This window comes from Pseudomonas sp. IT-196MI5 (genome assembly GCF_949767415.1).
Classification (GTDB): domain Bacteria; phylum Pseudomonadota; class Gammaproteobacteria; order Pseudomonadales; family Pseudomonadaceae; genus Aquipseudomonas.
The window spans coordinates 1-55811 of sequence record NZ_CATKPZ010000005.1 but is presented as its reverse complement, the minus strand read 5'-3'; the positions used below and the strand labels follow the sequence as shown (position 1 = coordinate 55811).

At 55.4% G+C, this 55811-nt stretch carries 56 protein-coding genes and 4 pseudogenes (1 of these 60 running past the window's edge); 33 read left to right on the top strand and 27 right to left on the bottom strand.

Annotation, left to right across the window (positions count from 1 at the left end):
* The 5 genes and pseudogenes from ACM6IK_RS03620 to ACM6IK_RS03600 all read right to left on the bottom strand — a co-directional run.
* Positions 1–68 carry the beginning of a hypothetical protein gene (locus ACM6IK_RS03620; protein ID WP_414873190.1) on the bottom strand. 412 nt of this gene lie to the left of the window's left edge, so only the first 68 of its 480 coding nucleotides appear in the window; the start codon lies at positions 66–68; its stop codon lies off the left edge, out of view.
* Between the two features lie 2 nt (positions 69–70).
* Complete coding sequence (locus ACM6IK_RS03615; protein ID WP_414873189.1) at positions 71–460, bottom strand: hypothetical protein; 390 nt, start codon at positions 458–460, stop codon at positions 71–73.
* The gene (locus tag ACM6IK_RS03610; RefSeq protein ID WP_414873259.1) at positions 457–1473 is read right to left on the bottom strand and encodes a hypothetical protein; all 1017 of its coding nucleotides are present in this window, start codon (positions 1471–1473) and stop codon (positions 457–459) included. The genes ACM6IK_RS03615 and ACM6IK_RS03610 overlap by 4 nt, the downstream gene beginning before the upstream one ends.
* 246 nt (positions 1474–1719) lie before the next feature.
* Positions 1720–1788: pseudogene (locus ACM6IK_RS03605) on the bottom strand (PAAR domain-containing protein); the annotation flags it as partial.
* Positions 1789–1865: 77 nt separating this feature from the next.
* Positions 1866–2093, bottom strand: coding sequence for a hypothetical protein (locus ACM6IK_RS03600; RefSeq protein WP_414873188.1), 228 nt, complete (start codon positions 2091–2093; stop codon positions 1866–1868).
* A gap of 393 nt (positions 2094–2486) precedes the next feature.
* Between ACM6IK_RS03600 and ACM6IK_RS03595 the strand changes: the two genes are divergently transcribed.
* Positions 2487–3248 carry a transporter substrate-binding domain-containing protein gene (locus tag ACM6IK_RS03595; protein ID WP_414873258.1) on the top strand — a complete coding sequence of 254 codons (762 nt, stop codon included), beginning with the start codon at positions 2487–2489 and terminating at the stop codon, positions 3246–3248.
* Positions 3249–3492: 244 nt separating this feature from the next.
* Positions 3493–3639 (top strand): hypothetical protein, encoded by a 147-nt coding sequence (locus ACM6IK_RS03590; protein ID WP_414873187.1) that lies wholly within the window; start codon positions 3493–3495, stop codon positions 3637–3639.
* Between the two features lie 193 nt (positions 3640–3832).
* Here the strand turns inward: ACM6IK_RS03590 and ACM6IK_RS03585 are convergent, their stop codons facing one another.
* On the bottom strand, positions 3833–4054 hold the full coding sequence (locus ACM6IK_RS03585) for a hypothetical protein (RefSeq protein WP_414873186.1): 222 nt from the start codon (positions 4052–4054) through the stop codon (positions 3833–3835).
* 467 nt (positions 4055–4521) lie between these two features.
* Here ACM6IK_RS03585 and ACM6IK_RS03580 point away from each other — a divergent pair, with 467 nt between their 5' ends.
* Complete coding sequence (locus tag ACM6IK_RS03580) at positions 4522–4791, top strand: short-chain dehydrogenase (RefSeq protein WP_115947664.1); 270 nt, start codon at positions 4522–4524, stop codon at positions 4789–4791.
* 287 nt (positions 4792–5078) lie between these two features.
* Here the strand turns inward: ACM6IK_RS03580 and ltrA are convergent.
* The 5 genes and pseudogenes from ltrA to ACM6IK_RS03555 form a co-directional block, all read right to left on the bottom strand.
* Positions 5079–5937, bottom strand: a pseudogene (ltrA, locus tag ACM6IK_RS03575) (group II intron reverse transcriptase/maturase); the annotation flags it as partial.
* Positions 5938–6408: 471 nt separating this feature from the next.
* Entirely contained in the window at positions 6409–6663 is a 255-nt protein-coding gene (locus tag ACM6IK_RS03570; RefSeq protein WP_414873185.1) for a hypothetical protein, read from the bottom strand.
* Between the two features lie 10 nt (positions 6664–6673).
* Positions 6674–8629 (bottom strand): hypothetical protein, encoded by a 1956-nt coding sequence (locus ACM6IK_RS03565; protein WP_414873184.1) that lies wholly within the window; start codon positions 8627–8629, stop codon positions 6674–6676.
* A 211-nt stretch (positions 8630–8840) separates the two neighbouring features.
* Positions 8841–9296, bottom strand: coding sequence for a hypothetical protein (locus ACM6IK_RS03560; protein WP_414873183.1), 456 nt, complete (start codon positions 9294–9296; stop codon positions 8841–8843).
* Between the two features lie 203 nt (positions 9297–9499).
* A complete protein-coding gene (locus tag ACM6IK_RS03555) occupies positions 9500–9643 on the bottom strand; it encodes a hypothetical protein (protein WP_414873182.1) in 144 nt (47 codons plus the stop codon).
* Between ACM6IK_RS03555 and ACM6IK_RS03550 the strand changes: the two genes are divergently transcribed.
* Positions 9642–9833, top strand: a complete 192-nt coding sequence (locus ACM6IK_RS03550; RefSeq protein ID WP_414873181.1) for a hypothetical protein — start codon at positions 9642–9644, stop codon at positions 9831–9833. The two genes, ACM6IK_RS03555 and ACM6IK_RS03550, sit on opposite strands and share 2 nt — an antisense overlap.
* A pseudogene (locus tag ACM6IK_RS03545) lies at positions 9796–9897 on the top strand (integrase core domain-containing protein); the annotation flags it as partial. The gene ACM6IK_RS03550 and the pseudogene ACM6IK_RS03545, both read left to right, overlap by 38 nt.
* Before the next feature lie 48 nt (positions 9898–9945).
* On the opposite strand, the gene ACM6IK_RS03540 reads toward ACM6IK_RS03545, so the two are convergent.
* A complete protein-coding gene (locus tag ACM6IK_RS03540; protein ID WP_414873180.1) occupies positions 9946–10167 on the bottom strand; it encodes a hypothetical protein in 222 nt (73 codons plus the stop codon).
* Between the two features lie 105 nt (positions 10168–10272).
* On the bottom strand, positions 10273–10653 hold the full coding sequence (locus ACM6IK_RS03535) for a DUF6124 family protein (RefSeq protein WP_414873179.1): 381 nt from the start codon (positions 10651–10653) through the stop codon (positions 10273–10275).
* 445 nt (positions 10654–11098) lie between these two features.
* Between ACM6IK_RS03535 and dusA the strand changes: the two genes are divergently transcribed.
* A complete protein-coding gene (dusA, locus tag ACM6IK_RS03530; protein ID WP_414873178.1) occupies positions 11099–12094 on the top strand; it encodes a tRNA dihydrouridine(20/20a) synthase DusA in 996 nt (331 codons plus the stop codon).
* A gap of 54 nt (positions 12095–12148) precedes the next feature.
* On the opposite strand, the gene ACM6IK_RS03525 is transcribed toward dusA, so the two are convergent.
* Entirely contained in the window at positions 12149–12982 is an 834-nt protein-coding gene (locus ACM6IK_RS03525) for an undecaprenyl-diphosphate phosphatase (RefSeq protein WP_108219281.1), read from the bottom strand.
* Positions 12983–13506: 524 nt separating this feature from the next.
* On the opposite strand from ACM6IK_RS03525, the gene ACM6IK_RS03520 reads away from it, so the two are divergent.
* The 4 genes from ACM6IK_RS03520 (at position 13507) to ACM6IK_RS03505 (ending at position 17476) form a co-directional block, all read left to right on the top strand.
* Positions 13507–14247, top strand: coding sequence for a winged helix-turn-helix domain-containing protein (locus ACM6IK_RS03520; protein ID WP_414873177.1), 741 nt, complete (start codon positions 13507–13509; stop codon positions 14245–14247).
* 29 nt (positions 14248–14276) lie between these two features.
* Entirely contained in the window at positions 14277–15020 is a 744-nt protein-coding gene (locus ACM6IK_RS03515; protein WP_414873176.1) for an EAL domain-containing protein, read from the top strand.
* A gap of 34 nt (positions 15021–15054) precedes the next feature.
* On the top strand, positions 15055–15735 hold the full coding sequence (locus ACM6IK_RS03510; protein ID WP_414873175.1) for a winged helix-turn-helix domain-containing protein: 681 nt from the start codon (positions 15055–15057) through the stop codon (positions 15733–15735).
* Positions 15736–16081: 346 nt separating this feature from the next.
* Positions 16082–17476, top strand: a complete 1395-nt coding sequence (locus tag ACM6IK_RS03505; protein ID WP_414873174.1) for an undecaprenyl-phosphate glucose phosphotransferase — start codon at positions 16082–16084, stop codon at positions 17474–17476.
* A 751-nt stretch (positions 17477–18227) separates the two neighbouring features.
* Here ACM6IK_RS03505 and rfaH read toward each other — a convergent pair.
* Positions 18228–18764, bottom strand: a complete 537-nt coding sequence (gene rfaH / locus ACM6IK_RS03500) for a transcription/translation regulatory transformer protein RfaH (protein WP_414873173.1) — start codon at positions 18762–18764, stop codon at positions 18228–18230.
* A 642-nt stretch (positions 18765–19406) separates the two neighbouring features.
* Here rfaH and ACM6IK_RS03495 point away from each other — a divergent pair.
* From ACM6IK_RS03495 to ACM6IK_RS03425, 15 genes are all read left to right on the top strand, one after another.
* Entirely contained in the window at positions 19407–19847 is a 441-nt protein-coding gene (locus tag ACM6IK_RS03495) for a low molecular weight protein-tyrosine-phosphatase (protein ID WP_414873172.1), read from the top strand.
* Positions 19848–19883: 36 nt separating this feature from the next.
* Complete coding sequence (locus ACM6IK_RS03490) at positions 19884–22112, top strand: polysaccharide biosynthesis tyrosine autokinase (RefSeq protein ID WP_414873171.1); 2229 nt, start codon at positions 19884–19886, stop codon at positions 22110–22112.
* Between the two features lie 338 nt (positions 22113–22450).
* Positions 22451–23569: a non-hydrolyzing UDP-N-acetylglucosamine 2-epimerase gene (gene wecB / locus ACM6IK_RS03485; protein ID WP_414873170.1), complete on the top strand. Its 1119-nt coding sequence runs from the start codon at positions 22451–22453 to the stop codon at positions 23567–23569.
* Between the two features lie 88 nt (positions 23570–23657).
* A complete protein-coding gene (gene wecC, locus ACM6IK_RS03480) occupies positions 23658–24893 on the top strand; it encodes a UDP-N-acetyl-D-mannosamine dehydrogenase (RefSeq protein ID WP_414873169.1) in 1236 nt (411 codons plus the stop codon).
* 37 nt (positions 24894–24930) lie between these two features.
* Positions 24931–26187 carry a hypothetical protein gene (locus ACM6IK_RS03475; protein WP_414873168.1) on the top strand — a complete coding sequence of 419 codons (1257 nt, stop codon included), beginning with the start codon at positions 24931–24933 and terminating at the stop codon, positions 26185–26187.
* The gene (locus ACM6IK_RS03470; protein WP_414873167.1) at positions 26177–27334 is read left to right on the top strand and encodes a polysaccharide pyruvyl transferase family protein; all 1158 of its coding nucleotides are present in this window, start codon (positions 26177–26179) and stop codon (positions 27332–27334) included. The genes ACM6IK_RS03475 and ACM6IK_RS03470 overlap by 11 nt, the downstream gene beginning before the upstream one ends.
* Entirely contained in the window at positions 27301–28431 is a 1131-nt protein-coding gene (locus ACM6IK_RS03465) for a glycosyltransferase (RefSeq protein ID WP_414873166.1), read from the top strand. The genes ACM6IK_RS03470 and ACM6IK_RS03465 overlap by 34 nt, the downstream gene beginning before the upstream one ends.
* Positions 28428–29660, top strand: coding sequence for a DUF6369 family protein (locus ACM6IK_RS03460; RefSeq protein ID WP_414873165.1), 1233 nt, complete (start codon positions 28428–28430; stop codon positions 29658–29660). The genes ACM6IK_RS03465 and ACM6IK_RS03460 overlap by 4 nt, the downstream gene beginning before the upstream one ends.
* A gap of 59 nt (positions 29661–29719) precedes the next feature.
* Entirely contained in the window at positions 29720–30409 is a 690-nt protein-coding gene (locus ACM6IK_RS03455; protein ID WP_414873164.1) for a WecB/TagA/CpsF family glycosyltransferase, read from the top strand.
* A 644-nt stretch (positions 30410–31053) separates the two neighbouring features.
* Positions 31054–32166 carry a polysaccharide biosynthesis/export family protein gene (locus ACM6IK_RS03450; RefSeq protein ID WP_414873163.1) on the top strand — a complete coding sequence of 371 codons (1113 nt, stop codon included), beginning with the start codon at positions 31054–31056 and terminating at the stop codon, positions 32164–32166.
* 13 nt (positions 32167–32179) lie between these two features.
* Positions 32180–32839 (top strand): YjbF family lipoprotein, encoded by a 660-nt coding sequence (locus ACM6IK_RS03445; RefSeq protein ID WP_414873162.1) that lies wholly within the window; start codon positions 32180–32182, stop codon positions 32837–32839.
* On the top strand, positions 32836–33603 hold the full coding sequence (locus ACM6IK_RS03440; protein WP_414873161.1) for a capsule biosynthesis GfcC family protein: 768 nt from the start codon (positions 32836–32838) through the stop codon (positions 33601–33603). Before ACM6IK_RS03445 ends, ACM6IK_RS03440 begins: the two co-directional genes overlap by 4 nt.
* Positions 33600–35684: a YjbH domain-containing protein gene (locus tag ACM6IK_RS03435; RefSeq protein WP_414873160.1), complete on the top strand. Its 2085-nt coding sequence runs from the start codon at positions 33600–33602 to the stop codon at positions 35682–35684. Before ACM6IK_RS03440 ends, ACM6IK_RS03435 begins: the two co-directional genes overlap by 4 nt.
* The gene (locus ACM6IK_RS03430) at positions 35681–36070 is read left to right on the top strand and encodes a VanZ family protein (protein ID WP_414873159.1); all 390 of its coding nucleotides are present in this window, start codon (positions 35681–35683) and stop codon (positions 36068–36070) included. The genes ACM6IK_RS03435 and ACM6IK_RS03430 overlap by 4 nt, the downstream gene beginning before the upstream one ends.
* 178 nt (positions 36071–36248) lie before the next feature.
* Positions 36249–36698, top strand: coding sequence for a mannose-1-phosphate guanylyltransferase (locus ACM6IK_RS03425; RefSeq protein ID WP_414873158.1), 450 nt, complete (start codon positions 36249–36251; stop codon positions 36696–36698).
* Between the two features lie 45 nt (positions 36699–36743).
* On the opposite strand, the gene ACM6IK_RS03420 is transcribed toward ACM6IK_RS03425, so the two are convergent.
* Both ACM6IK_RS03420 and ACM6IK_RS03415 read right to left on the bottom strand, forming a co-directional pair.
* On the bottom strand, positions 36744–37328 hold the full coding sequence (locus ACM6IK_RS03420; RefSeq protein ID WP_414873257.1) for a hypothetical protein: 585 nt from the start codon (positions 37326–37328) through the stop codon (positions 36744–36746).
* Positions 37329–37444: 116 nt separating this feature from the next.
* A complete protein-coding gene (locus ACM6IK_RS03415) occupies positions 37445–37819 on the bottom strand; it encodes a hypothetical protein (RefSeq protein ID WP_414873157.1) in 375 nt (124 codons plus the stop codon).
* A 471-nt stretch (positions 37820–38290) separates the two neighbouring features.
* Between ACM6IK_RS03415 and tal the strand changes: the two genes are divergently transcribed.
* Positions 38291–39217, top strand: a complete 927-nt coding sequence (gene tal, locus ACM6IK_RS03410; protein WP_414873156.1) for a transaldolase — start codon at positions 38291–38293, stop codon at positions 39215–39217.
* Between the two features lie 799 nt (positions 39218–40016).
* Here the strand turns inward: tal and rssC are convergent.
* Both rssC and rssB read right to left on the bottom strand, forming a co-directional pair.
* On the bottom strand, positions 40017–40499 hold the full coding sequence (gene rssC / locus ACM6IK_RS03405) for an anti-sigma factor antagonist RssC (RefSeq protein WP_414873155.1): 483 nt from the start codon (positions 40497–40499) through the stop codon (positions 40017–40019).
* Complete coding sequence (gene rssB, locus ACM6IK_RS03400; protein ID WP_223549426.1) at positions 40499–41680, bottom strand: two-component system response regulator RssB; 1182 nt, start codon at positions 41678–41680, stop codon at positions 40499–40501. The genes rssC and rssB overlap by 1 nt, the downstream gene beginning before the upstream one ends.
* A gap of 276 nt (positions 41681–41956) precedes the next feature.
* Between rssB and ACM6IK_RS03395 the strand changes: the two are divergent.
* A pseudogene (locus tag ACM6IK_RS03395) lies at positions 41957–42043 on the top strand (PilZ domain-containing protein); the annotation flags it as partial.
* Between the two features lie 29 nt (positions 42044–42072).
* Here the strand turns inward: ACM6IK_RS03395 and ACM6IK_RS03390 are convergent.
* Positions 42073–42762 carry a VacJ family lipoprotein gene (locus ACM6IK_RS03390; RefSeq protein WP_414873154.1) on the bottom strand — a complete coding sequence of 230 codons (690 nt, stop codon included), beginning with the start codon at positions 42760–42762 and terminating at the stop codon, positions 42073–42075.
* Positions 42763–42963: 201 nt separating this feature from the next.
* Between ACM6IK_RS03390 and ACM6IK_RS03385 the strand changes: the two genes are divergently transcribed.
* Entirely contained in the window at positions 42964–43584 is a 621-nt protein-coding gene (locus ACM6IK_RS03385; RefSeq protein ID WP_218428823.1) for an HAD family phosphatase, read from the top strand.
* Between the two features lie 122 nt (positions 43585–43706).
* A complete protein-coding gene (locus tag ACM6IK_RS03380; protein ID WP_414873153.1) occupies positions 43707–43970 on the top strand; it encodes a DUF4404 family protein in 264 nt (87 codons plus the stop codon).
* Between the two features lie 172 nt (positions 43971–44142).
* Here ACM6IK_RS03380 and queF read toward each other — a convergent pair whose 3' ends face one another.
* Together queF and ACM6IK_RS03370 are read right to left on the bottom strand one after the other, a co-directional pair.
* On the bottom strand, positions 44143–44973 hold the full coding sequence (gene queF / locus ACM6IK_RS03375) for an NADPH-dependent 7-cyano-7-deazaguanine reductase QueF (protein ID WP_414873152.1): 831 nt from the start codon (positions 44971–44973) through the stop codon (positions 44143–44145).
* A gap of 61 nt (positions 44974–45034) precedes the next feature.
* Positions 45035–45571, bottom strand: a complete 537-nt coding sequence (locus ACM6IK_RS03370) for a plastocyanin/azurin family copper-binding protein (protein ID WP_414873151.1) — start codon at positions 45569–45571, stop codon at positions 45035–45037.
* Between the two features lie 155 nt (positions 45572–45726).
* On the opposite strand from ACM6IK_RS03370, the gene ACM6IK_RS03365 reads away from it, so the two are divergent.
* Together ACM6IK_RS03365 and ACM6IK_RS03360 are read left to right on the top strand one after the other, a co-directional pair.
* A complete protein-coding gene (locus ACM6IK_RS03365) occupies positions 45727–46407 on the top strand; it encodes a heavy metal response regulator transcription factor (protein WP_007995297.1) in 681 nt (226 codons plus the stop codon).
* Positions 46407–47756, top strand: coding sequence for a heavy metal sensor histidine kinase (locus tag ACM6IK_RS03360; RefSeq protein WP_414873150.1), 1350 nt, complete (start codon positions 46407–46409; stop codon positions 47754–47756). The genes ACM6IK_RS03365 and ACM6IK_RS03360 overlap by 1 nt, the downstream gene beginning before the upstream one ends.
* Before the next feature lie 496 nt (positions 47757–48252).
* Here the strand turns inward: ACM6IK_RS03360 and ACM6IK_RS03355 are convergent, their stop codons facing one another.
* The 3 genes from ACM6IK_RS03355 to ACM6IK_RS03345 form a co-directional block, all read right to left on the bottom strand.
* Positions 48253–49497, bottom strand: a complete 1245-nt coding sequence (locus ACM6IK_RS03355; protein WP_414873149.1) for a lipoprotein-releasing ABC transporter permease subunit — start codon at positions 49495–49497, stop codon at positions 48253–48255.
* Positions 49498–49560: 63 nt separating this feature from the next.
* Positions 49561–50244 carry a lipoprotein-releasing ABC transporter ATP-binding protein LolD gene (gene lolD, locus ACM6IK_RS03350; protein ID WP_177323267.1) on the bottom strand — a complete coding sequence of 228 codons (684 nt, stop codon included), beginning with the start codon at positions 50242–50244 and terminating at the stop codon, positions 49561–49563.
* 7 nt (positions 50245–50251) lie between these two features.
* Entirely contained in the window at positions 50252–51502 is a 1251-nt protein-coding gene (locus ACM6IK_RS03345) for a lipoprotein-releasing ABC transporter permease subunit (protein WP_115947572.1), read from the bottom strand.
* A gap of 94 nt (positions 51503–51596) precedes the next feature.
* On the opposite strand from ACM6IK_RS03345, the gene ACM6IK_RS03340 reads away from it, so the two are divergent.
* Positions 51597–52178, top strand: coding sequence for a PilZ domain-containing protein (locus tag ACM6IK_RS03340; protein ID WP_414873148.1), 582 nt, complete (start codon positions 51597–51599; stop codon positions 52176–52178).
* Between the two features lie 14 nt (positions 52179–52192).
* Positions 52193–52915 carry a glycerophosphodiester phosphodiesterase gene (locus ACM6IK_RS03335; protein WP_218428816.1) on the top strand — a complete coding sequence of 241 codons (723 nt, stop codon included), beginning with the start codon at positions 52193–52195 and terminating at the stop codon, positions 52913–52915.
* 42 nt (positions 52916–52957) lie between these two features.
* Here ACM6IK_RS03335 and sthA read toward each other — a convergent pair whose 3' ends face one another.
* Together sthA and ACM6IK_RS03325 are read right to left on the bottom strand one after the other, a co-directional pair.
* Positions 52958–54352, bottom strand: a complete 1395-nt coding sequence (gene sthA, locus ACM6IK_RS03330; protein ID WP_414873147.1) for a Si-specific NAD(P)(+) transhydrogenase — start codon at positions 54350–54352, stop codon at positions 52958–52960.
* A gap of 207 nt (positions 54353–54559) precedes the next feature.
* The gene (locus ACM6IK_RS03325) at positions 54560–55582 is read right to left on the bottom strand and encodes an FAD:protein FMN transferase (RefSeq protein ID WP_414873146.1); all 1023 of its coding nucleotides are present in this window, start codon (positions 55580–55582) and stop codon (positions 54560–54562) included.
* Between the last annotated feature and the right edge of the window lie 229 nt (positions 55583–55811).

Sequence of the window (55811 nt, the reverse complement as noted above, 5' to 3'; positions counted from 1 at the left end):
TCCCAGTGGTGCACCAGACTGCGACTGGAAATGCCGAGGGCCGTCCTCAATCTGGAATCGATGCTCATAATTACTTGAGTTTCACCAGCGCAAACGCAAGCGCTCCCCAAATCAAAATGACACACGTCAGGACAGCCTTAACCTTTAGCAAGCGTTTCAGGTCCACAGGAAAGTTGCGGATATCATCAGGATCAAGATCTCCCGCACGAAGGCCTGGACCAGGCCACATCACCATGAACGTGATCTTTGCGACTAACAAAAGCCGACTTAACCATCCGCTGTGCGCCAGTCCTGCGGCGCTAATTACGATTTGGCGACTACCGTTCAAGGCTTGCAGAAAGCGATCCAGGTGACGGCGGCTCAGGTACAGACTGTAAAAGAAACTCACGTAACACAGCAGGATTGGGCCGCCAACAAAAATGATCGCAGCCCAGGGAGACCAAGTTTCGATACTGATCATGGCTGTGTGACTTCGAAAATTTTGTCAGCTGTGAATTCGCCCCCCATACCACCGACTTTCGCTCCCACCAATGCGCCAATCCCAACTACGGCCGCGACACAGACAACACCACCTATAGCTGTCGTCACGCCAAGCGCGGCGCAGATAGTGGGACTCGCAACATGTGCCAATTCTCCTCCCAAATACCCTAAACCTGTCGATCCAATGAACTTGCCACTTTCGGTAAACTTAACCTTCTCACAAGCCACTCCAGAGTCACCAACACAAACCTCCTGAATAGCCAGCAACGAAGAAACCCCGCCAATACCAATACCGATATAACCGCCGCTCTGCATGTATTTGACAGCCCGACTGGTCGCATTCACGTGGTTGGAATACCCCGGTATCTGCCCCGGCGCCCCCGCCTTGTCCCAGTGGTGCACCAGACTGCGACTGGAAATGCCGAGCGCCGTTTTTAGCTTAGGGTGATCGCCCAATGTCGTCTGGCCACGCAGGCGAGTGGAATTCAGAAGGTGGGCGTCCAGTTGCGCGAGCAGGCGCTGGCGTTCGGCGAAGAACTGCGGCGATCGCAGGTTACCGTGCAGGCGATAGCTGTCCTGATGCAGGCGCTCCATGGCTTGCAAGGTGTCACGCAGTCGGGCCAGGTGTTTTTCCATCACCACCGCGCTGACGCCAAGCCAGGTCGAAGTCTCGCCGGTAAAACTGGCGATTTCCGCTGCATGGCGGAACATAAACTCAGCTTCCTCCGGCGTCAGGGGATCAAGGGCTGCCTTGACCTGTTGCGCGGCCTGCATCAGCTGCGCTTCCTGATAGGTGCAGAAGGTGTTGTTCGGATCGCTCAGTACGATCAACGAGCCGGCTTTGATGTTGTCTGATGCTGGGTTGAGTGCCCGAAACTTGCGCATCACGGCGGCATCGGGGGTGGCGAACAACGTGGCCTCCAATGCTTCCCGGGTCATGCTTTTGGGAACCACATAGAAGCCCGGTTCTTGAGGGTCTACGCGGGCGAACATGACAGGCGCCGGTGGGTACGAAGGGGCGAAACCAGGCTGACGTGGCGCGGCCGGTTGACTGGTTGCCGCACTGGAAACGGGTTGCACAACGTCCCTGCCCGTTCGCGGTGCGGGGTTAGCGTTGCGATAGGTGGCCGTGACCACCGCGGGGATCAGTCGGGCCTTGCAGGGGCAATCGCTGTGGCTGTCCAACGTGCCCGCCATGGCTTTGCCATGACTGATCATGTGCGAAATGCCACCGACAATCTTGTAAGTCTTGCCGTCCTTGCCACAGGTGACTCGATCACCCTCGCGGGCATGGGCAATGCCGTACATCATGATCCGGGTGTCACCATCCAGGACCTTGCCGCCACAGGTGGTCTTGTCATGCAGGCCAATGAAATGTCCTTCGTTCATTGATGTTCTTCCTCCTTGATGGAAGGCAGAAAGTCCTCGGTTGCGATTCGGTAAATGGCGTGAGCGGGGTGAGCTTCCATGTATGCCTGCCCCTGGCGAACAACTGCCAGAGCTTCGTCGCAAAAGTGCGCAAGCCGTTCTTCAGTGAAATGGGGGGCGTCAAAACTGCGAAGAAACTCAGCGGAGACTTCGTTGGTATACAAGGGGTGCACAGGTGCATTCATTTGCAACTTCCTTATCGTCATCGGTTTGAATTGCCTTTCCTTCTCCTCTCGGCAGAAGCGCTGAGCAGAGAGAATATTGGGCGACGACGAATAAGACGGTGGGACGCGCGCTGAACGCAATCCAATGGCATAGCCAAAATGAACGAATAGGAATTTTCGCAATAACAAACAACCCATTTCCTACAACGGTAGCTACAAGAAGTATTTTTTGCGCAGTGAAAGCCCGCTGTGTGTGTGGTTATTTCACGTGCGAGCGTAGTCCGATGGGTTAGCTAAAAAACGACATCTCCCCGGACGGGATTTTCCACACCGGTGAAAGTTTCACTACACTCCCCTTCAAAACCACTCCAGCACAAAAGCCCGATAACAATGACGAAAATCAACAGAGCAATGATGCTCGGCGGCTTGCTCGCACTCGCCCTTGGCGCTCAGGCAGAACCTTCGCATCTGGACAGCGTCATGCAACAGGGACAATTGCGCGTCTGCACCACCGGCGACTACAAGCCCTACACGCTCAAAGCCGGGGACGGCGAATACTCCGGCATCGACATCGCCATGGCCCGCGCCCTGGCCGACAGCCTGGGCGTCAAGGTCGAGTGGGTGCCCACCACCTGGAAAACCCTGATGCCCGACATGCTCGCCGACAAGTGCGACATCGCCATGGGCGGCATCTCGGTCACTCTGGAACGGCAGAAAAAAGCCTTCTTCAGCACCACCCTGGACGTCGACGGCAAAATCCCCTTGGTGCGCTGCGAAGACCAGGCGCTGTACCAGACCGTCGAACAGATCAACCAGCCCTCGGTTCGCCTGGTCGAACCCGCCGGCGGCACCAATGAAGCGTTCGTTCACGCCTACCTGCCCCAGGCGCAATTGCAGCTGCGCGACAACATCAGCATCTTTCAGGAACTGCTGGATAAAAAGGCCGACGTGATGATCACCGACGCATCGGAGGCGCTGTATCAGCAGAAGCTCAAACCCGGCCTGTGCGCCGTCAACCCCACGCACTACCTGCAATACGGCGAAAAAGCCTACCTGCTGCCCCGCGACGACATCACCTGGAAGCTGTACGTCGATCAGTGGCTGCACCTGGCCAAGGCGACGGGTAATTACCAGAAGATTCTGCGGCAGTGGCTGGCGGTACCTCGCGCGAAGTAATGGACCGTATTTATCGCACAAAAAAGCGCGCGCCCATGGGCGTAATGCCCGTCAGTTAAGTGTTTGAACACCGCAAACCTTGTGGGAGCGAGCCTGCTCGCGATGGACTCAAGAGCGCCGCGTTTAGCCAGTAAATACGCGTTATCGTTAACGACCATCGTCGGAACGCCGCCCGGAGCAAGCTCGCTCCTACAGAGAGCCACCTTCGCTTAACTGAACAGCGTTACGGCCATCGGAGGCGCCCATGGCCACCACCAGGAAAACCGACAAGCCTCGCAGAAAGGTCATCCATAAAGAACTGACGTTTCTGGATCTGCGAGAGGCCGCGCGTGATGGGCAGAAGATATTCGATGCGTTTGTGATTACTGGCAAGCTTCCTATTACAAAGTAGGCCTGGATGCCGGCGGTCAAAATCGCGGCAATGTTCCAAAGAGTAAAACACTGGGAAACATTTGCCGCACAGTTCTACAACTACAAACTATTCGGCGATCAGCCTGCCATTTTCGGAAGAGACGAAAGACTTGATCTGAGCGAAAAAAAGGGCGCTCCCGTAGGAGCGCCCTTTTTTCGTTGCGGACCGCGTATCAATCGTCGTGTAGCAATCCTGAACTGTATTCACCGAAACTATTGCCGAGCGCACTGCCATGGAAATTCATCTTGGCGGCATTGCTGTTGGTCGGCCCCGGGCCAAAACCGGCCGGCTGCACCGAGTCGATCGAATAATCGCTATGGGAACTCACACCGGAACAGGCGCTCAACAGCAAAGCACCGGCCATCAGCGAGACTTTGACGAGGTTTGCGATCATTTTTTATTCCTGTGGGTTGAGGCGCGGGGGACATGATCTTTGGTGGTTATCCTATGCCTCATTTCAACGACACATCATGAAACTTTTCGGCAAGTCAGCGTTGCTTCAGGCAATGCGATGTCTTAAAAAACGGTGCCACTGCTCAAAAAGAGCAGCGTCCTACACGACATCAGGAATTGTCCGTACACTCCGCCATTGCTGCGCCTTTGCCACGAGTCCTATAGTCCGGCCCACGCCCTCACGGCGTGTCGGGTTTGGCGACTCGATTGCAATTGAACTGAAGTCTTCGACCATTTCGGAGCGCTTCGGAACGCACCTAGCTGCCTGTTTTATGGTGGCTGTGCGCGGGAGACCTCAGGGTCTGCCGGTTTCTCCATTGCCCGGTTCGCCAACCCGCGTACGGCTACCACCCTCTCGTTTTGGCGACGATTGAGTGATAGCTCTCATGAACTAATGGAGCTTCACTTATGAATGAGTACATCGCTTTAACCAGCAATGCCGATGACCTGCCCTCGCTGTTCGTCAACACCACACAACCTCTGCATTCACTGCTCAGCACCGCCAGCTATAGAATTCGAGCTGTGACGCAGATTCTTGAAAATCTTGCAATGCGTGGTGACATCACCAGCGATACGGTGGTTCTCAGCGACTTTGCGTTGTTGTGCTGCGTGCCGTTGCGCGATGGTTGTGATGTGTTGGATGTGATTGCGCGGCGGATGGATTCAGAGCCGTCCTGAAATCAGGAGGGGCGTTCTACTTGGGCGAAAAAACGGCACCTTCCGGTGCCGTTCGAATTTCGCAGTCCTGCTTTAACTTACCCTGCCCAGTGTCCCGGCCTTGTCACATAGGTCCACCAGGCTACGACGGGAAATGCCGAGAGGACGCTAACAGCGTCGCGACGCTCAAGGCAGGGTCAAAAGAACGATTAAGAAGTTTCGTCAAAAGGAAATGTCTTTTTCCTACAACAGCCTTCAAAGGAGCTTTTATAGAGAAATGGAAGTTCGTTTTGTGGTTCCAACAATCGAGCACGACGACTGCGCACATAAATGTTGACGTCGTTGGCATAGCGTACAAAGCGATGGCCCCGCCGTTCCAGCTCGCGGTCGAGTTCATTGAGCAGGATGTTCGACAACAACGGCGAGAGCGGGCCGCCTTGCTGCGTGCCTTCCTGCCGTCGGCTGACGATCCCGCCCGACATGCCCCCCAGCTTCGAGGTAACGGTGGATCAGTCTGAGCACGCGCTTGTCTTCGACGTGACGCTCTATCATGGCCATCAAAATGTCGTGATTCACTCGATCAAAGAACTTCTCCAAATCAAGTTCCACACACCAACGATGACCCGCGGCCACCTGGTTACGAGCTGTTTCGATGGTTTGATGGGCGCTTCGGCCTGGACGGAAGCCGTAGCTGTAGTCCGAAAACAGAGGGTCGAAGATCGGCGTGAGCTGTTGCAGCAGCGCCTGCTGGATCAGGCGATCCACGACACTGGGAATGCTCAGTTGCCGCGTCCCACCTTTGGGCTTGGGGATTTCGACGGCGCGTACCCCTTGCGGGTGATACTCACCGGCCAGCAGCCGAGACTTGAGGATCGGCCAATACTGTTTCACGTGGCCTGCCAACTGGTCGACCGCCATGCCATCGGCACCCGGCGCCCCCTTGTTGCTGACCACGCGTTGATACGCACGCTTGAGGTTGGCGGGTGCAAGCACTCGCGCCATCAGCGTGTCCGGCTCCGCGTTCGTCCACGCCACAGACGCCGTCGATGTTTGCGCCCTGTCAGCCTTCATCCTCGGATACCGTCCAGGACCTGGGGTAACAGTCTTCTCTGAGAGAAATTTCTGCATTTCGGTATTCAACGAGACTCTGACGCCTACTGGCGGCATAACCTGTTCGGCCCTTGGTGACGCGGTAATCCGCCACTTACTACGGCCTCAGCTGACTTCTGTGGGCTCATCCCGTCGCCTCTCGACGCTCGGTAGCACAGTGGCAAACCTACAGATCTCCCAGGGTAATTCGCGCGACCTTCCTGCTTATGCCTGTCGGATCTACGTCACTGCGTGACGTGCAAGTATCGGGCTTTAATGATCATGGCCACCTTACCCCACTGCGCCGCCTAATCCGCTTCCTGCTCGTCAAGCCAGCATTTTTCCTCGGGCTTCCTTCAGATTCGCAGTCACCCGCGACACCCTTGCCTCTGACTAACACTTCCCCTTGCCGGGTGTGTAGAGGACTTGCACCTCCAAGTCACCCGCTTGGCCACCACAGCCAAGCGGGTTGCGCTTGCGCGCAACCCGCCATGCCTGGCGCACCACGAAAAAAAACCGCCGAAGCGGGTCACAGTTGATGCCTGCTGACTAGCAGTCCACGGCACCGACGAATCCTGGAAGCGTCTTCAGGTGCGCATAGGCCTGCTCCAGCGGATTACCGCCGTCGGTGTCATAAGGCGCTTCCCTGATTCCGCTTTGGAACACTTCGGCTTCGGGACTATTGCAGTACTGAACACCAAAGGTCATCATCCTGTGGCCCATGGCAATGGCTGACATGACCGCAGTGATGTGAGCGTCTATAACGGTGATGCCTTTGAATTCGATGGTCTTCTTGATGGACATGCTGAATTCCTTAGTTAGGGATCCGGAGTGTTCGATAGCCCGTACCTGCGGAATCAATAGTGCCGACCTCGATTCGATCAAATGAGATAACACCGTTTTTGATCAGCTTGACCGACAGTGCTGTCTTCCCTGAGGAAAGGCCCGAATCATCAATCGATGCGACAGTCTCCAACGATTTGTTGCGCCAGCGGTATTTTCCGGAATCCCCCAGGTTGAAGGTCGTGTAAAACTGATCCGTTTGTTCGCTCGCACCATTCGGCAGTACTCGATAAAACTGCTGATCGACAGTAACCACGAACTCTTTACGCGTGGACACTTCGCTTGAGTAGCCCGCCACAAAGTTACTGGAAAGAGCCCCAGCGCCGAACACTACCACCCCGGAACTCACAAGCGCTTCAGGGTTAACGCCACCTGTGAGCACCCCGTAGTTATTCAATCCACCCTCGCCTGTAAATTCGAAAATAGCCTTGACCGTCGAGTAATAATTAACGCCCTCAGCGAAGCAGGCATTCGCCTTACGGAACAGGTACAACGGATTAAGCACCGCAGCCACTGCGGAGAAATAGGGTCTCGGGTCAATCGATCGGCAATTGAGCGGCAGCAGTTGGCCACTGGCCGTGCCGCCATGAAAAACAACTCCGGCCCCTTCGACATTCTCGAAGGTGATGTTGTAATCCCAGTTGTCGCGCGACCACTCCCCATATTGGATCACGGCGTTGAAATTGGCGGCATTGCCAAACTTGACCATGTTCGCTGCCGAGCAGGTGTTGAGCTTGACCCCCCGGGACTCGGTGTTCCTGCCTACCGCAAAGCCCACAGCGCTGTTCTCAGCAAAGGTGAAACCGAAGGCTTTGCATAGATTGATTTCGCTTTCAAAGATGCCGTCGAGCAAGAACACGTCGGTTTTGATGCCATGCTGGGGGAGCGCGATCACCTGCTCGATTTTGATGCCCTGGCACATCTTGCCGGTCGCAAAGCCCGTACCACCACCGGCCTTGTTGGTTTTAAAGGCGGTACTAGAAAAGTTTTTGATGTAGACGCGCTGCACATAGCTCCCATCCCGGGCGCCGAACATGGCTACACCAGGAATATCACGGCCGCCTACATCAATCGTGAGCGATGAAATACCCAGATGAGTGGAAACATCTGCAGCAGCAGTTGAGTCGCCCAACTCAATCACACAGTCTCCGATGAACCCGGCGCCTGGCCCACCCTGCGGGTCCAAGACAAGGCCGGCAGAATCGATGCCGTCACCAACGAGCTGCGCGCCGGTTACTTTGGTCGTGATCTTGCGCTTCACCTTGAGTAAGTGAGGAATCAGGACCTTCTTACCCTCTTGCAGCGCGGCATTGATCGCCGTATCCCAGTACCAGGTAGCGGGTTCCGCTTCATCAATCCTGTCCCCCGCGGGAATACGGTTGATGTACTCCCATACGTTCAAGGACTGGGCGCTCAACATGCCCGCCACCGTGTAGGCTGACTTGCCGAACGGACCTCGCATGAAGGCCAGCATCTTGTCGTTTCTGCTCGGGTCGGCCAGTTCCTGGCGCAATGACGCGTCACCCGCCGCCAAGAGCTTCGCCGCATCGATTGCCCATCCTGATGTGACAAAAGGCAAGCTGGCGTTCTTGGCGCGATACAGCTCACCCAAATAGCGAACAGTTTGCGTGGGCCGGGTAATACTCAAGCCGACGACATAATCGGCCGGAGTCTCGAAACCGCTACTTTCAAGAAAGTCGACAAACTCGGTTACACGCTCTGCTTGAGCAGATGTGAACGCCGAGTTACGTCCGGCCTGATCCGCCTCAAACTCGATACCCATGGCGGGAATTGTCTTTCGGTTCGTACCGAAACGATCCGCATACATTGATCCGGGGCCATTCACAAACTTGTCGAGAACTTTTGCGTTGTCAGACAAGTCTCGCGGATCGGTACTGCCGATCGGGTTGCCGGTGTTGTAGCTCATGGTCGTTTCGCCCACAGAGTAAGCCGACGGCGCCGCAAATGACGCGGTGCCGAGTGCGCTGATTTTTATCAATTGCCGGCGATTTACCATAACGACCAACCTCAAAACAGGATCGGTTGGCAGTGTACCGGCGCAGGCGTTGTAGGCCGAATGAAGAATGTAGGAATCGTTGCAACAGGCTGACGCGGACGCAGCCAAACACCATGCAGACCTACCCTGCCGGCCACTCGTGGTTTATGGCGCGGTCGAAGATGTCCGCCATAGCAACGTAGTCGGGTACGGTGATAATCCAGCCCACGTCCAGAATGGGGCGCTTGAACAATTCGACTTTGGCGGAAAAGCGCCAATGACTCACACCCACCAGATTCGGCCCGTCGTAAATATCGATGAAGTGAGCTCGGTGATCATCCACCCCCAGTGGCGTCTTGAGCGGACACTGAAACCACAGGCTGCCCGAGAGCAGGATGTGCTCAAACCATCCTTCAAAGAGCTGCGCCTGGGTATCGTTGAGCAGCCAAGTAACCGTTGCCACAGTGGGAACGGACGTGAATCGACGCCGCTGCCTGGCCCGCCCACTCTGCTGATCAGAGTGAGCAATCGGGCTTACGGATTGAAAGCCATAACACTTGCGCTGCGGCAGGGGCAGAAACTTCGGATACTCAATCATTTGCTGCCTCTATGGACCGATAAATGCTTCATTCCGGGGCGCTGTTGTCATAGAGGTACACCCGCGCGTCGTAGGGCATGCCTTCCACTGCGACGCTTCCGCTGCCTGATGGATTCACGACGGTGACCAGTGTGGGGTAACTCCACCGATTTACCGGGCCGAATAGGAGGTGCGGTGGCTCCGGATCCCAGGCGGTGTTGGGATCAAAAATCCAGGCTGCTCACGCTCACCCGGTATTCATCCACGTAGGTCGCCGGCAACGGACCGGAGAGCTTTCCGTCCTGCTTGCGCAAGGCGACCACGTGCGCCCCGCCGGCCGACCAATCGAAGGGCTCGGTGCTGGCCATGATCACCGGCGATGCCGCACCCAAGTTCAGCGGCTGCCTGGAGCGCTTCGAAACGAAATGGCTGACCACCAAGACCTACGCCGCAAGCACCCTGAAGGAAATCAAATTCAAGCTGGCCCGGTACCGCGAGGACCTGGGTCACCTGATGATGGGCCAACTGGATGGTGGACGAGTCGGTGCAGATCTATAACAACGAGCGGCCTCATCTGTCGCTGAAATACAAAACGCCCGATGCGGTGCATCGGGCGTTTTGAGGCTGAAACAGGTGTAAACCTATTTCAGGACTAGACACGGACCGCGTATCAATCGTCGTGCAGCAATCCTGAACCGTATTCACCGAAACTATTGCCGAGCGCACTGCCATGGAAATTCATCTTGGCGGCATTGCTGTTGGTCGGCCCAGGGCCAAAGCCGGCCGGCTGCACCGAGTCGATCGAATAATCGCTATGGGAGCTCACACCCGAACAGGCGCTCAACAGCAAAGCACCGGCCATCAGCGAGACTTTGACGAGGTTTGCGATCATTTTTTATTCCTGTGGGTTGAGGCGCGGGGAAAATGACATATGGCCATCATCCTATGCCTTGTCTATGCAGGGGATCATGAAACTTTGTGGGGCGACAGCGTTGGTTCAGGAACCGTGTGCACCTGGCGATATCTCACTCCCACTGCCTTGCGGATCGACATTGTCCAAGGCTCGATTCACCAACAACTCCCCCACCACCGCCAATTGCTGAATCGACAGCGCCAAACTGCGGGTTGAACCTTCGAGCTTGCAAGCCAGGTCAGTGGTCAAGACGTTCAACGAGGCGAGGGTTTCGCAGGCATGACACAGGAGCGTTTCAGTGTCGACGTTGGGAAGAATGGTGAACACATGGCACACGGGATCAGCGTGACTCGGGTTTCGCAGGCGTTTACTGACCACCCGCTGAGAGTCAGCGGATAGTTGAGGAAGATCGAGAGAATCGGAAGCCATCGCGGTTTCCGGAGGGTCAGGCGTTATCTTTTTCATCGTTTTCGTTCCTAGAATTAACCAAAGGAACTGCCAGCATCACTTCCACATGATGGGGTGGCAGCTGTGCACGGGTGTGGAAGACCGGGGATCTAGGAACCCGACGCACCCGAAAGTGCCCCGCGCACAGCCGCCATAATTTAACAGCAGACATGAAAAAAGCGCCTGCTTAAATTTAGGTGGCGCCCTGTGCGCCCAGATCTTGTGAAGGGCTTCCACACCCTTGTCGCTGAATTTGCAGCGACGGAGGGAGGTTAGCCGGGTGATCAGTGGGAAGGCAATATGGGCAATGGGGACGCGATTTGCGGGAAATTTCCTACTTTTTCGTGATGTTATCAACGCAATACCCAGCACCTGGCCAATCGTCCTGAGGCATGCCCAAGCTCCATCAGCCCATTCCTGATAAACTCCCTCACCTCCCAGCCTCACCGATTCCAGATCCCTCATGTCCGTAACCACCGCCACACCCGCCCCACTCTCCCGCCGTTTCTCCGTCGCGCCGATGATGGATTGGACTGACCGCCACTGCCGTTTTTTCCTGCGCCTGTTGTCGAAAAACGCCCTGCTCTACACCGAAATGGTCACCACCGGCGCCCTGCTCAACGGCGACCACGAGCGCTTCCTGCGTCACAACGAAGCCGAGCACCCGCTGGCATTGCAACTCGGCGGCAGTGTGCCGCTGGACCTGGCCGCGTGCGCGCGAATGGCGCAGGAGCATGGTTACGACGAAGTGAACCTGAATGTCGGCTGCCCGAGTGATCGGGTGCAGAACAACATGATCGGCGCGTGCCTGATGGGGCATCCGCAGTTGGTGGCCGATTGTGTGAAGGCGATGCGCGATGCGGTGTCGATTCCGGTGACGGTCAAGCATCGGATCGGGATCAACGGGCGCGACAGTTACGAAGAACTGTGTGATTTCGTCGGCACGGTGCGGGATGCCGGGTGCACCAGTTTTACCGTGCACGCGCGGATTGCGATTCTGGAGGGGTTGTCGCCGAAGGAAAACCGCGACATTCCGCCTCTGCGCTATGACGTGGCCGCGCGGTTGAAGGCGGACTTTCCCGAGCTGGAGATTATTCTCAACGGCGGTATCAAGACGCTGGAGGCCTGCCACGAGCATTTGCAGACGTTCGATGGCGTGATGCTGGGCCGTGAGGCGTATCACAACCCTTATGTGATGGCCGAGGTGGATCAGCAGCTGTTCGCCAGCACGGCGCCGGTGATCAGCCGGGCCGAGGCGCTGGCGCAGTTGCGTCCTTATATAGCGGCGCACATCGCTGCAGGTGGCTCGATGCACCACATCACCCGGCATGTGCTCGGGCTGGGCACCGGGTTCCCGGGGGCGCGCAAGTTTCGGCAGTTATTGTCAGTGGATATTCACAAGGCCAAAGAGCCCTTGGCGTTGCTGGATCAAGCGGCGGAGCTGCTTGAGGGACGTTAACGGTTAGCCGCTTCCCTGCGACCAGGCTGCATGTCCTGCAGCCTGGTGCGAGTGTCAGTGCGCTGCAGCCCCGGTCCAGTCAACCCAACCGAATACCCACGTTGCCAGAATCAGCAAACCGAATCCGATCCGGTACCAGGCGAACACGGCGTAACTGTGGGCGGCGATAAACTTGAGCAAACCACGCACGGCGATCATGGCGAAAAAGAACGCCGTCACGAAACCCAGCGCAAACACCGGCAAGTCACTGGCCAGGAACAGATCCCGATACTTATAGCCTGAATACACGGCGGCACCGACCATGGTCGGCATCGCCAGAAAGAACGAAAACTCCGTGGCAGCCTTACGCGACAGGCCAAACAGTAACCCACCGATAATCGTCGATCCTGAGCGCGAGGTGCCCGGAATCATCGCCAGGCATTGCACGAAACCAACCTTGAGGGCGTCGGTCCAGCGCATGTCGTCAACATGGTCGACAGACACCACATGTTTGCGCTGCTCGGCCCACAACATGATGATGCCACCCACCACCAATGCCACTGCAACAGTGATTGGATTAAACAGATACTCATGGATCTTATCGGCGAACAACACCCCCAGGACCACTGCCGGAAGAAAACCGATCAACAGATTCAAGGTGAAACGTTGTGCATTGCGCTGGGTCGGCAAGCCGGTAACGATCTCGAGAATCTTGCGGCGGAATTCCCAGACAACCGCCAGGATCGCACCCAATTGAATGATGATGTTGAAGGCCATGGCCCGCTCGCCGCCGAAGCCGAGCAAGTCCGCGACGATAATCTGGTGCCCTGTACTTGATATCGGCAAGAACTCCGTCAGACCTTCGACCATCCCTAAAATCAACACTGTGATGGTTGTCCAAAGATCCATTAAGCCCCCTCAACGACAAATACCCATGCGTCGACTTCGCACTAATTCAACGCCAACACGATAGTAAAGCGCATCAGGCCGACTAATAAAACTCAATGTTATGAAATGTCCATGGGCGACGCCACCAATACCAACGTTAGATAATGGTTAATATTGGAGAGTGCCGAGCCAGACAAGGGCAAAAAATCGCACTTGAAACAACAAAACCCTACCGTCTCATGACGCCCAATCAAAAAAAGTCAGGCGGCTGAAACTTTAGCGACATGCGCGGTCATATGGCTGCGAAAATACGGGGCATCGGACCAATAGATGGCACAATGCCATGCCTCATCAACCCCACGGGATTGCCATCGATCATTAGGCACCTCGAACCACCGGTGGGCAAACGATCACGTCAGAGTCACCGACAATGTTAAAAAAACGAGACGGACGTCTGAAAAAATAGTGAAATGTTACCAATTGTCAGTCACAAGCGAGAATTGGTGCTTTAACATTCGAATGCCAGCACCTATCCGAGTCAAAGCATGATGCTTACAGGGAAATTAACGACTACAAGCCACAGCGACGTGAAGGAGGAGACAGGTGTTCTCACCATTGGGCGAACCCATACGCTAGCTGAGGGCTTTAGGGAATTAGTCGCAAGCCACGTAGGCAAGGATATTGCCGTTGATGCAATGTGCTATAGCAACTCATTCAAAAGAAACAGGAATTCTAATTCGTACCGTGCAATTTTTATCGTTATCGACAGCCCTCAAGCGTTTGTAGAAAGCCTCACCCTGGTAGAAAACATTCGCGCCGACAATCTGGTGTCAATAATTTTCATCGCCATCACCGGTAGAGGCACCTACAACAAGATGAAATATTATCTTGCCGGGGCCGACTACTGTATCAATTGCGACACTTCTGCCGACGAAAATACTGACGCTCTGTCCGAGTTTTTTAGCAGTCCAGAATGGCAAATAAAGCAAAACCTGCTTTTGGACCCCACTCGCATGTGCCTGATTGGCGACGATAAAAAACTGGATGTATCGTTTGCGGAAATGAAAATCCTTGAGGCTTTTTCTCAAACAAAAAACCAGATATTGAGCCACGATGAAATCGCCAGGATCATGGGGCTGAATATAAATTTTTATGACCCGAGAGCCTTGGAAAAGTCGATCAGTCGCCTTCGCGGCAAAATAAAAGGCATGTATGGCAGCAACGCCATTCAAAGTATTCGTGGGCATGGATATCGTTTAATCAGGGGTCTGATCTCGACAACCTGATTCTTAATGTAGAAGGGAGTTTCTGTTTTATGAACGCAACAGGGAGCGTGCGACTCTACGGTCACGCAGAGCATTACCTGTCTCGACAATTGATCCTCACTCGGGACGACTGCCCGTTTGGCAGCGAGATCAGAATACATTTTGACGACTCCGTTTCCGCATCCTGTGCGCCAGAAGCGCACCAGATGAGCGGGATCTACAGTGAAGTACTGATGCAGACCAGGCTGATGGCCTTCTCGCTGAAAGATCACAACACCACCAACGGCAATAAATACCTGAGCCGTCGATTTGTTTGCGTAGGGCAATCAGATCTCGCCAACTCTGCGCTCACGGAAGAGCTGATACAGTCCGGCGCCGCCCTGCGCGAATTTGGCCAGACACTGGTTGTCGCGCTCAATGAGCTCCCCCTGTCGGCTGTCAGCTTCGCAGAAAAAAAGAAAATCCTGCACAACGTCTATCTATTGAAAGATCACGGCATAGAAATCGCGTTCGACGACTACAACATCGACGATGAAAGTATCGAAATCTTTACCACCCTGAATCTATTCGACTACATAAAGATTTCCACCGCCTCCCTTGACTTGAGCCTCAAGCTCAGTGGCAACCCAGAGTTATTCAATCGTCTCCACGAACGTATGACCATGCTCACTCACAACACAAAAGTCGCTTTTATAGCGGACAGAGTCGAGCATGCTGCTAGCCATATACTGGCACGTGCGCTGCCCTTTGATTACTTCCAGGGGAGTCATTACTCCCCTGCCGACAACCTTTAAACCAAATTCAAGACGTGCAACTAAGGAGAGAGCCATGGATAGCAGCACGAACCTCCCCAGAAAATACTTTGTCGTAGTGACTCACAACCCCGCACTGCAACTGGAGCTTGAGGCATTACTGTCCAGCAAGCGATACAACAGTTACGGCACGTCACAGGCAAAAATGTTTTTTGAAGGCGTTGCCCCGCCGGCTTCTGCCCCCAAGCTTATGGAAATTATTTCCCCGCAATTGGCCAGAATGGTTCCGCCGGTGATCAAGCACGATACCCAGCGCATCCTTTCGACGTTCAAGTCCGAATGGCAAACGGCCCACACCGTAACGAAATTTACGCACTTCACATCAACCGCAGACAGCGCCAGGGATGACGCCAGGGAATTCGTTTCCCAGCCAGCCAAACCGCACACTCCAGCGGCTGAAACCTGGAGACTGAGCGACAGCAGTGGCGCGCTGATCAAAGATGACGTGGAAATTGTCTTGACTGGCCTGGAGGCCGCGCTGCTCAAAAAAATGCTGCACCATGAAGATCGCGTGGTCAGCAAGGACGACCTTATCCGCAGCATCGGCAGAGAACCTGAACAATATCGGGGTCTCGAAATGTGCCTGAGTCGGCTGCAGGAAAAATTTAAAAAAGCCAGTAGTGGCGAGCGCCTGTTTCGTGCCGTAAGGAATCGTGGGTACTGCGTGATACAAAAAATCGTACGCGTAAAAATCTAGCCTGAGAAATTCAGGTTTTCGCCTCGGCAGTGCAATACAACAATAATAGAGCACGCCAACTTATCCTCCCCCGCCCCCTCTATACAGCAGCGCCAAAAAAAGCTGAAGCCAGACTATTTCTAACGCTTTTCTCACCCAGATATATCAACCCGATAGACCACCCGTTCGTTAAAAGTCGTCAGACAGTGCCCGCACTAATAATTTAACCTATGAATTGATGACAGCGCTGCACGCGTGGCGTTTCGGTCGTCAATGCATCGCCATCCAGCATGAACAACAACTTTTAGCGCATTAATTTTGGCTCTTGTTTGTCGAAACACGAATGGACGTATTTTGGGGATATCGTATGGTTAACAATCTTCGTATCAATCGAAATACCACCCTCAAAGGACTGACCTTCTGGGGACAGTGGGCATTGGGTCAGGGCTTTGTTGTCGCCCTGTTACTTCTCTTGGTTTATTACCAGACCGGAACGGTAGAGTTCTATTATCGAGTATGCGCAACGCTTACTGTGCTGGCATCGGTTCCGGCCTACACATGGTGCGGCGCCTATGCAAAAAAGGACGATTACCTCGAAGGGCTGATAAGACTGCTGATGGGTTGGTCAATGACACTGGCAGCGTTAGCCATTGTCGCCTTCCTCTGCAAGGCCAACGAACTGTTTTCCCGTGAAATCATCCTGATTTGGGCTTTCAGCAGCTACGTCGGGCAGGCGGTTTTGTATGTCCCGCTGCAGGGTTTTTCGAAGTACTACCAACGGGCGCTGCAAATCGAGCGCAGAACGCTGATTGTCGGTACTGGCGAGCTGGCACTGGGCCTGGCTAACAAGCTTCGGGCCCTGGAGCACTTCCCGCTGGTCGGCCTGGTAAGCTCCGACACCACGTCCTTGCAGGAGGCGGGTATGCCACCTGTCGTAGGCCCGCAAGAGGAACTGCTTGAACTGATCAAGACCCATGACATCCGACGCCTGTACATCACGCTCCCCCTGAGCGAAGCGGCACAGATCGAAGAAATGTATGTCGACTTGCTGGATGCCAACGTCGATGTGGTCTGGGTTCCGGACTTGAACAGCCTGACGCTGCTCAATCACTCGGTCAGTGATGTGGATGGCATGCCGGCAATCCATTTGATTGAATGCCCGCTGAGCAGCCAACCCACTGCTGCGCTGAGCAAAAGCCTGTTCGATAAAAGCCTGGCGCTGATGGCTATTGTCGCTCTAAGCCCGTTACTGCTGATCATTGGCCTGGCCGTCAAATTCACCTCCCATGGCCCGGTGTTTTTCAAACAGGACCGCCACGGGTGGAACGGGAAGGTCATCAAGGTCTGGAAGTTTCGCTCGATGCGCGTACACGACGATCACGAGGTCAAGCAAGCCAGCCGTAACGACTCGCGGATCACCCCGATCGGGCGCTTTATCCGTCGCACGTCCCTCGACGAGTTGCCGCAATTGTTCAACGTCTTGCAGGGCCATATGGCGCTGGTCGGGCCACGTCCTCATGCCGTTGCGCACAACAACTACTACTCCGGCAAGATTCTCGCCTACATGGCGCGCCACCGAATCAAACCGGGGATCACCGGGCTGGCTCAAATCAACGGCTGCCGCGGCGAGACCGACACCATCGACAAGATGCAGAAGCGCGTCGAAATCGACCTCAAGTACATCAATAACTGGTCGTTGTGGCTGGATGTGAAAATCCTGGCGAAGACACCGTTCACCCTGCTGTCAAAAGACATCTATTGATGGTGCACCTGCAGGTTAACCAGGCGACGCAAGCCATTTGCGCAGCGCGTTAGCCTTGTCACGCGTGGCTGGACTTCACCAGCCACGCGTGCAACTGCAGCAACAGCGACAGGCTGTTCTGCTGTCGACTTTCGTGGCGATGTTCATCGCCAACCTCTTTTAAATCTCCGCTCGATACCGTACAGCCTATTGACCCGATTCAGGGCGATATCGGCATGCCCGAACTTACCTTCAAGCAGGACGCGGTCTTGTAGGAGCTGGCTTGTCGGGTCGCCGCATCGCAGCGAAGGTCGTTAACGATAACGCGTATTTTCTGTCTAAACGCGGCGCTCTCAAGTCCATCGCGAGCAAGCTCGCTCCTACAGTTCCCCGAGAAGTCACTTCATCTTCAACCAGAACGCAGTCTTGTAGGAGCTTGCCAGCGAAGGTCGTTAACGATAACGCGAGTAAACCGGATAAACGCGGCGTCCTTGAGTCCATCGCCGACAAGCCGGCTCCTACAGTTCCCCCGGAATTCCGTGAAGAACCAAAAAAAGGATACCGGGCAATCGCGTGAAGACATAAACCTGTTCGCGAGCTGGAACGTCAGCGACGCCGCACAGTTGCGGCCCTGATTGAGACCGCCACCTTCCCGGCGCTGCGAAAAATGCTTAATGCCTACTGGAGGGGAGGAGCGAAGACGAGAGCAACTAACCTTGTTGCCAGAATGTTATCTGCTCGCTGATTGACTGGCCGGGACCAAAGCGCCGTATCAATGCTTACTGATATTAACCAGGGGGATGCTGATTCTTTGCTCACGCTGCAGCAGCGTCATCAGGAGCAACACGCGCTGCTCTCCCTCCATCGCCAGGAAGATCGCTTCCACATCGACAAAAGGCCCCTCCTTGATACGCACGCGCTCGCCAGAGACAAACCGAGCCTCCACAGGGGCTGCGCTATCGTGCTCATAAAGTCGGGCGATCAAGTCATCACCGACGGGCAGCGGCTTGCCGCCAAAACTGACAATTCGCAATACACCGCGGGTAGAACGCAAAGGCGCCCAGCTCTCACCCGAGCCTAGCTGGATAAACAGATAACCCGGAAACAGCGATTCGCGAACAATCTTCCTGCGCCCCTGCAAATCACGCTCACGCTGGTGCGTAGGGCGAAAACAGCTATACCCCTGGTTAACCAGATTGATCTCTGCGCGCTCGTCCTGGTTCGCCTTGCATTGCACCAAATACCAGGCGCTAGCAGTAAGACTCTCGGGCAAGGCCGCTTGAACTGCCGAAGCACTATGGATGGACACAATCAACCCCTTTTACGCCGATGCAGCCAAGCAGCTCCGTGGCCCTCTCCTCGACCTTGCGACGGATTTTTCCCAAGAATGGAAACGCAGCTGGAAAACGGAGTTGGCCGATCATGGAAACTGTGCCCTTTGAAAACACGCGAAACTCATTGGCAATAAACGAATACCGGAGAACGCTTTACACAAAGCAATCCCCCAGACTTATCATCAAACTGCACACCCCGCTATTTAACACAGCCCAGTGCCGGACAACACAAAAAAGTCGAAAACGTTAGATTTTGTCCAACAAAAACCAGCAATGTTATTTTAAGAGTTAGCGATGTTATTTAATATCTGACTTTATATATTGATATTTTTTTTCCGCGCACAGTCAATAACCGCGTGGCATTTAATGGTTGAGTTTGTCGTGGGTTGCCAGTTATGATTTTTAGCACAGCAACTGTCAAGCACGCTCCAAGTCGAGATTCCAGCAGACCAGAGTCTTCGCAGTGAAAAGTTTCATCCAGTACGGCAATTCCTCACGGAAAGAGGCACACACCCAATAGCTGCAAGCCGTCACAAAAGTGCCATTGAAGAAGAACAGAATTTCAGTCTTTCCAATTGCACCATCACCGCAAGTGTGGAATTTCCAGGGAGGTTGCCTTGTTTAACAAGATTCTAATCGTTTGCATTGGCAACATTTGCCGAAGCCCCACTGCAGAACATTTGTTGCGGGATGCACTGGGCCGGTCCGACATCGAAGTCAGCTCCGCGGGTCTTGGCGCGCTACAAGACCACCCTATCGAGCCCACCGCCCGGATCGTCCTGGAAGAGCATGGCCATCTGCCAAACGAGCACAAAGCCAATCAACTGACCCCCGCCACCATCAGCGAATCGGATCTGATCCTGGTGATGGAGCAGTCCCACATAGACCGTGTTCTCAAGATCGCGCCCGAAGCGCGAGGCAAGGTCTTCTTGCTGGGCAAGTGGCAGAACAACCGCGAAATCAGTGACCCCTACCGTCAAGGCAAACCTGCTTTTGTGCATGCATACGCGCTGATTGAAGAAGCAGTAACCGCCTGGGCAAGGCGTCTCGCACGCTAAACCACTCCTCGAACATCTGTTAAAAAGAACCCACTTATGCAGCAAACTCCAGCATTAACCTCACATGACGATGATGATGAAATCGACTTGATGGGCCTACTCGGAACACTGGTCGATCATAAATGGTTGATTGCCGGGATCACTGCTGCCTCTATGGCTGTTGGCACGGCGTACGCGGTGTTGGCCAATCCTGTTTACCAGGCAACTGCCTTGATACAGGTGGAGGCAAAAAAAAATGACATGCTCGGTTTCTCCGATATCAACAGCATGTTGGGTAAAGAGTCGCCTTCAGCCACAGAAATTGAATTAATCAAATCGCGCGCCATCATCGGCAAGGTTGTCGACAATCTATCGCTCGATATCACTGTCGAGCCGAACCGTTTTCCGGTGATCGGCGACTTTATTGCTCGTCGGTTCAAACCGGACGATGTTAATACGGTCGCGACGCCGTGGTTTGGCATGAACAGTTTTGCCTGGGGTGGCGAAACCCTGAAAATATTTCAGCTCGAACTCCCACAAGAGCTCCTGAGTAAGACGCTCACGTTGGTCGCCGGCGAAAACGATCACTTTACAGTGTTGGATGAAGACGACAATGTCCTAGTCCAAAGCCAAGTGGGCCAAGCCTATGACAAAGACGGCATTAAACTGCAGGTCGAAGTGTTGCAGGCGAATCCAGGTACAACGTTCAGCATTGTACGTGACCCACGCCTGACCAGTATTTTGAAGTACCAAAAGGTACTTGATGTATCGGAGCGCGGTAAAGAATCCGGCATGATCGGACTGGCTCTTGAAAGCGAGGAACCGGCCGAAGCCATTCAAATCCTCAATGAAATCGCCAAGCTCTATGTAAGGCAAAATGTCGAGCGGACATCGGCCGAAGCCGCTCAAAGCCTTGAGTTTCTAAAAGATCAACTGCCTCAGGTCCGTAAAGACCTGGAAAAAGCCGAAAACGCCTTGAACAAGTATCAAATTCGCAGTAAGTCCATCGATATCAGCCTGGAAGCCAAGGCCATTCTCGATCAGATCGTGGCGCTGGATACCAGCATCTCCGAATTGAAATTGCAGCAAGCGGAAATGGATCGCAAGTTTACCCGTCAGCATCCCGCCTATCGGGCCTTGCTCAGCCAATTAGGCGAGTTGACAGCCAAGCAGAATGGCTTGGCCAAAAAAGTTGAGGGCCTGCCTTCAACTCAGCAAGAATTGCTTAGCCTCACCCGCGATGTAAAAGTCAGCACCGAAATTTATACCCAGCTCCTGAATAAATCCCAGGAACTGGATGTGATGCGTGCCGGCACCGTGGGCAACGTGCGCTTGATCGATACCGCCGATGTGGATCTGCTAAAGCCTGTTAAACCGAAGAAACCCCTGATCGTTCTCATCGCCACCCTGCTCGGGGCGTTCCTGGCAATTGCGGTAGTGCTTTTTCGCAGGGCCCTTAACCGCGGCGTGGAAAATCCGGATCAAATTGAACAACTGGGGTTGCCGGTGTACGCATCCATTCCTTTCAGCACACTGCAAAAAGGCGAGGAAAGCAAAACCCTCCGGAGTGGCCGAGGCCGCGCTAACAACGCCGCCCCCATACTGGCCAGCAGTCACCCCACCGACCTGGCCATAGAAGGATTGCGCAGCCTGCGCACCAGTCTGCACTTCGCCATGCTCGAAGCCAGCAATAATCGCCTGATGATCTCCGGTCCGAGCCCCAAGGTGGGTAAAACCTTCGTTTCCGCCAACCTCGCTGCCGTCATCGCCCAGACCGGCCAGCGTGTATTGCTGATCGACGTGGACATGCGCAAAGGGTATTTGCATAAAGTGTTCGGGACACCCGCTGAAAACGGGCTTTCAGATTTACTCGTCAAGCGCTGCGACCTGGCAACCGCGATCAATAAAACTGAATTCGAGCACCTTGACGTTATCGGCCGCGGTCAAATACCGCCCAACCCTTCAGAACTGCTAATGCACTCGAACTTCAGTGCCTTTCTGGACCAAGTCAGCACCCAGTACGACCTGGTGATTCTGGATACCCCGCCATTGCTGGCAGTGACGGATGCGGCGATTGTTGGTCGCCAATCGGGCACCAGCTTGATTGTGACGCGCTTTGCGCTTAACCCGGTTCGTGAAATTGAATTGACCATGCGCCGCTTTGCTCAAAATGGCATTGATTTGAAAGGCGCCATATTCAATGGCGTTGAAAAACGCGCCTCCGCCAAATATGGCTATGCCGATTATGGCTATTACAACTACGAATATAAATCAGAGAACGTTTAGTTAATAAACCGTTATCTGTGCCCCGCTACCGTCGAGCAGAAATGCATGGCGGTAGCTATATCAACTCCACCTTGCTACCTGCAGCTGAACAAAGATGCAGACACATTAATAAATAATGACGCTTTCAGGGACCGGCAATTAATCCTGGGGCGGTAGCGTGGCAAAAATCAAACTAGTTTCATCCCACGTCGATGGTTATCCGTTAATTCGGTGTATTTCTCTGGATCAACAAAGGTTGGCTCACCGTTGCTTTATACAGCATCGACCTGAAACGACATTTGTTAGTCAGTCCAAACATCCCTCCACCTTCAGCTACGAACATAGCAATGGATCGCCCTATGAAGACCCTATGCATTTTTGGTACCCGTCCTGAGGCCATTAAAATGGCTCCACTTGCGTTGGCACTGGCGGCAGACGAACGCTTTGAGGCGAAAGTCTGCGTCACCGGCCAGCACCGTGAAATGCTCGATCAAGTGCTTGGGTTGTTTGCCATTGAGCCGGACTTCGACCTGAACATCATGAAACCCGGACAGGACCTGACCGATGTCACCAGCGCGATCCTGCAGGGGCTGAAAAAAGTCCTGGCAGAATTCCAACCCGATATCGTGCTGGTTCACGGAGATACCGCCACCACCTTCGCTGCCAGCCTCGCGGCCTACTACCAGCAGATTCCGGTTGCGCACGTCGAAGCCGGTTTGCGCACGGGTAACCTCTACTCGCCGTGGCCGGAAGAAGGCAATCGTAAACTCACGGGGGCGTTGGCCAACCTGCATTTCGCGCCAACTGAAACGTCACAAGCCAATCTGCTGCGCGAGGGCGTTGACCCAGCCACGATCGTTGTCACTGGCAACACTGTGATCGATGCCCTGCTGGATGTCGTCAAGCGTCTCGATCAGGACCAGGCACTGCTTGCCCAGGCCTCGGCACCGGCGGCCTTCCTGAACCCAGCTCGAAAGCTGATCCTCGTTACCGGCCATCGCCGGGAAAGTTTCGGTGACGGCTTCGAGCGCATCTGTCAGGCGTTGATGGAGGTTGCCCAGCAACATCCAGAGGTGGATATCGTCTATCCCGTGCACCTCAATCCCAATGTGCGCGAGCCAGTCAATCGACTCCTGACCGGCATTCACAACATCTACCTGATCGAGCCCCTGGACTACCTGCCTTTCGTCCACATGATGAGCCGTGCGCACATCATCTTGACCGACTCCGGTGGCATCCAGGAAGAAGCGCCGTCACTGGGCAAGCCCGTGCTGGTGATGCGCGATACCACAGAACGGCCAGAGGCCGTTGCCGCGGGCACGGTGAAACTGGTCGGCACCGAAACCGCCGATATCGCTCGCGAACTGAACCGCTTGCTCACCGATACGGTCGCCTACCGCACCATGAGTTACGCCCATAACCCTTACGGCGACGGTAAAGCCTGCCAGCGCATCATCGAGGCGCTGCTCGCTCGTTAAGCCCCTCCCTTACTTAACAGCCGTGGCTTTGCCCGGCTGTTAGCTCGCTTGAACAACGTATCTACACATCACCATTCAAGGACGCACCATGCCTTTCAACACCATCTCCGTCGTTGGTCTCGGGTATATCGGCTTGCCCACTGCGGCTGTCTTCGCTTCGCGCAAAAAACAAGTGATCGGTGTCGACGTTAATCAAAACGCGGTTGATATCATCAACCGTGGGCAGATTCATATCGTTGAGCCTGACCTGGACATGGTTGTGCATGCGGCTGTGACTGAAGGCTACCTGCGCGCCACCACCCGGCCGGAACCCGCCGATGCTTTTCTGATTGCCGTGCCCACTCCGTTCAAGGGCGACCATGAACCGGACCTGACCTACATCGAATCGGCCAGTAAAAGCATTGCCCCGGTGTTGAAGAAAGGCGACCTGGTCATTCTGGAGTCGACCTCCCCAGTCGGCGCCACCGAACAGATGGCCGCCTGGCTCGCCGAAGCCCGTCCGGACCTGAGCTTTCCGCAAACCCACGGTGAAAGCTCCGACATTCGCATTGCCCACTGTCCGGAACGCGTACTGCCCGGCCATGTGCTGCGCGAGCTGGTGCAGAACGACCGTGTTATCGGTGGCATGACGCCAAAGTGCTCGGAGTTGGCCATCAGCCTTTACAAGGTCTTTGTCCAGGGCGAATGCATCGTCACCAACGCCCGCACTGCGGAGATGTGCAAACTCACGGAAAACAGTTTTCGCGATGTGAACATCGCATTCGCTAACGAACTCTCGATGATTTGCGACAAGCTGGATATCAACGTCTGGGAACTGATCCGCCTGGCCAACCGCCACCCAAGGGTCGATATCCTTCAACCCGGTCCAGGAGTCGGCGGACACTGCATCGCTGTTGATCCATGGTTTATTGTCAGCAAAACTCCTGAAATTTCAAAACTAATAAGAAGTGCCAGGGAAGTTAACGACGCAAAACCACAGTACGTAATTGAAAAGGTAAAACGCGAAGCCGACCGTTTTAAACAACCAAAAATCATGTGCTTTGGTTTAGCCTTTAAAGCCAACATTGATGATCTTCGCGAAAGTCCAGCTGTCGAAATTACAAAAGAACTATCAGAGCTATATCCGGATGCTGTATTTGCAGTAGAGCCGAACATAGAAAAACTGCCTGAAACCCTTAGCAAAAAAATACAACTAATAAGTCAGGAGCAAGCCATCCGCGAAGCGGACATAATTCTACTTTTGGTGGACCACAAAGAATTCAAAGCCATTGAGAAAAACAGACTCGACAGAGCCCTAGTAATCGATACAAAAGGGATATGGTGACGAGTGAGCGCGCAGACAAAAAAGGCTGCGTCAACAAATGAAAAACATTATCTATAGCGCCTTAAGCAACCTGATTAATTTTCTTTTCTCAAAAGGCGCAATGGTCGTAGCGGGGGCTTTTGCCTCCCACTACGCAACCATTGAAGACGCTAAGACCCTGGCAATAATAATCACGACCATCTCAGCCTTCGGAACACTATTCCAACAGGCCATTAGCACCACCCACATTAGATACAACGGAGATGCGATAACCCATGACAAAAAATACAAAGCAACATTAATCACTTTAATTGGAGTAATATCTATACCTGTTTCGATGTACCTATATTACTCGTCCTCTCTCTCACCCGCCAATGCAGCATTAACAATAGTACTTCTAATTGCACAGGGTGCTAGCGGTTTCAAGATAGCCGCAGCAACCCAATCAAAGAAATTCAAACTGATCTCTTTGATTGGCACTCTGCAAGGATTATTACTATTACTAACGTTACTACCACTTATAGCATACTCAGGAAACTCGTACTTATACACTGCTCCATTTCTTCTCACCTCTATGCTATGGCTATTTGTGAGCCCTACCCGAACCGAACCAGAAAAATGTTCTACAACAGTTTTAAACATTGTAAAAATAACATTTCTCCCAGCCATCTTTACCGGTTTATTTTTTATGCCCGTAATTTGGTTACTCCTCGGGTATGTACAGAGTAAATTTGGAGATCAGGAGTCTTTTCTGCTTGCGACAGCAAATCAGTGGAGAATGACCATAGGTATATTGCCCACGATTTTTGGAGGGTACTTACTTCTGCTACTCGTCAACAGCCCGAAGGACACTCAACACAATAAAAACATAAATTTTTCTATCACCTACTACCCGGCCGTAATCATTGCAATTTTTCTTGCATTATCCACAGATAAATTATCAATGATTTATCCGGATGCAATTGTAAGAAACGGGGACCTTCAGCAAACAATAATGTTGTTTATGCTTGCGAGCATCCTTACCTCATTCAAGAGCTCAATATCTCGAGAAATGGTAGCTGCTGAACTTGCAAAACTAAGTATTCTAAGCAACATGATATGGGCGGGAATATTCTCTCTAGTTTACTTCACAGCTTTCAATGAAGCAGGAGCCACCGGGGTCGCTAAAGCCTTCTTATTATCCCAGGTTATACATTTAGCTCTTTGGACACCAGCACTCGCAAAACACAACTTAGTACCAAAAAGTTTTTTTGATAAGAAATTTTACATCAGCTTAATACCAATAGCCTGGATAACATACACCTATGCCATTTAACAGAAAACCTTTAAAAGCTTATATTCGAGGAGCTTATGGGCCGGGAAACTTGGGTGACGACGTTCTTCTTGAGGTGTGCATTAACATTTTGCGCCGGCACTTCAAAGAAGAAAATATATCTGTAGGAGTCAAACACCCTAATAATGTCGGCTATCTAAATAAGTACAAATGCAATTATGTGCCGATATCAGCCCCCATCAAAACAGATTTTCTTTTTTTTGGTGGCGGAGGGCAGTTTTTTGAGTTCAATGGAAACAAGACCAAGAAGCCTTTTATCCAAAAATATCTAGAAGTTAGGAAACAAGGCCTATCTCAATTTGAAATATTGAAGATATTCGCATTGCGAGCGCTAAAGAAAAGTCGCCCTTTATACAAAAGAAGCGCAGCTGTCTGTTTGGGCGTGGGCCCGTTTGAGACTTCCTCCCCTGCCCAAATAGAGCAAGCTATAAGCCCACTTGTGAACTGTGATTTCAGATCCGTACGGGACAGTGTAAGCCTCGAAATACTCGAAAAACTGCTCCACACATCTGCTATCTATACCGATCCGACCTTTCTACTTGACCACTGGAATACTGAGACGTCAAAACCAGTTAGAGAAAAAAGTAATTCTATTGGAGTCATACTACGCGATTGGAAATTAAATCAACACGGCGAGAATGTATTAAAAAACACGATTGAAGCAGCACGCCAACTGGCTTCACGAGGCTATACAATTAAGCTAATTTCACTATATCACGAGCATGACCGCTCTATTATAGATAAAGTCCCTGATTTGGAATGGCTAGTCTGGGACCCTCAGAAGTGCACACCGGGTACCTTCATAAAAGAATTACAACAACAGTTCGACATACTAGTAAGCACTAGAGCCCACGGGGTTTTGCTACCCGCACAAGTTGGATTACCAAGCGTAGTAGTTGGCATAGAACCGAAACTTAAAAACATCCATAACTTACTACCTCAAGGCACCCTTTACAGTGACGGGTTGAATCCAGATGACATTATTGAGAAGACCTTAATCGGGCTCAATAATCAGAACGAGCTTTCTCAACAACTGCTTAACGATGTTAAAAAGCAGACCATCGTTGCCAACATTTTCTTAAAAGACATAAACTCATGGATAACAAAAAGCGTTCTGGAACTGCAGTAATTCTTTACTTCGGGGTTGGAATTGAAACAACCCCAAAAATCGCATTAATAAAGAGCACACTTGAAAAGCAATATGAAAAAGTAATAATTGCCGGAATTACAGCCAAGCACTACTCATCAACTGAACCACACAAAGTGATAGCCGTAAGCGCCAAACATAAGCCATTGAAAATATTTAATTCTGTGACCGGATTATTGAAACTTTGTCACTGGATTAACAAAACCTCTCCACAATTGATTTATGCAGTTAATCCAATACCAGGCTTGATCGCGACTGTATTTAAAAAATTTAAATCCATTGATTACATTTACGAAACACTTGAGATTTTTTGCGGACTAGATTACTTCCCCTACAGCAAGAAATATCGCCCCATCTGGTATTTCTTAGAGAAGAAAACCATCAACAACAGCCTAAAATCGTTCACGACAGATGAGTTCAGAGTAAAGTTTCTTCGGCGATTACTAAAAGTAAATAAAGAAAAAATTACCTACACCTACAACACCAATAGCCAAGTGAATACTCCACCAGAGCAGGCCAAAAGTCAGCCGACTATTTTAAGCTACTGTGGCGGTGTATATCCAGGCAGAGAAATTGATAAAATTATTCGAGCATTCGCCCTGCTAAAAGCATCCACACCGAATATAAGATTAATAATCGCGGGCGGGGGAAACACCCTTTACATCCAAGAACTAATGCAGTTGAGTCGTGACTTAGAAATAAGTTCATCCATTGACTTTACAGGATCCATGTCCAATAGTCAGCTTAAGAAAATAATGAGTGAATCAAAAATAACATTCGCTTTTTACAAGCGAGATTCACTCAACAACAGGTTCAATAGCCCAAACAAAATCTTTGACGCAATTTTCTGCCGCACGCTCTTACTAACCACAAACTCTCCGCTTTCGAGAAAAATTATACAATTAAACAACATAGGAGAACTAATTAAAGAAACTAGCGCTACAGAAATAAGTAAAAAATGTCACGAACTACTTAACAACCGAGAAAACCAAGCACGCTTCAATGAACTGATAGACAAGTATTCTTGGGAAACAGAAGAAAGAAAAATATTAAAAGCACTTGGATCAGTCTTACAATGACTTACATCGTTCTGTCTCTTCTATTTTTATGCCTAGGCCTTCTGAGGGAAAAGGGCCTATTATCTTTTTTGACGTTAATTGCCTGCTTGCCATTTTCGAACTCCTTCTCCATATATTTTTATCAATACGGGCTTTACTCTTACGACTATTTTTTCTTCGGCATATTGATTTCGACAAGTATAAGTGGGATTGCCACTAAGGCCAACGCTATAAAGACCCCCAAATGGGCAACCATTTCCTTTTTAATAATTGCAGTTTATTCAGTCATCCCTGTCTTTTCTGGGACAGCCCTAGACGTATATTTTTTGCGGGATTATAGGCCCGCAATTTTTGCTCTTGAGTTAATCGCGGCATCGTTACTGCTCAGATCACAAAAACTACAATTATCAAATCGCAACATCCTCACCATAGTAACTCTAGCAGGCGCTACAAATCTCGTTTGGCTTGCACTTTCCATCGCAGGAGTAATGTCATCTGAGGACGAGTATTACACGACAAACAATTTCAAGTACTTTGATGCAAGTACATATATATCCGCACTATTCATAATATATTTTTTCTCCAAAACAAAGACTCATAGACACCCAGAGCGCAAACTAGCTTTTAATCCGAGGCAGACCCTGGCAATTATCGCTTCATTACTGTCAGTAATTTTGTCAGGGTATAGAATACTCGCCTTCGCGACGATTATTGCAGCTGCCTTAGCTGCAGCCAAAAGCCCAAAAAAACTTATCCCTATCGTAATAATTTTGGCCATCTCCGCACTGATATTTATATACTTGGCTGAGTATTTCGGTGCCGCAAGGGTAGCTGAAGGACTCACTGCAAATGGATTGCTACAGCAATTCGCGACTAGGTATGGGCCAGCCTTGGACGTTATAGCCTCTTTTAAATCATATAATTATATATTTGGAAGCGGCTTTGGAACCTCATTCGATATAACATGGTTTGAATACAGATCACTAGACACAAGAAACAACTTCGTTGATAGCGCCTACATTACATTTTTCGCAAAATATGGACTTCTCGGAATACTGTACATAACATCAATTACATTAGCTCTTCTATCCCTAGTACCAAAGTCGATCAAATTTTCGCTCTTGGCATACCTACTTATTCTGTTCATTGCTTATGCAATATCTTACCAGCCAGCATCAGCAGGAATCATCATAGGCTGCATGATAGTCAGGATACTTCAATCAAATTCAGACCACACGGCCAAAGTATGACTACGGAATTAAACATGCAAAGAATTGAGTTTTTGGACTGTCCCATGGATGTTGCCTCCATGGACAACACCGTCGAGACAATTCGAAGCGCGATTGCTGCCGGCCAGTTCACCCAGCACGTGGTAGTGAATGTCGCCAAGATTGTAAACATGCGCGACGACCCTCAGTTGAGCGAATCCGTTCGTTCTTGTGACATCATTAATATCGACGGTATGGGTGTGGTGTTGGGTGCCCGTTTTCTCGGCCACTCAGTGCCTGAACGTGTCGCGGGTGTCGACCTGTTTCATGAGTTGCTGGAGATGAGCGCGGCTAACCAATTTTCGGTGTTCTTGTTAGGCGCCAAGGACGACGTCGTTTCCACCGCCGCCAGCAAGGTGAAGGCGCTTTACCCAGGGCTCAAAGTCGCCGGGTATCACCATGGCTATTTCTGGGACGACGAAGCCGCACTGGTCGAGAAGGTTCGGGCTTCAGGTGCGCAGCTGCTGTTCGTCGCCATCACCTCGCCGATGAAAGAAAATTTCATCAACCGCTGGCGCGATCAGTTGGGTGTCACTTTTGTCATGGGGGTGGGCGGAACGTTCGATGTGGTCGCAGGGAAGGTAAAACGCGCGCCGCAATGGATGCAGACGTACGGGCTGGAATGGCTGTACCGCGTTATCCAGGAACCCGGCAGGATGTGGAAGCGTTACTTGACCACCAACAGCAAATTCGCCTGGTTACTCATCAAAGAAAAGCTCAAGCGGTCTTGAATATCTTCGCCACGTTCGTAGCGTGGCCGAGCAATGTTAAAAACAGCGGGCTGCGTTATAAATCGTCAGGCCTGTCAGGCGTCCTACACAGGTATTCTTAAGGCAATGATCGCAAGATAAGTCTCACTGAGGAATGACCCAGAGGTCCGCTCTCATCGAGTTCGAATCGACACTATCCTTAACGTTACTGGACGCTCAGAGTTTTTGGCCTTGCACACTCGCTTCTCAGTTTCACCGCCAATACCGACGATGCATCAAAAAGGAATCTACCATGACCAAACTACTTGCTTCCGCGCTAATGCTTTCTTTAAGTGCCTCCGTTTTCGCCGCTGAGCCTTCCACTGGGTCTTCTGCACCAGGCACACCAGCAAAACCCGCAGCAAACGCTTCTTTGAATCAACCCACCCCTCTCGTGGGCAACCTGAGCACAGAGTCTGCGCTCGGCCTCGGCGCCGTGATTGTAGGCGGAGTCGCTGCACTGTCATCCAGTGGCGGAAGCAGCAATGGCGGCACTACTGGCACTACCGGCACCACTGGCACCACCGGTACTCGCTAAGCGCACCGCCGGGTCGTTAGCCTTCTACCACCCGGAGCAATCCGGGTGGTTTCGTTCTGATGTGTTCCCTCCACAAGTGTCCTCAATCATGATTCGTAGTTTGTCGCTCGCTGTGCTTGCAGGTGTTGCCCTGCAGGGCTGTATGTTCTCGCCTGGTCAACACCTGGATACCAGCCAGGTTGGCCGTGAAGGCTCACCGGAAAGCACTCGGATCGAGTTGATTCCGATAACGCCCAAACTGATTGCCCAGAACGCGGCGACAAAAGTGCAAGCCTCGGTGCCCGCCGAGTTGCTGGCGTACAAGCCAGGGGCTTACCGGATTGGCGCCAATGATGTGCTGTACATCACCGTGTGGGACCATCCGGAGTTGACTGCGCCATCGGGTGCACAACAGCAGATTGATGCGAACGGTCGCCTGGTACGTCCGGACGGCACCATGTTTTACCCCTATATCGGTAATATTCATGCCGCCGGCAAAACCATCGAGGAGCTTCGCGGTTTTATTGCCGAGCGCCTGACTCAGTTCGTCGACAGCCCCCAGGTTGACTTGAGTGTTTTGCGCTTTGCCAGTCAGAAAGTCGTCATTTCCGGTGCCATTTTGAAAGCCGGTCAACAACCCATTACCACTTCGCCGCTCAGTGTCGTCGAAGCCATGGGCACTGCTACTGTCGATCCGTTGAATGCCGACCTTGCCGGCCTGACACTGACCCGGGACGGACGTGAGTATCCGCTCGACCTGGACTCGCTCAACGGCAAAGGCTCGGTGTTGCATAACGTCTATTTGAAAGACGGCGATCAGCTGTACCTGCCCTACAACGACCGGAAAAAGATTTACGTCATGGGCGAGGTCAATCAGCCTCGGGCGCTCACGTTCAAAATCAATCGGATGAATCTGGCGGATGCGGTCGGAACAGTCGGTGGACTGAACCAGGCCACCTCCAACGGCAATGCGCTGTATGTCATTCGCGGTGCCGAGAACCTTGAAACCGAGCCGGCAAAAGTCTTTCAACTGGACGCCGAATCGCCTACCGCGTTTGCTCTCGCCAGCCGCTTCGATCTGCACCCCCAGGACATTGTCTACGTCGGCCCTGCAGGCGTGACCCGCTGGAACCGCTTGATCAGCCAGTTGCTGCCTTCGGCCGCTGTCCTGGGTACCGGCGCAGCCGCCACAAACAATCTCAGTGAAGCCAGCAGTCGATAAGGTTTGAGCCGCTTTGAAAACTTTGCGTAACAGCTCGTGCCTGGCGGTGGGTTTACTGCTGTGTGGCTGCAATCCGTTGATGCAGGCGTCCCTGGATACCTTTAAAGCCTCCACACAGGGCGCCCCGTCGCTGGAATTGACGGCGGCGCAAGTGGAGGCCTTGCCCTATGCGCAGATCAAGGTCACCACGGACGTAAGCGACGGTGTGTTGGCCAAGCTGCGCCAGCAGGGCGACCTGGAGTTCTGGGTCGCCTCCGGCAAACAGGTGCTGTTGATGCGCGACGGACTGGTCGTGCGCAGCGTCGGCCTGAGCATCAATCTCGATGGCACGCGCTTCGACGGCGAGTCGCCGTTCAAGCTTGGCCTGCAGCGATTGCCCGATGGCTACAGCAGTACCCGCTGGATAGATGTCTATCAGGGGCCGCGGGTCGGAATGGCGGTCAACAGTCGTTTCAGTCGGCAGGCCATCGAAACCGTCACCATCCTGGACAAGGATTATGCGTTGCAGCGCATAGACGAACGCATCGACATCCCTGAGCTGGGATTCAAGGCCACCAACCGTTTTTGGGTCAGGCCTGACGATGGCTTGATCCTGCAGAGCGAACAACATCTGACGCCGGACCTTTTCTTGAAGATTGTGCAATTGCGCCCTGACCGGGAGACGGCTCGATGAGATATTCGAAAACGCTGTCGGCTTGCCTGTTGCTGGCCAGTTCTGCGATGACTCAGGCCGCTGTCACGGTCACGGGTGATGTAAAAAACCCCGGATCCTTCGCATTCGTGCCAGGTGCACGCTTGCTCGACGCCGTCAGCCAGGGACGCCCGAACGCGGAAAGTTACTGGCTGGCCGCCGCCTGGCTGCACCAGCCACTGGTGGAGCAGCAAATCCGCCTTAAAGCCGGTGTGCTGTTCGATCTGAAATTGCTGCAACGTGGGGCTTTGCTTGAAGAAAAAAGCAGCCTTGCAGCCCTGGCTGCGCGCCTGTTGGAAGAGGTCAGTCGACTGCCCGTTACCGGCCGCAGAGTCGCGGTGCTCGACCCTGTGGCGCTGGAGGTTGCGTTCGCCCGCAATTACTCGCTCAGTGACGGCGACCGGCTGACTTACCCTGTACGCCCGACTACGGTCACTGTGGTGGGCGCCGTTGAACAACCCTGCGCGCTGCCTTATCGCGCCCTGCAGCCCGTCCAGGAATATCTCAAGAGTTGTCTGCCGACGACCGACGCAGATGCCGATTACCTGTGGCTGATTCAGCCCGATGGCCAGGTCAGGCGAGTCGGCAACGCCGCCTGGAACAACGAAGACGGGGTGTTTGCCGCCGCGGGCAGCACCATTCTGGTGCCCGTGCGCAACGATGATCCGGACCTGCCCACACCCGACTTGAACGAGCAGCTTGCCCAGTTTCTCGCCACCCAACCGCTGCCCGAGGTGGCCCCTTGAAGTTACGTTTTGCCGCCGTAGTGTTGTTGCCCTACAGCCTGGCTCATGGAGAGCCGCGTTTTACCCAGAATGATTTCGGTGGCGTGGGCTTGCTGCAAACCCCCACCGCACGGATGGCGCCCGCCGGCGAATTCAGCCTGAACGCCAACCGGACCGACCCATACTCGCGCTATAGCATTTCAATACAGCCCCTTGACTGGCTGGAAGGCAGCTTTCGTTATACCGCTATCAGCGACCGTAAATACGGGGCCGAATCACTCAGTGGCAACCAGAGTTATAAAGACAAGGCGGTCGATGTCAAAGCCCGCCTCTGGCAAGAAAGCCACTGGTTGCCCGAGGTCGCGCTCGGCTTTCGGGATGTCGGAGGTACCGGCCTGTTCTCCAGCGAATACTTCGTGGCGAACAAACGTTACTACGATCTGGATTTCAGCCTGGGCGTTGCTTGGGGCTACATCGGTAACCGCGGCGATTACAAAAACCCGCTGGGGTACCTTGATGAGCGCTTTGATACACGCCCGGTAAACACGGGCGCGGACGCGGGCAACGTCAATACCAACTCGTATTTTCGAGGCTCGCCCTCGTTGTTTGGCGGCGTGGCCTATCAGACGCCCTGGGCGCCCTTGAGCCTGAAATTCGAGTTCGACGGTAACGACTACGAGCACGAGCCGCTGAACAATAGCCTGAAGCAGGACTCGCCCATCAACATCGGGGCGGTGTTCAAGCTAACTGACTCAGTCGATTTGAGCGCCGGTTGGGAGCGCGGCAACACCGCGTTGTTCGGTATTACTTTTCACACCAACTTCACCAGCCGCAAGGCGCCGGCCAAACGCTACGACCCCGCTGTCGAAGCGCTGCCGGCACGCGAGCCCACCACGCCGCTCGATCAGGTCGACTGGGCGGGGGTTTCCAAACGACTGGAAAACAACGCAGGTTATAAGGTCGAGCGTATTGCTCAGCGCGATTCCGAGCTGATTGTGTATGGCGAGCAGTCGCGCTATTTCTACTCCGCCAAAGGCGTGGGCCGGGCCAGCCGGATTCTGGACAACAGCGCGAATGACGACATCGACTGGTTCACGATGGTGAACAAGCGTTACGACATGCCTGTGGACGAAGTCAGTGTGCCGCGCGACACCTTCCGGGCCGTGGTGAATAACCAACAAGACCTTGCAGACCTGCACCGCACCACCGAATTGAACCGGGCCACGCCACACGTTGAAAACACGCTGTACTCCCAGGCCCTCGAGCGTTTTACCTATGGTATCGGCTTGGGTTACAAGCAAAACGTTGGTGGTCCTGACGGTTTGCTGTACCAGTTGACCGCTGATGTGGACGCAGAATACCGCTTTACCCGCAGCACCTGGACGAGCGGGGTCATCAGCACCAATCTGCTGAACAACTTTGACAAGTTCACGTACGACGCGCCGAGCAACCTGCCCCGCGTGCGGACCGACTTGCGCAAGTACGTCATCACCTCTGATGTAACGATGCCGACATTTCAGCTCAACCATGCCAAGCAGCTGGATCAAGACTTGTTTGGCATGGTGTATGGCGGTTATCTGGAGTCAATGTTCGCCGGGGTTGGCGGTGAATTGCTGTACCGCCCGATGGGCGAGCGCTGGGCCCTGGGCGCCGATTTGAACTATGTACGCCAGCGTGACTTCGACCAGGGTTTTGGTCTGCGCGATTACAAGACCATGACCGGTCACATCACCACCTATACCGAACTGCCGTTCGAATTGCAGGGGGCGGTCAGCGTTGGGCGTTACCTGGCGCGCGATTGGGGTGCCACGTTTGATGTGTCGCATGAGTTCAGTAACGGCGTGAAGTTCGGTGGCTGGGTCACCCGCACCACGGCCTCGGCAGAAGAGTTCGGCGAGGGCAGTTTCGACAAGGGTATCTATATTTCGGTCCCCTTCGACGAGTTGATGAGCGTTTCCACGATGCGTCGTGCCAATCTGATCTGGGCTCCTTTGACCCGCGATGGTGGTGCGCGTCTTAACCGCCAGTATTCGCTGTACACAATGACCAATGGCCGCGACAAAGATGCGTTCTATAAGAACTTTGAGAAAATCACCGAATGAGGTCGTTACTCCTGGGTGTCACGCAACTTTCCCAAAGCATACGCACGCTGTTTTTCATCTGCGTCAGTGTGGTGTTGCTGACCGCCGCTTTGCGAGCGCAACCGGTTCCCGAAGCTTTTGCCCAGGAAGACAAGCTGCATCACCTGGTTGGTTTTTTCATGTTGTCTTTTAGTTGCCGGCTGGCCTTCCAGCGGGTCAAGGCGCACTGGATTGCCTTGGGCTGTCTGCTGACGGGGATCCTGATCGAATATGCACAAGCACTGATGCCGCTGCGCACGGCATCACCTTACGACGCCTTGGCCAATGCTGTCGGCGTATTGCTCGGCTTGATTGCGTGGCGCTGGGTGCAGCCCGTCCAACAGTCCGCTGAGCTCCCGGACACTTAAGACGATGGCTTGCCCCGTGAGCATAACGACAACACGCCTGAAAACATCAAGGCACTGAATCGACGCACCCCATTTTTGTTATGCGGTTTTGTATAAGAAAGGCCTGTAAACGGTATTTTTTTTGCTCTTGGGTGCCGCATTTTTTGAGCGGCCATAAACTTTTTCAAGGCAGATCACTATGAACGCTTCCGGATCACCGATCGAATCCGTCTATAAATCGCTGGACCCTTTTGCACCGGGCAATATGGTTTTCGGGCAGAAGTTCACCGAAGGCAACAGTGGATTGATGGCCTGGTTGCGGACGCACGAAAGTACTCCCCCCACGATCACCCCACAGCCAAAGTTGTTGGTGGAGCGCATCGGGCTCTTTCCTTCCTCGGGTGATATTCGGCGCACGGTCGGCAATCCCGTTGCGCTACTCGAGTACTTGCGGGCCCTGTATGCCAGTGAAGCACTGGATGTGGATGACAGCGACGGCCTGAGCCTGACGTTCACTGAGTGGCGCTTCAAGATCTGCCCAGCGCAGAGCGAGATCCTGTTGAAGGTTGAGAGTCGTGGCGATATAGCACTGATGCAGAAAAAAACTGCAGAGCTGCTGGATCGGATCGAAGAGAAAAAACAGTCGTGAGTCCTGGTGACGCCACTTCGCCAGAACTCACAACCGAAGCAAAAGCTACAACCTTGACGATTCTCCGCGAGTGCGCCAGTGAGGCTGCATGAATGCCTTTCCTGCCCCCGAAAGAGTGACGGCGAAAGAGTTCAAGAGCCTCTCGGCGGTATATTTTGGAAGACTCGTACTCAGCATGATAACCGCGAGCCCTAGCATGAGGGCCGTGCGGGGAATTTTGCGGATTTCCTTTCGCTCCAGCCTGAAAAGAAATATGCACGCCGCGGCCGACCCCACGACCGCCCCGGCAATCGCTTCCGGCAGAGGATGAATGGTCTGCCCGACATACTGGACGCTGAACCACCAGGTCGACAGCAGCCCTGCCCCCAGCGCCAGCCATCGAAGCCGATGATCCAGTTGGCGCAATAGCAAACTCAGGACCACGGTCGACACCAGGCAGGCGTTCATCGCGTGGCCGCTGATGACCGCGATATTCAGGCTTTCCAGGCCGATTCCCCAGCCTTTGAACAGCAGCTTACTGAGACCGACGACGAAATAGGCTACGAACAGTACGCCTAGCCATAAAAGGGCGAGTTTTCTGGATGCCATGCTCCACAGCCAACCGGCGACGACCATGGCCGCTGGAAGCATGACGGTGATGCCGGCGTATTGTGCGATGTACAGTTTTGACACCAATCTACTTCCTCACGCCTCGTGCAGTTTCCCAGTGCAATGGGCACTGGGCGCGTGTTCAGTAGGTACAACGCTCATCGATCCAGAAAGCACTTCAGACGATTCTCTACGACAATCACCGAATAGCTCGCGATGTGCATTGCCAGTCCGTCCTCTATCAGGGCTTCAAGCAAGGCAGCTTGTGCCGCGAAGCGCAGGTCGCGGTCGAGTTTTCGAGAGGCGTGCATCTGATCGATCAGAGCATGCGTGACTTGATAAGGGGTGTTGCCTCTCAGACGCCCCAGCCAGACGGGGATTTTTTTTGCGGCTTTGGATTGTCTGATACCCAACACGCACGTTGCCTTGTCCGATGCGGTGTTTTTCGAAACCTCCTCGATTTCTTCAAACACGTCGGTCAATTTTTTTAGTGCGTAGCCAAGCATCAAATCATCAAACGCATCCAAAAACATAGTCCTCTTCACGCTGTGAAGTTATTGCTACAAACACACAATTCCGATTATTACATTACACTTTATTTAATGTATGTACTGGACGTATTCTAACGATCAAAACGTCTGTTAAATAACATTACACTTGTTAGCGCGAAGACTAACTTTGCCAGTGTATTAATTGACTTTTTATAACAATAATTGAGCCTGTAATCGAACTATATAGACTTCAACGATATCGGTAATTGCACGCAAGGTGCGGCGAGCGTTATCAGAGGGTTCAGGGGGCAGACGAGCTGATTGCAAGGCGCTGACCGTCAGATCGGTTGAACCTGTGAGCCTGCCTGGCATCCTATTTATCGATACCGCGCCCCACCTTTCAAACACCTGTTTTCAGGTTGTTGCCGCAAGGGGCATTGATACACGTACGTACCCTTGAGTGGCTGTCAGCGCTCGGGTAATGTCATCAGACCCATAGGACAGAGCACGCCCATGACTTCCAAGCTGGAACAACTTAAACAAATGACCACCGTGGTTGCCGACACCGGCGACTTCGAAGCGATCGCTCGCGTTAAACCCGTGGACGCCACCACCAACCCTTCCCTGCTGCTCAAGGCCGCGGCCATTCCGGCGTATGCCGAGCTGCTGAACGCTTGCGTCAATGACTGCAAGGGTGATGTGGGCCTGGCCAGCGACCGTTTTGGCGTGGCCGTGGGGCAAGAAATCCTGAAAGTGATCCCGGGCCGTATTTCCACCGAAGTGGATGCGCGCCTGTCGTTCGACACTGACGCCGTGTTGAAGCGTGCGCATCGCCTGATCGAGCTGTACGACAAGGCCGGTATTGGCCGCGACCGCGTGCTGATCAAGGTCGCTTCCACCTGGGAAGGCATCCGCGCTGCCGAGATCCTGGAGAAGGAAGGCATCCAGACCAACCTGACCCTGCTGTTTTCCTTCGCCCAGGCAGCCGCCTGCGCCGATGCCGGGGTGTTCCTGATTTCGCCGTTCGTAGGCCGCATCTACGACTGGTACAAGAAAGCCAACGGCAACGACTACACCGGTGCCGATGATCCGGGCGTGCAGTCGGTGACACGCATCTACAACTACTACAAGGCCAATGACTACAAGACCGTGGTCATGGGGGCGAGCTTCCGCAATCTGGGCCAGATCGAGCAACTGGCCGGCTGCGACCGCCTGACCATCAGCCCGGACCTGATCGACAAACTGGCGGCAGATACCGGCAAGCTGGAACGCAAGCTGGTACCGGGCAATGCCGGTGAAGCGCGCCTGAGCCTCAACGAGGCGCAGTTCCGCTGGTTGTCCAACGAAGATGCGATGGCGACCGAGAAGCTGGCTGAAGGCATTCGCCAGTTCGCGCGGGATCAGGAGAAGCTTGAGGCGTTGTTGCAGGCCAAGCTGTGATCTGAGTTGATGTAATGCAAAAAGGGCGAACCTTGGTGGGTTCGCCCTTTTTTTTGATGCGGGGGTTCTTGCGGACGCCATCGTCGGAACGCCGCCCGGAGCAAGCTCGCTCCCACAGGGATTTGCGGGACGGCTGAGATCGCGTGCTGAACGAAAAACCTGTGGGATGGCTGAGGTCGTGTGCTGAACGAAAACCTGTGGGAGCGAGCTTGCTCGCGATGGGGCCGTCAGCTTCAACATCTTCGCTGGCTGGTCCACCGCCATCGCGAGCAAGCTCGCTCCCACAGGGATTTGTGGGCTGGCTGAGGTCGTGCGCTGAACGAAAAACCTGTGGGAGCGAGCTTGCTCCGGGCGGCGTTCCGACGATGGGGCCGTCAGCTTCAACATCTTCGCTGGCTGGTCCACCGCCATCGCGAGCGAGCTCGCTCCCACAGGGATTTGTAGGCTGGCTGAGATCGTGTGCTGAACGAAAAACCTGTGGGAGCGAGCTTGCTCGCGATGGGGCCGTCAGCTTCAACATCTTCGCTGACTGGTCCACCGCCATCGCGAGCAAGCTCGCTCCCACAGGGATTTGCGGGATGGCTGAGGTCGTGTGCTGAACGGAAAACCTGTGGGAGCGAGCTTGCTCGCGATGGGGCCGTCAGCTTCAACATCTTCGCTGGCTGGTCCACCGCCATCGCGAGCAGGCTGGCTCCCACAGGGATTTGCGGGACGGCCGAGGTCGTGTGCTGAACGGAAAACCTGTGGGAGCGAGCCTGCTCGCGATGGGGCCAGACAAGGCCCACATCACTTCAGGGGATCAATTGCGCTCCAGCGCATTCACCAGATCATGGAACGCTTCACGATTGGTGTCGTTCAGGCCCATGAGGATTTTGTGCGCTTCGAGCACTTTGATCCGCACCACTTCTTCGGACTGATCCTGGTCTGGCAGGTCGTCCAGGCATTCCGGGCAGGGTACGGGCTGGTCGACGATGTTGAACACCTGTTCGAAGCCCATGGACTGCAGCAGACGGGTAATGTCTTCGTGGGTGGTGACGACGGTCGGCAGCAGGCCGACCTGTTGCCGCGACAGGATCGACAGTTTGGCCAGCAGGCCCAGGGTGGTGCTGTCGATGCTGCGGGTTTCGGTCAAATCGATCACGATCGCGTTGAAATTCTTCGCGGTGAAGATTTTCTCTATAGTCGCATCCAAGGCCGAACACAGGGTCAGGCGAACTTCACCGACGAACTTGAGAACGAAGGTGCCGTCCTGCTCGGCGAACTGGATTCTACCAGTACTCATCAAAGATTCCTGCTCAACACCAACAGGGCGATATCATCCGGCATCTCCCCTAGCGTGGCCAATCCAAAAACCTGCCGCAGCCCATCCAGGGTGCCGCCCGCAGCCTTGACCCGTTGGGGCAACGCCGCCTCTTTTTCTTTGAGTGTGGGTTCTGGCAAAAGGTCCAGAATACCGTCAGACATCAGCGTCAGGCTGAACGTCGGTGGCAGTTCCAGCACGTGGTCTTCGTAGGTGGCTTCGTTGAAGAGACCCACCGGCAAACCACGCCCTTCCAGATATCGAACACTGTCTGGCGTGTACAACACTGGCAACGGCAGATGACCGCCGATGCTATAGGTCAACAAACCGGTCTCCTCGTCGATGACTCCACCGACCATTGTGACGTGTTTACCCAGCTTACAACTGATCAGGCCCCGGTTGATATGACCAAGTACCTCTGAAGGCTTGAATTCCGGCAAGGTGCCGCTGCGCCGGGATTCGAACAGCAAGCGCGTGGTCATGAACTTCAACAGCACGGTGACGAAGGCTGAAGAGGCGCCATGACCGGAAACGTCCGCCAGGTAAAAGGCGACCCGGCGCTCGTCGACCCGGAAGTAGTCGACGAAATCACCCGACAGGTACAGCGACGGGATGATCTGGTGAGCAAACTTGAACTCGTTGATGGTCCAGGGGCTGACCGGCAGCATGTTCATCTGCACCTGGCGACCGGCGTTCTGGTCCTCCTGGAGCAGGTTCAGGCTGGCTTCGAGCTCGCGGTTGGCCTTCTCCAGCTTCTCGCGGTAGCGCTGGTTCTCCAGCAACAGGCGCGCACGATCCAGGGCCCGGCGCACGGAGTGCTCGAGCACGGCCAGATCTTCGAGAGGCTTGATCAGGTAGTCCGCTGCGCCCAGGCGCAGGGCTTCGACCGCGTCGTTCATCACGCCCGCACCCGACACCACAATCACTGGCGTTTGCGGCGACCGTTCGGTGACCTGGCGGATGAGTTCGAGTCCGCCCATCTGCGGCATGCGCAGATCGCAGATGACCAGGTCGGGCTTGTCTTGCTCGAATACCTGAAGGCCCTGCTGGCCATTGCTGGCCTGCAAGACGCTGAAACCACTGTCTTCCAAATAGGCGGCGAGGCTCGCGCGAACTACTTCGTCATCATCGATTATCAGCAGCGTGGCACTGGTTTTTCGCATGTGGGCAAACGGCGCCAGAATTAGGTTGGCGTAGCAGGCGGGGACTTTGGCCCGGCGCTGACTACTGGATTCGCTTTCTAGCCTCTCTGTCGCACCGTTTTCGGGCATTTGCCCTACACACATGTTCACCAGAGGTGCCCTTCTAAGGCGCAGACGGTACTCCCATCCGCGGGGCGTTTCAAGCTCACGCAGATGGTCGCTTGACGTCTTTATTTGTCAAATCACCGAGAGTTATAAGAACAGGCAAATCCGTAACCCAATGGAAGGTTAGAACCCATGAGTCAAACCGGCCGGGACTACAGTGAAAAGCGCGATTACATCCGCATGCGGGTCTTCGCAGACAAAAAAAGCGGCCATCAAGGGCCGCCCTTTTTCCAATTCACCGGTCGCGATCAAAAATCGTCTTCAACCTGACCGTCTTTCACCTTGAACTCACGGTTCTGCAAGTATGCATTGCGGATGAAGGTGTACTTGTCGCCGGTGATCAGCTTCTCGCTGGACAGCAGGTTGGCACGGGTATCGATGATGTCCAGGGCAAAGAACGAGTTACGCACAGGTACGTCGTTTACGTAACGATAAGCACCGGTATAGCCGTCGATGTACTTGGACGGTGCATCACGCAAGGTGCTTGGGCCCAGGAATGGCAGCATCACGTAAGGGCCGCTGCCGACACCCCAGTAACCCAGCGTCTGACCGAAGTCTTCGTCATTGCGCTGCAGGCCCATTTTGGTGCCGACATCGATGACGCCCAGCAAACCGAAGGTGGTGTTGAAAATGATTCGTGCGGTATCAACACCTGCGGCGCGAGGTTTGACCTGCAGGATATCGTTGGCCAGGTTGCGCACATCGCCGATGTTCTTGAAGAAGTTGTGAACGCCGTCTTCGACAAACTGCGGTGTTATGTACTGGTAGCCCTGGGCCAGGGGTTTGAGCGCATAGGTGTCGATCACATCGTTGAACTTGTAAATCGGCCGGTTGACGCTTTCCCAAGGATCCTCTTCCGTGGCTGCCTGGGCAACGAACGGAACCAGCATCACACTGGCGCACACACTAATCCTGGCTAGATGATTGCTCCAGCGCATAGAAAAAAACTCCTTGGTTTGTACTGGCCCGGGCACTTGGCCCAGGCAATAAGTTGCCAAGTATAAGACGTAAACGCCGTTTAAGGCACTTTGCACGATATCCACATTGAAGGAATCGTGCCAAATGCGAGCGATTCACGTCCATGTCACTCAACTGTCACCGTCGCTCGCTAGCCTTCAGGCTATTTCAGGGACGTTCACATGCCACTCGCCGAAGCCTTGCCCCAAACCGCACCCAGCCTGACCGCCGTACTGTTCGGCCTCAGTGGCTGCCTGGTGGATTTCGGCGCACACACGCGCCGGCACGGCAGCCACTCGGCCGAACATGCCGAGGCCACACCCGGCGCACTGGATAGCCTGCGCAGCTTGCAGCGACGGAAAATCCCCTGCGCCTGGCTCGATGAGCTGCCCCCTGCCCTGAGCCAATCCCTGGCCGCGGCGTTGCCTGAGTGGATCAAGCCATCGCAACATCTAGCAACAAATACCCCATGGCCCGCCCCGAATGCCTGCTGGCAAGCCTTGATGACCTTGAACGTCGAGCGACTCGACGGCTGCGTACTGGTGAGCGGCGAACCCCGCCTGCTGCAAGCGGGGCTCAATGCCGGGTTGTGGACCATCGGCCTGGCATCCTGCGGCTCGCTGTGCGGATTGACGCCTCAGGAATGGCAAGCGCTGACCCCGCAGGGGCGCGACATCAAACGCGCCAAGGCGACGATGCAACTGTTCGGCCTGGGTGTGCATTCGGTGATCGACCACCTCGGTGAACTCGACACCTGCCTGGCCGATATCAGCTTGCGTCGGCTCAAGGGCGAAAAGCCCTGACCGAGATCATGCAGGTTGCGCGCGAGTGGATTAATCTAAAGGTCAGCCATCGACCTTTGGCGCGCCGCCTTGGCGTGCCGCCTTGGTCGATGCCAGTGCCTATCGATAGAAGGAAGAACGCCATGCCTGCCCGCGAACTGCAAGACCAGCTCAATGCCCTGCGCGAGCAATTGGACCAGAATCCTCCGTTGTCCGAAGCCGAACGCACCGAGTTACACGAACTGATGCGGCAGATCGAGTTGAAGCTTGAGCTCGAAACCAAAACCCAGGACTCCAACCTCGCCGATGGCGTCAACCTGGCTGTCGAGCGCTTCGAACTCGAACATCCGACGCTTGCCGGGACCCTGCGCAACATCGGGCAGGCCTTGGCCAACATGGGAATCTGAACCGACCTGATGCAAAAAAGCCCTGCTATCGCCAGCAGGGCTTTTTCGTTTCTGCGCCTGGCAATGCAATCCCTTGTGGGAGCGAGCTTGCTCGCGATGAGGCCGACATATCCAACATCAATGTCGCCTGACACTCAGCCATCGCGAGCAAGCTCGCTCCCACAGGGTTTCGTTACTGGCGGACCAGGCGATGGTTCGGCAGCTGCACTTCTTCAGTACTGCGATACGGGTTGATATCCAGCCCGCCCCGCCGCACATAACGTGCATACACCGTCAGTTTCTCCGGTTTGAGCAACCGCTGCAGGTCGAGGAAGATCCGCTCTACACACTGCTCATGGAAGTCCGAATGCTGGCGGAAGCTGACGATGTATTCGAGCAGGCTCGCGTGATCCAGCGCCGCGCCACGGTACTCCACCGCCACGCTGCCCCAGTCCGGCTGGCTGGTGACCGGGCAGTTGGACTTGAGCAAATGGCTGTGCACGCTCTCCTCGACAATGCGCGAATCATCGCAACGCAGCAGTTCCGGCCGGGGATGCTCGTAGTTGCTGACGCTGATATCCAGCTCGTCGATGCACACGCCCGGCAAGGCCACGACGCCTTCGCTCTCGACATCCTTGAGACTGCGAATGCGCACGCCCACCGGCTTGCCGGCAGCCGCCGACAAATCCTTGGCCAACGTTGCCTCGAGGCTCGCGGCATCGGTAAACGGCGTCTGGTTCAGGGAGTTGAGGTACAGCTTGAACGACTTCGATTCGATGATGTTCGGCGAATCCGCCGGAATGCTGAATTCGCCGATCGCCACCACCGGTTTGCCCGACGGCAGCAGCCAGGACAGTTCGAAGCAGTTCCAGAAGTCCACGCCTTTATACGGCAGGGTTTCTGCCGTCAGGCCCAGTTCGGCCCACTTCGCGGTGCGCGGGATCGGGAACAGCAAGGACGGCGTGTAGGTGGCGATGTATTCGCTGGACTTGCCCAGCGGCGAGTGTTCGGCTGCGGGATGCATGGCGGAAACCTGACTGAAGAATCAGCGGATTCTATCAGCCTTTGCTCCCGCCTTTGAGTGCTTACTGACTGACAGTCAGTTTGCCGACCATGCCGGCCTGGTAATGACCGGGGATGTTGCAGGCAAACTCGAGGCTGGCGGCCTTGCTGAAGGTCCAGGTCAGCTCGGCGGTCTTGCCCGGCTCCACCAGTACGCTGTTGGGGTCGTCATGCTTCATGCCATGGTCCATTTTGCCGTGATCCATGCCGGCCATGCTGCCGTGGTCCATTGCCTTCATGCCGGTTGGCATCAGCATGCCGCTCTGTTGCATCTGCAGCATTTCCTGCTGGTGTCTGGCGTGCATCGCCGCATCCCCCAGGTTGAACTCATGCAACAACTGGCCTTTATTGACCAGCACGAAGCGCACGGTTTCCCCGGCCTTGATGTCGATGGCCTGCGGCGTGAAGGACATGTCACCCATGACCAATTCGACGCTGCGGGTCGCCTTGGCCGCCGGGGCCGGTTGACCGAAATCGTAGGAATGCCCGACGTCCGCCCACACCGGTGAACTCAGCGCCAGCAAACACAGGATTTGCGCCACGGATTTGCGTAAAAACATCGTCATACTCCAAGAAGATAAGGCTCGGCATGGGAAAAACTCTAAACTGCCAGCACTGCCCGCAACCTGACAGCCTGATTACAACTTTGTCAGGTTGCCCTGTAAGAACGCCGCCCACGGTATAAAGCGTTCGTTCCATTTGCCATGAGTCGCCCATGAAACTGCTGATCGTCGAAGACCAACCGAAAACCGGCCATTACCTGCGCCAGGGCCTGGCCGAGGCCGGGTTCAACACGGAACTGGTGGCCGATGGCAACACCGGCCAGCAATTGGCCCTCAGCGGCGAATATGCCCTGCTGATTCTCGATGTGATGCTGCCGGGTCGTGACGGCTGGCAGATTCTGCAAGCGGTGCGCAGCGCCGGCCTGGACACGCCGGTACTGTTTCTGACAGCGCGTGACGCCGTGGAGGACAGGGTTCACGGCCTCGAACTGGGCGCCGATGACTATCTGGTCAAGCCGTTTGCCTTCTCCGAACTGCTGGCGCGAGTGCGCAGCCTGTTGCGTCGCGGCAGTGCCACGCCTCAGGAGACCAGCCTGCAACTGGCCGATTTGCGCCTGGACCTGATCCGTCGCCGGGTCGAACGCAGCGGCCAGCGTATCGACCTGACCGCCAAGGAGTTCGCCCTGCTGGAAATGCTCCTGCGCCGCCAGGGTGAAGTCCTGCCCAAGTCGCTGATTGCGTCCCAGGTCTGGGACATGAATTTCGACAGCGACACCAATGTCATCGAGGTGGCGATCCGTCGTCTGCGCCTGAAGATCGACGATGAATTCCCCAACAAACTGATCCACACCGTGCGCGGCATGGGTTACGTCCTCGAAGAGCGCCCCGCCTGATGCGCCGGCTGTCCTTGAGCAGCCGCCTGGCGCTGTTGTTTGCGGCGTGCACCGCCGTGGTGTCGTTGTTCGCCGGGGTGCTGTTCAGCCGCGCCAGCGAGGCGCACTTCATTGAGCTGGACCAGCAACTGCTGGTCGGCAAGTTGATTGGCTTGCGTCGGGCCCTGCACGACCTTCAGTCGAACGACAGTGAAGTGCAACTGGCCGAGGAATTGAGTCGGCAGGCCGGCCTGCCCCTGCGCATCACCGGCAGCGACGGCCAGCGCTGGTATGACAGCTCGACCAACATTCCGCAGGCATTGCCGCGCCAGCCCGGATTGTCGACGGTGAGCCATGAAGGCATGGATTACCGCGTGCTGAATGCGCCGCTTTTTGTGGGCAAACCCGAGTCACCGCAACTGACCCTGCTGCTGGACATCACCCACCATCAGCATTTTCTGCAACGCATGCAGCGTTTGATCTGGCTGACCGTCGGCCTGTCAGCCCTGGCCACCGCACTGCTGGGCGCCTGGGCGGCACGCAGCGGCTTGCGCCCGTTGCGGCGGATCAGTGCGGTGGCCAGCGGCGTTTCCGCGCAATCGCTGAACGCGCGGTTGCCTGAAGAAAACATGCCGCCGGAACTGGCGGAAATGGCCCACAACTTCAACGCCATGCTCGGACGCCTCGACGACTCGTTTCAGCGCCTGTCGGCGTTCTCCGCCGACATTGCCCATGAACTGCGCACGCCACTGTCGAACCTGCTGACCCACACCCAGGTCACCCTCACCCGCCCTCGCCCCCTCGAAGACTATCGCGAGGCGCTGCACAGCAACCTCGAAGAGCTGCAATGGATGGCGCAACTGGTCAATGACATGCTCTACCTGGCCAAGGCTGACCATGGGTTGCTGATGCCCAAACGCGAGCCATTGGAGTTGGGACAGGAAACGGATCTGTTGCTGGAGTTTTTTGCGCCGCTGGCGGAAGACGCGCGGGTAAAACTGAGTCGTGACGGCAATGCCCGCATCGAAGGTGACCGCAGCATGTTGCGGCGAGCGCTGTCGAACCTGCTGGACAACGCACTGCGGTTCACACCGGCCGATGGCGAGGTTCGGGTGCGAATCGTCGATCAGCCAAAAGAATTGCGCCTGAGCGTTGAAAACACGGGCCAACAGATTGCCGAAGATCTATTGCCGCGCCTGTTTGACCGGTTTTACCGGGCCGATCCTGCGCGTCGTGAAGGCAGCAGTGAACATGCGGGATTGGGACTGGCGATCACCCAGTCGATCATCCGTGCCCATGGCGGGCAGATTCGTTGCGAATCGGAGAATGGGTGGACCAGGTTTGTGATCGAGTTGCCAAGGGGGGAATGAGGCCGGCAGTTGCGGCCTCCATCACCTGTAGGAGCTGGCTTGCCAGCGAAAGCGGCTTCCGAAAGGAACATTGAGGCCGGCAGGACCGGCCTCTTCGCGAGCAAGCTCGCTCCCACAGTTGACCGAGTTGACTCAGATCTAATGTGGGAGATTGAGGCCAACAGTTCTGGCCTACATCACCTGTAGGAGCTGGCTTGCCAGCGAAAGCGGCTTCCGAAAGGAACATTGAGGCCGGCAGGACCGGCCTCTTCGCTGGCAAGCCAGCTCCTACGAAGAAAGCGGCTTCCGAAAGGGACATTGAGGCTGGCAGGTCCGGCCTCTTCGCTGGCAAGCCAGCTCCTACGAAGAAAGCGGCTTCCGAAAGGGACATTGAGGCTGGCAGGTCCGGCCTCTTCGCGAGCAAGCTCGCTCCCACAGGGTCTGAGGTGTTCACAAGTACGTGATTCAACCCGGTCTACTGTGGGAGCGAGCTTGCTCGCGATGGCGGTGTTACGGGTTACGAATATCTCAGTGCATGAGCCGGCTCGATCTTCGCCGCCCGCCAAGCCGGGTAAACCGTGGCCAGGAAGCTCATGACGAAGCCCGCCGTGCAGATCAAGGCCACATCCGCGCCTTGCAGCTCGGACGGCAGGTTGCTGACGAAATACACGTCGGAACTGAAGATGTGTTGCCCGCTGACCCGCTCGATCCAGCCCACGATCTGGCTGACGTTCAGCGCGGCAATCACGCCCAACACACCGCCGATCAAAGTGCCGACAATACCGATCACGGTGCCCTGCACCATGAAGATCGCCATGATCTGCCGTGGGGTGGCGCCGATGGTACGCAGGATCGCGATGTCCGCACCCTTGTCGTTCACCACCATGATCAGGGTCGCGATGATGTTGAACGCCGCCACTGCGACGATCATCAGCAACAGCAGGCCGATCATGGTTTTTTCCATTTTCATTGCGCTGAACAGGCTGCCCTGGGTGTGGGTCCAGTCGTCAGCCTTGTAGGCGGCGCCCAACCCCGTGGCGATGTCGCTCGACACCTGCGGCGCGGCATACAGGTCCTTCACCGCCAGGCGCACGCTCTGCACCTGATTCGGCTCCCAGTGCTGCATCTGCGCGGCATCGGCCATGTGGATCAGCGCCATGGTGCCGTCCAGTTCGGCGCCGACCTTGAACACACCGACCACATTCAGCCGTTGCATGCGCGGGGTAATGCCACCCGGCGCATTGCTGACTTCCGGCACGATCAGGGTGATCTTGTCGCCGACGTTCAAGCGGAAGCGGCGCGCCGTGATCTCGCCGATCACCACACCGAATTCGCCCGGCTTCAGGGCTTCGAGACTGCCCTGGACGATGTGCTTGGCGACGATCGACACCTGGCCTTCCAGCGCCGGATCGACACCGCTGACCTGGATGGGCTGCATCGTGCCCTTGTAGGACAGCATGCCTTCCATCTCGGTGAACGGCACCGCTGCCGTCACTTCCGGATTTTTCATCGCGGCCGCTGCCACGGGTTTCCAGTCGTCAATCGGGTTGACGCCGACGATGGTGGCGTGCGGCACCATGCCGAGGATGCGCGAGCTCATCTCGCGCTGGAAGCCGTTCATCACCGACAACACCACGATCATCGCCAGCACGCCGAGGGCGAGGCCGATCATCGAGGTCATCGAGATGAAGGAAACAAAGCGATTGCGGCGCTTGGCGCGGGTATAGCGCGTGCCGATAAAGATCGATAACGGTCTGAACATTCGCTGGTGCACCGTATAAAAATAAAAGACCCGACGCCTTTCCAGGCATCGGGTTTCAGCCAATCAGATAGGCGTGAGGCAACCTTCCTGCAGGTGCAGGACGCGGTCCATCTGGCGGGCCAGGTTCATGTCGTGAGTCACCACCAGGAACGCCGTGCGCATCGAGGTGCTGAGTTCCAGCATCAAGTCCTGAATGCCCTGGGCGGTGTGGGAGTCGAGGTTGCCGGTTGGCTCGTCGAGCATCACCAGGCCCGGTGTGTTCACCAGGGCGCGGGCGATGGCCACACGCTGACGCTCGCCGCCGGACAATTCGGCCGGCTTGTGCTCCAGGCGATGGCCCAGCCCTACCCGCTCCAGCAACGCCGTGGCACGCTGACGCGCCTCCGGGATCGCGGTCTTGCCGATCAGCAGCGGCATGCAGACGTTTTCCAGCGCGGTGAATTCCGGCAGCAGGTGGTGGAACTGATACACGAAGCCGAGGGCGCGATTACGCAGCAGGCCGCGTTTTTTCTCGCTCAGCGCCGACAGTTCCTCGCCGTCGAGCCAGACGCTGCCCTTGGTCGGCGTATCGAGGCCGCCCAGCAGGTTGAGCAAGGTACTTTTGCCCGAGCCCGACTTGCCGACAATCGCCACGCGCTCTCCCGGGTGCAACTCCAGTTGCAGGCCGGCCAACACTTCCACCGACTCCGGGCCTTCCTCGTAGGACTTGCCCAGGCTGCGGCAGCTCAAGATTGCTTTATCACTCATGCCCGACTCACTCATAACGTAGCGCCTCCGCAGGCTGGGTGCGCGCGGCACGCCAGGCTGGATACAGGGTGGCGAGGAAACTCAGGACCAACGCCGCAGAGCAGACCATCACGACGTCCTGGCTCTGCACTTGCGAGGGCAGGTAATCGATGAAATACACGTCGGCGTTGAGGAATTTGTGGCCGATCAGTCCTTCGAGCGCCGAGATCGCGGCACTGACATTCAGCGCGGCGAAGATCCCGACCACCGCGCCGATCGCGGTACCGACCACGCCAATGACCGTGCCCTGCACCATGAACGTGCGCATGATCGTGCCCGGCGTGGCGCCCAAGGTGCGCAGGATCGCGATGTCGCCCTTCTTGTCGTTCACCACCATCACCAGCGTGGAAATGATGTTGAACGCAGCGACCGCGACGATCAGCAGCAGCAACAGGCCGATCATGGCTTTTTCCATGCGGATCGCCTGGTACAGGTTGCCGTGGGTGCGGGTCCAGTCGCGGGCGTAGAAACGGTCTTCGCCGAGATCGCGGGCGATGCTCCACGCGGTGCGCGGTGCCTGGAACAGGTCGTCGAACTTCAGGCGCAAGCCCTGGACCTGATCCGGTTTCCAGCGATGCAGCCGGGCCAGATCCTGCAGGTTGGTGACGCCCAGATAGCCATCGAGCTCGCCGGCGCCGACATGGAAAATGCCGACCACGGTAAAGCGCTTCATGCGCGGGAACATCCCGGCCGGGGTCACGGTGACTTCCGGGGCGACGAAGGTCAGCTTGTCGCCGATCACGGCACCGAGCTTGGCCGCCGCCTTGTCGCCGATGACGATGCCGAACTCACCCGGCACCAGATCGTCGAGTTTTCCCTGGGTCATGAAGTGATCGATGATCGACACCTGACGCTCCTGCGCCGGATCGATGGCATTGAGCAGGACTTTCGAGACCTTGCCGTTATTGGTCAGCAAGCCCTGCATTTGCGTAAACGGCGCCACGGCCGTCACCTGCGGGTTCTGCTTGACCTTGGCCGCCAGGCTTTGCCAATCGCTGATCGGCTCGCCGGACTCGATGGTCGCGTGGGGCACCATGCCCAGCACGCGGGTGCGCATCTCATGATCGAAGCCGTTCATCACCGACAGCACCACGATCATCACGACCACGCCAAGGGCGAGCCCGATCATCGAAGTCAGGGAAATGAATGACACAAAATGATTGCGACGCTTTGCACGGGTGTAACGCGTGCCGATAAATACGAAGAGAGGTCTGAACATGTCGGGGCTTGTTCGGAGGGAAAAGGAACGTCCTTGTGGCGGGGGTCGATAACCAGCTTTACACTCAGACCACCGCCGCTACCATGGGTTCGCCATGTCGACATTAGATGAAGAAGATCGCCGCGAATACTACCGTATCGAGGATACGATCGCACTGGAAATTCGGCTCCTGTCCGCTGCTGAAGCCACAGGCCAGGAAGTGTTGCAGGATGCTTCCCCACTCTTCAACTTGCTCAGCGAACTGCACCTGAGTGAATTCGAGTCGCAACACCTGTTGCGCCAGCTCAGCGAACGCGACCGCACGACCGCCGCATTCCTCAAATCCCAGAACAAACGCATCGATTTGCTGAGTCAGGTCGTCGCTCTGACAGTGCTCGGGCAGATCGGCGAACCGCAGCCGGTGATCATCTCCGAAGGCGGCATCGACTTTCAGCATCCAACGCCCATTGCCGCCGGCGCACACCTGTCGGTCAAGCTGGTGCTGATGCCGCAAGCCCTGGGCTTGCTGCTGCGCGCTCGCGTCACCCATTGCGACCGCAAGGGCGATGGCTATGACGTCGGCACCGAGTTCGAACACCTGACCGACGCCCAGCGCCAACTGCTGGCCCGCCACATCTTGCAAAAGCAGGCCCAGCAACGACGCCTGGCCCGCGAACAACTCGAATCAGGCAATTAATTTAAGGAAGAACCGTGACCCTCATCTACGGCCATCGCGGCGCCAAGGGCGAAGCACCGGAAAACACCCTGACCAGCTTTCAGGAATGTCTCAAGCACGGCGTGCGTCGCTGCGAACTGGACCTGCACCTGTCCATGGATGGCGAGCTGATGGTCATTCACGACCCGACCCTCAAACGCACCACGGACCGTCGCGGCAAGGTCGTCGAACACACGGCGGCCGAACTGGTGACCTATGACGCACGCAAGGGCGGCCCGGGCTGGATCAAGCCGTGCCCGATTCCGACGCTGGAAGAACTGTTCGAGAAATGCGACTTCGATCACTGGCAGCTGGAAGTCAAAAGTGCATCAAGGATGCGTGCCGCGACCACCGTGCTGGCGATTCGTGAAATGGCGCAGCGTCATGGCCTGATGGACAAGGTGACGATCACTTCGAGTTCCCGCGAAGTGCTCAAGGCGGCGCTGGAACTGGTGCCGGACGTATCCCGCGGGCTGGTGGCCGAGTACGCCTGGCTCGACCCGCTGAAGGTCGCGGCCAGCTATGGCTGTGAGATCCTGGCGCTGAACTGGACCCTGTGCACGCCGGAACGCCTGCAAAGGGCGCAGCGTCAGGGGCTGCATGTGTCGGTGTGGACCGTCAACGAGCCCGCGCTGATGCGCAGGCTCGCCGACTTCGGCGTTGACAGCCTGATTACAGACTTTCCCGGTTTGGCCATTGCCACGCTCGAGAATTGCTGAAATCGGTCTCCCCGGCCGGCTCAGGCCACCGGCCGGAGCCGCTCAAAAAAGCCGGTTGAGGCCGTCGTATGCCGCTACCCGATAGGCTTCGGCCATGGTCGGGTAGTTAAACGTGGTGTTGACGAAGTACTTCAGCGTGTTCTGTTCGCCCGGCTGGTTCATGATCGCCTGACCGATGTGCACGATCTCCGACGCCTGATAACCGAAGCAGTGAACGCCCAGCACCTCCAGGGTTTCACGGTGGAACAGGATCTTCAGCATGCCTTGCGGCTCGCCGGCGATCTGCGCCCGCGCCATGCTCTTGAAGAACGCCTTGCCGACTTCGTACGGCACCTTGGCCTGGGTCAACTCCTGCTCGTTCTTGCCGATCGAGCTGATCTCCGGAATGGTGTAGATGCCGGTCGGCACGTCATTCACGAAACGCCAGCTACCGTTATCGACGATGCTGCCCGCGGCCGAACGACCCTGGTCATGGGCGGCACTGGCCAGGCTCGGCCAGCCGATCACGTCACCGGCGCCGTAGATGTTCGGCACGCAGGTGCGGTAGTTCTCGTCGACTTCGATCTGGCCACGGCTGTTGACCTTCACGCCGATGTTTTCCAGACCCAACTGATCGGTGTTGCCGGTACGGCCGTTGCACCAGAGCAAGGCGTCGGCCTTGATCTTCTTGCCGGACTTGAGGTGCAGGATCACGCCATTGTCCACGCCTTCGACGCGGTCATAGTCTTCGTTATGGCGAACCGTGATGTTGTTGTTGCTGAAGTGGTAGCTCAGGGCCTGGGAGATTTCCGAGTCGAGGAAGCTCAGCAGTTGCCCACGGTTGTCCACCAGTTCGACCAATACACCCAGACCGCTGAAGATCGAGGCGTATTCGCAACCGATCACGCCGGCGCCGTAAACGATGAGTTTGCGCGGGGTGTGGCCGAGGCTGAGGATGGTGTCGCTATCGTAGATACGCGGGTGGTGGAAATCGATGTCCGCCGGGCGATACGGGCGCGAACCCGTGGCGATGATGATGTGCTTGGCCACCAGTTTTTCGACCACGCCGTTGGCGCAGACCACTTCGATGGTTTGCTCGTCGGCGAAGCTGCCGGTGCCGAAGAACACGTCGACGCGGTTACGGGCGTAGTAGCCGGTACGCGAAGCGACTTGTTTGGCGATGACTTTCTCGGCGCTTTTCAACACGTCCGGGAAGGAGAACCAGCGCGGTTCGCCAATGGCCCGGAACATCGGGTTGGTGTTGAACTGCATGATCTGCCGCACCGAGTGACGCAGTGCCTTGGACGGGATGGTGCCCAAGTGAGTGCAGTTGCCGCCGACCTGGCGACGGCTGTCGACCATCGCGACCTTGCGCCCTGCCTTGGCGGCGTTCATTGCCGCGCCTTCCCCCGCCGGGCCGGAACCCAACACCACCACGTCGTAGTTGTAGACAGCCATGCGTACTCCTCAGAACAGGCCGCAGCACCCTCGGCACCTGCGGCTAAATCACGCCAATGCGTGGCATGAAGGAACAATTTGGGGCCAGTGCAGAACCCGGACACAGTCTATAGAAGCGTCAACGCCGCGCACATTAACCCTTGGTCGCGTCGTAGGCTACTTTTGCCTGCACTACAACGCCAGTTTTCAATGCTCAAATCGCCACAATCACTCGGTTTTTTCGCCACTGAGGCGTTCAAAAGCGTGACTGCTGCGCGTGACGAAACCTGTATCGGCACGAATCACAAAAAATGCGCCGATATCGTGTTTTTCTGCGTAGTCCCAACCGCGCTCAGGACCAAGAATCAACAACAGCGTCGATAAGCCATCGGCCATCAACGCTGAAGGATGAATCACCGTGACCGATGCCAGACGGTGTGAGACCGGCGCACCGGTGCGCGCATCGAAGGTGTGGGAAAAACGCTGGCCGTCCTGTTCGAAGTAATTACGATAGTCGCCGGAAGTGGACAGGCCATAACCGTCGACAACAATGACCCGCTCGGCCACTTGCCGGTCATCCCGAGGTTCCTCCAGGGCGATGCGCCATGGCGAGCCGTCGGGCTTCTTGCCAGCGGCCTTGAGTTCTCCAGTGACTTCGACGAGGTAATCGTGGATGCCTTTTTCCTCGATCCTTGCAGCAATCGTGTCAACGGTGAAACCGGCAGCGATGCTGTTGAAATCGACCTCGACCGCGGCGTCCTTGCACAACCGGTCGCCCTCGATGCGCAAGTGTTCGTGGCCGACCCGCTTGCGAGCTTCGGCCAGCGCTTCAGCGGTCGGTACTTTTTCCCCGCGGGCCTGCGGACCAAATCCCCAGAGGTTGAGCAACGGTTCCACCGTCAGATCGTAGGAACCTTCACTTTGCACTGACAGCTGCTCACCCACGCGGACCAATTCGAGGATCGACGCCGGCATTGCCTGACAACCGTTGGCAGGCAACGCATTGAAGCGCTCGATGTCCGAGTCGCTGCGGTAGGTCGACATTTGCCGGTCAATGTCAGCGAGGATCTGCTCGACCTGGACACGGACCTCGTCCGGCGCCGGCAGGCCGGCGTGGCGCACATACTTGATCGAATAAGTGCTGCCCATGGTGGGACCGCTGAAGCTTTCGAGGGGGTCGCTGTTGCCGCAACCAGACAACAGGACGATCAACACAAAGCACCCTATCCGCCAGATCAACAAATCCTGCATCCCCCGAAGCCCCCCCCCTGACACACCATCGAGGCTCGCCATTATGCGATAGAAACTGCGGGAGCGAGCTTGCTCGCGATGGCAGTCTGTCAGGCGACATCGATGTTGCATGGGCGGGCCTCTTCGCGAGCAGGCTCGCTCCCACAATGATTTTTGGATACCCGCAGATGTTGCGTACACCTGATAACCCTGTGGGAGCGAGCCTGCTCGCGAAGAGGCCATCACATTC

Coding starts and splice junctions, on each gene's coding strand:
- ACM6IK_RS03615 (WP_414873189.1), bottom strand. CDS start 460: ATGATCAGTATCGAAACTTGGTCTCCCTGGGCTGCGATCATTTTTGTT.
- ACM6IK_RS03610 (WP_414873259.1), bottom strand. CDS start 1,473: ATGTTCGCCCGCGTAGACCCTCAAGAACCGGGCTTCTATGTGGTTCCC.
- ACM6IK_RS03600 (WP_414873188.1), bottom strand. CDS start 2,093: ATGAATGCACCTGTGCACCCCTTGTATACCAACGAAGTCTCCGCTGAG.
- ACM6IK_RS03595 (WP_414873258.1), top strand. CDS start 2,487: ATGCTCGGCGGCTTGCTCGCACTCGCCCTTGGCGCTCAGGCAGAACCT.
- ACM6IK_RS03590 (WP_414873187.1), top strand. CDS start 3,493: ATGGCCACCACCAGGAAAACCGACAAGCCTCGCAGAAAGGTCATCCAT.
- ACM6IK_RS03585 (WP_414873186.1), bottom strand. CDS start 4,054: ATGATCGCAAACCTCGTCAAAGTCTCGCTGATGGCCGGTGCTTTGCTG.
- ACM6IK_RS03580 (WP_115947664.1), top strand. CDS start 4,522: ATGAATGAGTACATCGCTTTAACCAGCAATGCCGATGACCTGCCCTCG.
- ACM6IK_RS03570 (WP_414873185.1), bottom strand. CDS start 6,663: ATGTCCATCAAGAAGACCATCGAATTCAAAGGCATCACCGTTATAGAC.
- ACM6IK_RS03565 (WP_414873184.1), bottom strand. CDS start 8,629: ATGAGCTACAACACCGGCAACCCGATCGGCAGTACCGATCCGCGAGAC.
- ACM6IK_RS03560 (WP_414873183.1), bottom strand. CDS start 9,296: ATGATTGAGTATCCGAAGTTTCTGCCCCTGCCGCAGCGCAAGTGTTAT.
- ACM6IK_RS03550 (WP_414873181.1), top strand. CDS start 9,642: ATGATCACCGGCGATGCCGCACCCAAGTTCAGCGGCTGCCTGGAGCGC.
- ACM6IK_RS03555 (WP_414873182.1), bottom strand. CDS start 9,643: ATGGCCAGCACCGAGCCCTTCGATTGGTCGGCCGGCGGGGCGCACGTG.
- ACM6IK_RS03540 (WP_414873180.1), bottom strand. CDS start 10,167: ATGATCGCAAACCTCGTCAAAGTCTCGCTGATGGCCGGTGCTTTGCTG.
- ACM6IK_RS03535 (WP_414873179.1), bottom strand. CDS start 10,653: ATGAAAAAGATAACGCCTGACCCTCCGGAAACCGCGATGGCTTCCGAT.
- dusA (WP_414873178.1), top strand. CDS start 11,099: ATGTCCGTAACCACCGCCACACCCGCCCCACTCTCCCGCCGTTTCTCC.
- ACM6IK_RS03525 (WP_108219281.1), bottom strand. CDS start 12,982: ATGGATCTTTGGACAACCATCACAGTGTTGATTTTAGGGATGGTCGAA.
- ACM6IK_RS03520 (WP_414873177.1), top strand. CDS start 13,507: ATGATGCTTACAGGGAAATTAACGACTACAAGCCACAGCGACGTGAAG.
- ACM6IK_RS03515 (WP_414873176.1), top strand. CDS start 14,277: ATGAACGCAACAGGGAGCGTGCGACTCTACGGTCACGCAGAGCATTAC.
- ACM6IK_RS03510 (WP_414873175.1), top strand. CDS start 15,055: ATGGATAGCAGCACGAACCTCCCCAGAAAATACTTTGTCGTAGTGACT.
- ACM6IK_RS03505 (WP_414873174.1), top strand. CDS start 16,082: ATGGTTAACAATCTTCGTATCAATCGAAATACCACCCTCAAAGGACTG.
- ACM6IK_RS03490 (WP_414873171.1), top strand. CDS start 19,884: ATGCAGCAAACTCCAGCATTAACCTCACATGACGATGATGATGAAATC.
- wecB (WP_414873170.1), top strand. CDS start 22,451: ATGAAGACCCTATGCATTTTTGGTACCCGTCCTGAGGCCATTAAAATG.
- wecC (WP_414873169.1), top strand. CDS start 23,658: ATGCCTTTCAACACCATCTCCGTCGTTGGTCTCGGGTATATCGGCTTG.
- ACM6IK_RS03475 (WP_414873168.1), top strand. CDS start 24,931: ATGAAAAACATTATCTATAGCGCCTTAAGCAACCTGATTAATTTTCTT.
- ACM6IK_RS03470 (WP_414873167.1), top strand. CDS start 26,177: ATGCCATTTAACAGAAAACCTTTAAAAGCTTATATTCGAGGAGCTTAT.
- ACM6IK_RS03465 (WP_414873166.1), top strand. CDS start 27,301: ATGGATAACAAAAAGCGTTCTGGAACTGCAGTAATTCTTTACTTCGGG.
- ACM6IK_RS03460 (WP_414873165.1), top strand. CDS start 28,428: ATGACTTACATCGTTCTGTCTCTTCTATTTTTATGCCTAGGCCTTCTG.
- ACM6IK_RS03455 (WP_414873164.1), top strand. CDS start 29,720: ATGGACAACACCGTCGAGACAATTCGAAGCGCGATTGCTGCCGGCCAG.
- ACM6IK_RS03450 (WP_414873163.1), top strand. CDS start 31,054: ATGATTCGTAGTTTGTCGCTCGCTGTGCTTGCAGGTGTTGCCCTGCAG.
- ACM6IK_RS03440 (WP_414873161.1), top strand. CDS start 32,836: ATGAGATATTCGAAAACGCTGTCGGCTTGCCTGTTGCTGGCCAGTTCT.
- ACM6IK_RS03430 (WP_414873159.1), top strand. CDS start 35,681: ATGAGGTCGTTACTCCTGGGTGTCACGCAACTTTCCCAAAGCATACGC.
- ACM6IK_RS03425 (WP_414873158.1), top strand. CDS start 36,249: ATGAACGCTTCCGGATCACCGATCGAATCCGTCTATAAATCGCTGGAC.
- ACM6IK_RS03420 (WP_414873257.1), bottom strand. CDS start 37,328: ATGCTTCCAGCGGCCATGGTCGTCGCCGGTTGGCTGTGGAGCATGGCA.
- ACM6IK_RS03415 (WP_414873157.1), bottom strand. CDS start 37,819: ATGTTTTTGGATGCGTTTGATGATTTGATGCTTGGCTACGCACTAAAA.
- tal (WP_414873156.1), top strand. CDS start 38,291: ATGACTTCCAAGCTGGAACAACTTAAACAAATGACCACCGTGGTTGCC.
- rssC (WP_414873155.1), bottom strand. CDS start 40,499: ATGAGTACTGGTAGAATCCAGTTCGCCGAGCAGGACGGCACCTTCGTT.
- rssB (WP_223549426.1), bottom strand. CDS start 41,680: ATGCGAAAAACCAGTGCCACGCTGCTGATAATCGATGATGACGAAGTA.
- ACM6IK_RS03390 (WP_414873154.1), bottom strand. CDS start 42,762: ATGCGCTGGAGCAATCATCTAGCCAGGATTAGTGTGTGCGCCAGTGTG.
- ACM6IK_RS03385 (WP_218428823.1), top strand. CDS start 42,964: ATGCCACTCGCCGAAGCCTTGCCCCAAACCGCACCCAGCCTGACCGCC.
- ACM6IK_RS03380 (WP_414873153.1), top strand. CDS start 43,707: ATGCCTGCCCGCGAACTGCAAGACCAGCTCAATGCCCTGCGCGAGCAA.
- queF (WP_414873152.1), bottom strand. CDS start 44,973: ATGCATCCCGCAGCCGAACACTCGCCGCTGGGCAAGTCCAGCGAATAC.
- ACM6IK_RS03370 (WP_414873151.1), bottom strand. CDS start 45,571: ATGTTTTTACGCAAATCCGTGGCGCAAATCCTGTGTTTGCTGGCGCTG.
- ACM6IK_RS03365 (WP_007995297.1), top strand. CDS start 45,727: ATGAAACTGCTGATCGTCGAAGACCAACCGAAAACCGGCCATTACCTG.
- ACM6IK_RS03360 (WP_414873150.1), top strand. CDS start 46,407: ATGCGCCGGCTGTCCTTGAGCAGCCGCCTGGCGCTGTTGTTTGCGGCG.
- ACM6IK_RS03355 (WP_414873149.1), bottom strand. CDS start 49,497: ATGTTCAGACCGTTATCGATCTTTATCGGCACGCGCTATACCCGCGCC.
- lolD (WP_177323267.1), bottom strand. CDS start 50,244: ATGAGTGATAAAGCAATCTTGAGCTGCCGCAGCCTGGGCAAGTCCTAC.
- ACM6IK_RS03345 (WP_115947572.1), bottom strand. CDS start 51,502: ATGTTCAGACCTCTCTTCGTATTTATCGGCACGCGTTACACCCGTGCA.
- ACM6IK_RS03340 (WP_414873148.1), top strand. CDS start 51,597: ATGTCGACATTAGATGAAGAAGATCGCCGCGAATACTACCGTATCGAG.
- sthA (WP_414873147.1), bottom strand. CDS start 54,352: ATGGCTGTCTACAACTACGACGTGGTGGTGTTGGGTTCCGGCCCGGCG.
- ACM6IK_RS03325 (WP_414873146.1), bottom strand. CDS start 55,582: ATGCAGGATTTGTTGATCTGGCGGATAGGGTGCTTTGTGTTGATCGTC.